39 protein-coding genes (1 of these 39 running past the window's edge) are annotated in these 57671 nt (G+C 71.7%); 22 read left to right on the top strand and 17 right to left on the bottom strand.

Annotation, left to right across the window (positions count from 1 at the left end; genetic code table 11):
* Nucleotides 1–1257, bottom strand: a 1257-nt coding sequence (locus tag AB0K14_RS13880) for an ABC transporter ATP-binding protein (RefSeq protein ID WP_360450452.1), incomplete at its 3' end; no start/stop codon positions are given.
* A 228-nt stretch (nt 1258–1485) separates the two neighbouring features.
* Here AB0K14_RS13880 and AB0K14_RS13885 point away from each other — a divergent pair.
* The 5 genes from AB0K14_RS13885 (at nt 1486) to AB0K14_RS13905 (ending at nt 20862) form a co-directional block, all read left to right on the top strand.
* Entirely contained in the window at nt 1486–2814 is a 1329-nt protein-coding gene (locus AB0K14_RS13885) for a lysine N(6)-hydroxylase/L-ornithine N(5)-oxygenase family protein (protein ID WP_360450454.1), read from the top strand.
* A gap of 93 nt (nt 2815–2907) precedes the next feature.
* On the top strand, nt 2908–3918 hold the full coding sequence (locus AB0K14_RS13890) for an iron-siderophore ABC transporter substrate-binding protein (protein ID WP_360450457.1): 1011 nt from the start codon (nt 2908–2910) through the stop codon (nt 3916–3918).
* A 163-nt stretch (nt 3919–4081) separates the two neighbouring features.
* Nucleotides 4082–17533, top strand: a complete 13452-nt coding sequence (locus AB0K14_RS13895) for an amino acid adenylation domain-containing protein (protein ID WP_360450697.1) — start codon at nt 4082–4084, stop codon at nt 17531–17533.
* A complete protein-coding gene (locus tag AB0K14_RS13900) occupies nt 17530–17724 on the top strand; it encodes an MbtH family protein (protein ID WP_360450460.1) in 195 nt (64 codons plus the stop codon). The genes AB0K14_RS13895 and AB0K14_RS13900 overlap by 4 nt, the downstream gene beginning before the upstream one ends.
* Before the next feature lie 300 nt (nt 17725–18024).
* Nucleotides 18025–20862 (top strand): hypothetical protein, encoded by a 2838-nt coding sequence (locus tag AB0K14_RS13905; protein ID WP_360450463.1) that lies wholly within the window; start codon nt 18025–18027, stop codon nt 20860–20862.
* A gap of 92 nt (nt 20863–20954) precedes the next feature.
* Here the strand turns inward: AB0K14_RS13905 and AB0K14_RS13910 are convergent, their stop codons facing one another.
* Nucleotides 20955–21536: a snapalysin family zinc-dependent metalloprotease gene (locus AB0K14_RS13910; RefSeq protein WP_360450465.1), complete on the bottom strand. Its 582-nt coding sequence runs from the start codon at nt 21534–21536 to the stop codon at nt 20955–20957.
* 198 nt (nt 21537–21734) lie between these two features.
* Here AB0K14_RS13910 and AB0K14_RS13915 point away from each other — a divergent pair, with 198 nt between their 5' ends.
* Together AB0K14_RS13915 and AB0K14_RS13920 are read left to right on the top strand one after the other, a co-directional pair.
* A complete protein-coding gene (locus tag AB0K14_RS13915) occupies nt 21735–22316 on the top strand; it encodes a PadR family transcriptional regulator (RefSeq protein WP_360450468.1) in 582 nt (193 codons plus the stop codon).
* Nucleotides 22313–23488: an NAD(P)/FAD-dependent oxidoreductase gene (locus AB0K14_RS13920; protein WP_360450470.1), complete on the top strand. Its 1176-nt coding sequence runs from the start codon at nt 22313–22315 to the stop codon at nt 23486–23488. The genes AB0K14_RS13915 and AB0K14_RS13920 overlap by 4 nt, the downstream gene beginning before the upstream one ends.
* Here the strand turns inward: AB0K14_RS13920 and AB0K14_RS13925 are convergent.
* Nucleotides 23475–23945, bottom strand: a complete 471-nt coding sequence (locus tag AB0K14_RS13925) for a GNAT family N-acetyltransferase (protein WP_360450473.1) — start codon at nt 23943–23945, stop codon at nt 23475–23477. The two genes, AB0K14_RS13920 and AB0K14_RS13925, sit on opposite strands and share 14 nt — an antisense overlap.
* 60 nt (nt 23946–24005) lie before the next feature.
* Between AB0K14_RS13925 and AB0K14_RS13930 the strand changes: the two genes are divergently transcribed.
* Nucleotides 24006–24605, top strand: a complete 600-nt coding sequence (locus AB0K14_RS13930) for a TetR/AcrR family transcriptional regulator (RefSeq protein ID WP_360450476.1) — start codon at nt 24006–24008, stop codon at nt 24603–24605.
* On the opposite strand, the gene AB0K14_RS13935 is transcribed toward AB0K14_RS13930, so the two are convergent.
* A complete protein-coding gene (locus AB0K14_RS13935; RefSeq protein ID WP_360450479.1) occupies nt 24598–25167 on the bottom strand; it encodes a TetR/AcrR family transcriptional regulator in 570 nt (189 codons plus the stop codon). The two genes, AB0K14_RS13930 and AB0K14_RS13935, sit on opposite strands and share 8 nt — an antisense overlap.
* A gap of 91 nt (nt 25168–25258) precedes the next feature.
* Here AB0K14_RS13935 and AB0K14_RS13940 point away from each other — a divergent pair, with 91 nt between their 5' ends.
* Complete coding sequence (locus tag AB0K14_RS13940) at nt 25259–25684, top strand: DUF4267 domain-containing protein (protein WP_360450481.1); 426 nt, start codon at nt 25259–25261, stop codon at nt 25682–25684.
* Here AB0K14_RS13940 and AB0K14_RS13945 read toward each other — a convergent pair.
* Nucleotides 25602–26492 carry a class I SAM-dependent methyltransferase gene (locus AB0K14_RS13945; RefSeq protein ID WP_360450483.1) on the bottom strand — a complete coding sequence of 297 codons (891 nt, stop codon included), beginning with the start codon at nt 26490–26492 and terminating at the stop codon, nt 25602–25604. The genes AB0K14_RS13940 and AB0K14_RS13945 overlap by 83 nt on opposite strands.
* A gap of 194 nt (nt 26493–26686) precedes the next feature.
* A complete protein-coding gene (locus AB0K14_RS13950) occupies nt 26687–27286 on the bottom strand; it encodes a helix-turn-helix domain-containing protein (protein WP_360450485.1) in 600 nt (199 codons plus the stop codon).
* A 147-nt stretch (nt 27287–27433) separates the two neighbouring features.
* Between AB0K14_RS13950 and AB0K14_RS13955 the strand changes: the two genes are divergently transcribed.
* The 3 genes from AB0K14_RS13955 to AB0K14_RS13965 all read left to right on the top strand — a co-directional run bounded on the left by AB0K14_RS13955 (nt 27434) and on the right by AB0K14_RS13965 (nt 31259).
* Nucleotides 27434–28564, top strand: a complete 1131-nt coding sequence (locus AB0K14_RS13955) for an NADH:flavin oxidoreductase (RefSeq protein WP_360450488.1) — start codon at nt 27434–27436, stop codon at nt 28562–28564.
* A 467-nt stretch (nt 28565–29031) separates the two neighbouring features.
* Nucleotides 29032–29889, top strand: a complete 858-nt coding sequence (locus tag AB0K14_RS13960; protein WP_360450491.1) for a hypothetical protein — start codon at nt 29032–29034, stop codon at nt 29887–29889.
* On the top strand, nt 29889–31259 hold the full coding sequence (locus AB0K14_RS13965) for a hypothetical protein (protein ID WP_360450494.1): 1371 nt from the start codon (nt 29889–29891) through the stop codon (nt 31257–31259). Before AB0K14_RS13960 ends, AB0K14_RS13965 begins: the two co-directional genes overlap by 1 nt.
* Nucleotides 31260–31298: 39 nt before the next feature.
* On the opposite strand, the gene AB0K14_RS13970 is transcribed toward AB0K14_RS13965, so the two are convergent.
* Entirely contained in the window at nt 31299–32798 is a 1500-nt protein-coding gene (locus tag AB0K14_RS13970) for a hypothetical protein (protein ID WP_360450497.1), read from the bottom strand.
* A gap of 99 nt (nt 32799–32897) precedes the next feature.
* Entirely contained in the window at nt 32898–33800 is a 903-nt protein-coding gene (locus AB0K14_RS13975; protein WP_360450700.1) for an NADP-dependent oxidoreductase, read from the bottom strand.
* 51 nt (nt 33801–33851) lie between these two features.
* Here AB0K14_RS13975 and AB0K14_RS13980 point away from each other — a divergent pair, with 51 nt between their 5' ends.
* On the top strand, nt 33852–34490 hold the full coding sequence (locus AB0K14_RS13980) for a helix-turn-helix domain-containing protein (protein ID WP_360450500.1): 639 nt from the start codon (nt 33852–33854) through the stop codon (nt 34488–34490).
* Nucleotides 34491–34580: 90 nt separating this feature from the next.
* Nucleotides 34581–35198: an NAD(P)H-dependent oxidoreductase gene (locus AB0K14_RS13985; protein ID WP_360450503.1), complete on the top strand. Its 618-nt coding sequence runs from the start codon at nt 34581–34583 to the stop codon at nt 35196–35198.
* 21 nt (nt 35199–35219) lie between these two features.
* On the opposite strand, the gene AB0K14_RS13990 is transcribed toward AB0K14_RS13985, so the two are convergent.
* A complete protein-coding gene (locus AB0K14_RS13990; RefSeq protein ID WP_360450506.1) occupies nt 35220–36263 on the bottom strand; it encodes a LuxR C-terminal-related transcriptional regulator in 1044 nt (347 codons plus the stop codon).
* Between the two features lie 87 nt (nt 36264–36350).
* Here AB0K14_RS13990 and AB0K14_RS13995 point away from each other — a divergent pair, with 87 nt between their 5' ends.
* From AB0K14_RS13995 to AB0K14_RS14015, 5 genes are all read left to right on the top strand, one after another.
* Nucleotides 36351–36803, top strand: coding sequence for a cupin domain-containing protein (locus AB0K14_RS13995; protein WP_360450509.1), 453 nt, complete (start codon nt 36351–36353; stop codon nt 36801–36803).
* Complete coding sequence (locus AB0K14_RS14000) at nt 36791–37204, top strand: DUF1304 domain-containing protein (protein WP_360450511.1); 414 nt, start codon at nt 36791–36793, stop codon at nt 37202–37204. Before AB0K14_RS13995 ends, AB0K14_RS14000 begins: the two co-directional genes overlap by 13 nt.
* Before the next feature lie 206 nt (nt 37205–37410).
* Nucleotides 37411–38412 carry an iron chelate uptake ABC transporter family permease subunit gene (locus tag AB0K14_RS14005; RefSeq protein ID WP_360450514.1) on the top strand — a complete coding sequence of 334 codons (1002 nt, stop codon included), beginning with the start codon at nt 37411–37413 and terminating at the stop codon, nt 38410–38412.
* Nucleotides 38409–39437 (top strand): iron chelate uptake ABC transporter family permease subunit, encoded by a 1029-nt coding sequence (locus tag AB0K14_RS14010; protein ID WP_360450518.1) that lies wholly within the window; start codon nt 38409–38411, stop codon nt 39435–39437. The genes AB0K14_RS14005 and AB0K14_RS14010 overlap by 4 nt, the downstream gene beginning before the upstream one ends.
* Nucleotides 39434–40243, top strand: a complete 810-nt coding sequence (locus tag AB0K14_RS14015) for an ABC transporter ATP-binding protein (RefSeq protein ID WP_360450521.1) — start codon at nt 39434–39436, stop codon at nt 40241–40243. Before AB0K14_RS14010 ends, AB0K14_RS14015 begins: the two co-directional genes overlap by 4 nt.
* A 39-nt stretch (nt 40244–40282) precedes the next feature.
* Here AB0K14_RS14015 and AB0K14_RS14020 read toward each other — a convergent pair whose 3' ends face one another.
* The 5 genes from AB0K14_RS14020 to AB0K14_RS14040 all read right to left on the bottom strand — a co-directional run bounded on the left by AB0K14_RS14020 (nt 40283) and on the right by AB0K14_RS14040 (nt 48846).
* The gene (locus AB0K14_RS14020; RefSeq protein ID WP_360450523.1) at nt 40283–41110 is read right to left on the bottom strand and encodes an SDR family oxidoreductase; all 828 of its coding nucleotides are present in this window, start codon (nt 41108–41110) and stop codon (nt 40283–40285) included.
* Between the two features lie 3 nt (nt 41111–41113).
* A complete protein-coding gene (locus AB0K14_RS14025; protein WP_360450526.1) occupies nt 41114–41884 on the bottom strand; it encodes a carbon-nitrogen hydrolase family protein in 771 nt (256 codons plus the stop codon).
* A 577-nt stretch (nt 41885–42461) separates the two neighbouring features.
* Complete coding sequence (locus AB0K14_RS14030; RefSeq protein WP_360450528.1) at nt 42462–43031, bottom strand: hypothetical protein; 570 nt, start codon at nt 43029–43031, stop codon at nt 42462–42464.
* An 859-nt stretch (nt 43032–43890) separates the two neighbouring features.
* Nucleotides 43891–44505: a hypothetical protein gene (locus AB0K14_RS14035; RefSeq protein ID WP_360450530.1), complete on the bottom strand. Its 615-nt coding sequence runs from the start codon at nt 44503–44505 to the stop codon at nt 43891–43893.
* Between the two features lie 426 nt (nt 44506–44931).
* A complete protein-coding gene (locus tag AB0K14_RS14040; RefSeq protein WP_360450532.1) occupies nt 44932–48846 on the bottom strand; it encodes a helix-turn-helix domain-containing protein in 3915 nt (1304 codons plus the stop codon).
* A 1147-nt stretch (nt 48847–49993) separates the two neighbouring features.
* Here AB0K14_RS14040 and AB0K14_RS14045 point away from each other — a divergent pair.
* Both AB0K14_RS14045 and AB0K14_RS14050 read left to right on the top strand, forming a co-directional pair.
* Nucleotides 49994–50323: a hypothetical protein gene (locus AB0K14_RS14045; RefSeq protein ID WP_360450534.1), complete on the top strand. Its 330-nt coding sequence runs from the start codon at nt 49994–49996 to the stop codon at nt 50321–50323.
* A 6-nt stretch (nt 50324–50329) separates the two neighbouring features.
* The gene (locus AB0K14_RS14050) at nt 50330–51592 is read left to right on the top strand and encodes a hypothetical protein (RefSeq protein ID WP_360450537.1); all 1263 of its coding nucleotides are present in this window, start codon (nt 50330–50332) and stop codon (nt 51590–51592) included.
* Nucleotides 51593–51673: 81 nt separating this feature from the next.
* On the opposite strand, the gene AB0K14_RS14055 is transcribed toward AB0K14_RS14050, so the two are convergent.
* The 3 genes from AB0K14_RS14055 to AB0K14_RS14065 all read right to left on the bottom strand — a co-directional run bounded on the left by AB0K14_RS14055 (nt 51674) and on the right by AB0K14_RS14065 (nt 56144).
* Nucleotides 51674–51859: a hypothetical protein gene (locus tag AB0K14_RS14055; RefSeq protein ID WP_360450540.1), complete on the bottom strand. Its 186-nt coding sequence runs from the start codon at nt 51857–51859 to the stop codon at nt 51674–51676.
* 217 nt (nt 51860–52076) lie between these two features.
* A complete protein-coding gene (locus AB0K14_RS14060) occupies nt 52077–52337 on the bottom strand; it encodes a hypothetical protein (protein ID WP_360450542.1) in 261 nt (86 codons plus the stop codon).
* Nucleotides 52338–52637: 300 nt separating this feature from the next.
* Nucleotides 52638–56144, bottom strand: a complete 3507-nt coding sequence (locus tag AB0K14_RS14065; protein ID WP_360450545.1) for a hypothetical protein — start codon at nt 56142–56144, stop codon at nt 52638–52640.
* Nucleotides 56145–57077: 933 nt separating this feature from the next.
* Between AB0K14_RS14065 and AB0K14_RS14070 the strand changes: the two genes are divergently transcribed.
* Nucleotides 57078–57671: the 5' portion of a hypothetical protein gene (locus AB0K14_RS14070; protein ID WP_360450548.1), read on the top strand. 1740 nt of this gene lie beyond the right edge of the window; the window shows 594 of its 2334 coding nt (coding positions 1–594); the start codon lies at nt 57078–57080; its stop codon lies off the right edge, out of view.

The raw sequence follows: 57671 nt of genomic DNA on the forward strand, positions 1-57671 counted from the left end.
TGCCGCCTCACCCTGCGCCACCCCGCCCTGCGCGGCGCCGGCCGCGACGTTGTCCCGCACCGACCCCTCGAACAGGTCCGCGTCGTGCGCCGCGACCAACACCGCCGACCGGAGCACCGAACCCTCCACAGTGGACAAGGGCGCGCCGTCCAGCGCCACCGTGCCGCCGGAGGGGTCGACCTCGCGCGCCAGCACGGCCAGCAGCGACACGGCGTCCGCCGGATCACGCGCCACCACGCCGACCAGCTCACCGGGCTCCGCCGTCAACGACACACCGCGCAGCGACCCGGACACCACGTCCACCAGCTCGACGCGCCCGGCCACCGGGAGCGACAGCGGCGACGAACCCGGCGGCACGGCCGGGGGAGCGGCCAGCACCTCGGCCACCCGGGCGGCCGACGCACGGCCCTGCGCCAGCAACCCGTTGACCCACGAGAAGATCGACAGCGGCCACAGCAGGAACTGCGCCAACCCGACCGCGGCCACCAACTCGCCCACGGTGATCGTCCCGGACGCGGCCAGGTGCCCGCCGACCAGCGCCACGACCGCCAGGAACACGCCGGTCATCGCCAGCATCGAACCGTCCAGCCAGGCCCGCGAGCGGGCGGCGCGGATCGCGGCCGCCATGGACGAGCGGCTGGTCACCCGGTACCGCCGCGCGGCGGTCGACTCCGCGCCGATGCCCTTGACCGCCCGCAGCCCGGCGACCAGGTCGGCCGCCACCCCGGACGCCAGCGCGGCCCGGTCCTGCTCGGCGTCACTGCGCCGTTCGAGCGGCTTGCCCAGCAGGTGCGCGAGGCCGAGCAGCACCGGGGCGGCCACCAGCACCAGCAACCCGAGCACGGGCGAGACGCGCAGCAACGCCACCGCGCCGACCAGCACGCCGACGACCGCGGAGAACGCGATCGGCAGCGCCAGGTTCACCTGCCCGACGCGTTGGGCGTCGCTGGTCGCGATGTTCGCCAGCTCGCCGGACAGCCTGCCGTGCGCCGCGCCGCCGTCCGCCGACAGCACCCGCTCGGCCAGCCGCGACCGCACCTCGTGCGCGGCCTGGTGCGAGGCCTTCTCCCCGCTGCGCAAGGAGAAGCGGAAGCTCAACGACAGCGCCACGAACACCGCGGCCAGCACGCCGATCCAGAACACCAGCCGCCCGCTCGCGCCGGTGCGGACCGCCTCGTCGATCACCACGCCGACGAGCAGCGGCACCGCGGCCTCGCCGGTCTGGTGCGCCGCGCCGAGCGCGGAGGCGGCGGTCACCGATCTCCACTGCCCGGTCACTGCCCCCCTGAGCACTGCCCCCCTGAGCACTGCCCCCTTGAGGACGTCCGCCTTGAGGACGGTTTTCACCCCGGTGCCCGCCTTCCGCTGATTGCTAGGTGAGGCTACCCTAATCAGGAGAGAGGCCTGGATCACTCCCGCGAACGATCGGCTTAGGTTAGGGTAACCAAAGTTCGATCACCCTGTACTCGCACCGATGGGACAGCCATGCCACAGCCACCGGTCTTCGACGTCCTCGGCGTCGGCTTCGGGCCGTCCAACCTGGCCCTCGCGATCGCCGTCACCGAGTACAACGCCACCGCGCGCGCCGAAGACGTGGTGACCGCCCACTTCCTGGAACGCCAGCCGCGGTTCGGCTGGCACCGCGGGATGCTGATCGAGGACGCGACCATGCAGGTGTCGTTCCTCAAGGACCTGGTGACCCTGCGGAACCCGAACAGCACCTTCACCTTCCTCAGCTACCTGCACGGCAGGGGCAGGCTGGTCGACTTCATCAACCACAAGAACCTGTTCCCGCTGCGGGTCGAGTTCCACGACTACTTCGAGTGGGCCGCGGGCCGCGTGGACGACCTGGTGTCCTACGACCACGACGTGGTGGACGTGCGGCCGGTGACCGAGGACGGCGTGATCACGCACTTCGACGTCGTCTCGCGCACGTCGGCGGGGGAGGTGGAGCTGCGCCGCGCCCGGAACCTGGTGCTGGCCACCGGTCTGCGGCCGGCCCTGCCCGAGGGCGTCCAGCCGTCGGAACGGGTCTGGCACAACCGGGACTTCCTGCACCGCGTGGAATCGCTGACCGACCCGCGCCGGCTGGTCGTGGTCGGCGCCGGGCAGAGCGGCGCGGAGGTGACCGCGTTCCTGCACGAGCGGTTCCCGTCCGCCGAGGTGTGCGCGGTGTTCGCCCGCTACGGCTACAGCCCCGCCGACGACAGCCCGTTCGCCAACCGGATCTTCGACCCCGGCGCCGTCGACGACTTCTTCACCGCGCCCGAGCAGGTCAAGCGCAAGCTCATGGACTACCACGGCAACACCAACTACGCGGTGGTCGACAACGACCTGATCGCCGAGCTGTACCGGCGGGTGTACCGGGAGAAGGTGGTGGGGCGGGAGCGGTTGCGGCTGCTCAACCTCTCCCGGGTGGCCGAGCTGGACGACCGCGAGGACGGGCTCACGGTCACCGTCGAGTCCTTGGGGACCGGTGCGCGCGAGGTGTTCGACGCCGACGCGATCGTCTACGCCACCGGCTACCGCGAGGCCGACCCGACCGCGCTGCTCGGCGACCTGGCCGGCCGCTGCGCCCGTGACGCGCACGGCAGGCTCAGCGTCGGTCGCGACTACCGCCTGGACACCGACGACGACCTCCTGGCGGGGCTGTACCTCCAGGGCGGCACCGAGCACACGCACGGCATCTCGTCGTCGTTGCTGTCCAACACCTCCGTGCGGGTGGGGGAGATCCTCCAGTCCGTGCTCGGTCGCCGCGCCCCGGTGGTGCCGGTGCAGCCCGAATACGCGATCAGCGTCTCACGGGTGAGCTGAAACCCCTCGCTGTTTGTTAGGTTACGCAAACCTAACCCGAATGCCTAGCACGGTACAGCGGCGCGCCGCCGCGCCTCCGAAAGGGAAATCCTGATGTCCACGAAGTTCAAGCTGGTCGCGGTCGTCTCGGCCGCAGCGCTGGCGCTGGCCGCCTGCGGGGGCGGCGGCGACGCCGGCTCCGGCGGGACGAGCCCCACCAACGCAGCCTCCACCGGCGCGTTCCCGGTCTCGGTCGAGCACAAGTACGGCACCACCGAGATCAAGTCCGAGCCGAAGAAGGTCGTCACGCTCGGCCTGTCCGACCAGGAGCCCGTGCTGGCCCTGGGCGTCAAGCCGGTCGGCGTCGTGGACTGGTTCAAGGAGCGGCCGTTCGGCAACTGGCCGTGGACCAAGGAACTCTGGGGCTCCACCCAGCCCGAGGTCGTCGGCGAGCGCGACGAGTACAACCTGGAGAAGGTCGCCGCCCTCAAGCCCGACCTGATCCTCGCGGTCTACTCCGGCATGAAGCAGGAGCAGTACGACACGCTGTCCAAGATCGCGCCCGTGGTCGCGCAGCCCAAGGCGTTCCCGGACTACGCCGCCCCGTGGCAGGACCAGACCCTGCACATCGGCAAGGCGCTGGGCAAGCAGAAGGAGGCGCAGGCGCTGATCGACGGCGTGGCCAAGCGCTTCGCCGACGCCAAGGCCGCGCACCCCGAGTGGGCGGGCAAGACGATGGTGGTGGCCGACAGCTTCAAGCCCGGCCAGTACTCCGCGTTCGCGCCGACCGACCCGAAGGCCATCTTCATGAAGGAGCTGGGCTTCACCCTCGTGGACGAGATCGGCAAGCTCGCCGGCCAGATGAACGTGGCCGAGTTCAGCGAGGAGCGGTTCGACCTGCTCGACGCCGACCGGCTGGTGTGGCTCATGTTCGACCAGAGCGCCTGGGAGCGGGTCAAGTCCGTGCCCGCCTACCAGCGGCTCAAGGTCGTCAGCGAGAAGCGCGACCTGTTCCTCACCTACATGGACCCGCCGATCGGCGCGGCCATGTCGTTCAACACCGTGCTGAGCGTGCCCTACGGCATCGAGCAGGTCGTGCCGCTGCTCGAAGCGATCAAGAACTAACACGCGGTCCACGCGAGGTCGCGTCGACCGTTCGCGTCCTCATTTCCCGGCGATCACGCTTTTCGAGCGTCGGGGAGTCAGGGCGCGAACGGTCGACTTCGAGGCGACCGAGCCGCCGTCTGCGGAGCAGCGGCAATCAAACACGGGGAAGGTTGTGACTGTGGTGCTGCCCTTGACCGGTGCTCAGACGGGTGTCTGGTTGGCACAGCAGCTGGAGCCCGACAACCCCGTCTACAACGTGGCGTGGTACCTGGAACTGCGCGGACCGGTCGACCACGACCGGCTGCTGGCGGCGGTCCGGCAGACGGCCGACGAGACCGGCGCGCTGCACGTCCGGTTCACCGACGAGGGACAGGTCCCCGCGCCGCCGACCGCGGACGTGACGCTGCTGTCGTTCGACTCGCTCGCCGACGCGCGGGCGTGGATGGACGAGGACATGGCCGGGTTGACCGACATCGCCACCGGCCCGCTGTTCCACCACGCGCTCCTGCGCATCGCCGACGACCACGTGCTCTGGTACCAGCGCTACCACCACCTCGTGATCGACGCCTACGGCTGCGTGCTGATCACCCGGCGCGCCGGCGAGCTGTACGCCGCCGCCGGCGAGCACCGCCCGAAGCCCGTCCAAGCCCTGGTCGACGCCGACCTCGCGTACCGCGACTCGCCGGCGCGGGAGCGGGACCGGGCGTTCTGGCACGCGAAGATGGCCGACCACCCCGAACCGGTGCGGCTCGTGCCGCGGGCCACCGGGCAGGTCCGCGAGGTCATCCGCCGCACCGTCGAACTGCCGAACCCGTTGACCTCGCGGCAGGTCATCGCCGCCGTCGCCACCTACACCCACCGCGTGACCGGCGCGTCCGACCTGGTGCTGGCCATGCCGGTGACCGGTCGGCGCGACGAGGTCAGCCGCGTCACGCCCGGCATGGCGTCCACCGTGCTGCCGCTGCGCGTCACCGTGCGGCCGGACAGCACCATCACCGACCTGATCGCCGCCGTCGACCGCGAGATCCGCGAGGTCATCCCGCACAGCGCCTACCGGGGCGAGGACCTCGCCCGCGAGCTCGGCCTGCGCGACGGCATCCCGGAGCTGGTCGGTCCGACGGTCAACTACCTCGGCTTCGGCCGGGAGATGGGGTTCGCCGACCTCGACCCGGCGTTCCACATGCTGTCGCTGGGCCCGGTCAACGACCTCACCACGTCGTTCCTCCAGCGCGCCGACGGCAGGCTCGTCGTCACGTTCGAGGCGAACGCCGCCGTCTGCACGCCGGAGGAGCTGGCCGACCACCAACGCCGGTTCCTGCGCGTGCTCGACGCCGACCCCGACCAGCCGGTGGCCCTGATCGACCTGGTCGACGACGCCGAACGCGCGCGGCTGCTGGAGTTCGGCACGTCGCCGCGCGAGGTGGACGAGGTGACGTGGCCCGGCGCGGTCGAACGCCAGGCCGCGCTGCGCCCGGACGCCGTCGCGGTCGTGTGCGAGGACGTCCGGCTGACCTACGCCGAGCTGAACACCGCCGCCAACCGGCTCGCCCGCGCGTTCGTCGCCGCCGGCGTGCGGGCGGAGGACGTGGTGGGCGTGGCCCTGCCGCGGTCGGCCGACCTCGTCGTCACGCTGCTCGCGGTGATGAAGGCGGGCGCGGCCTACCTGCCGCTGGACCTCGACCACCCGCGCGACCGCGTCGACCACATGATCGCCGACGCGGGCGCGAAGCTGGTCGTCACGCCGGACACCCGGTTCGAGCTGCCCGCCGACGGTGCCGACCTCGGCCTCCCCATCGCGCTGGACCAGGCCGCGTACGTGATCTACACGTCCGGCTCGACCGGACGGCCCAAGGGCGTCGTGGTCACCCACGAGGGCATCGGCAGCCTCATCGCCACCGCGCTGGACCGGATCGGCGTCACCCCGGACAGCCGGGTCGTGCAGTTCGCGTCCGTCGGGTTCGACGTGGCCGTCTGGGACCTGTGCATGTCGCTGGGCGTCGGCGGCACCGCGATCGTCGTGCCGTCGCACCGCCGGGTCGCGGGCGAGGCGCTGACCTCCTACATCGCCGCGCACGAGGCGACGCACATGATCCTGCCGCCGTCGCTGGTCGCCGCGCTGCCGCCGGAGTGCGAGCTGCCCGAGGGCGCGGTGCTGATCGTCGGCACCGAGACCGTGCCGACCGAGCTGATCGCGCGGTGGGCCCGGCGGTTGCGCGTGGTCGCCGCGTACGGCCTCACCGAGGCCACGGTGAACTCGACGTTGTGGGCCGCCCAGCCGGACTGGACGGGGCCGGTGCCGATCGGCGTGCCCGACCCGAACACCCGCTGCTACGTCCTCGACTCGGCGCTGCGGCCGGTGCCGGTGGGCGTGGAGGGCGAGCTGTACGTCGGCGGGCGCGGGCTCGCGCGCGGCTACCGGGGGCAGCGGGCGCTGACCGCGTCGCGGTTCGTGGCCGACCCGTTCGGCCCGCCCGGTGCCCGCATGTACCGCACGGGCGACCGGGCCCGGTGGCGCGCGGACGGCACCATCGACTTCCTGGGCCGGTCCGACGGCCAGGTGAAGATCCGCGGGTTCCGGATCGAGCCGGGCGAGGTCGAGAGCGTGCTGATGGCGCACCCGGACGTCGCGCAGGCCGCGGTGCTGGTGCGGGAGGACCACCGGCGGGTCAAGCGGCTCGTCGCGTACGTGGTCGGCTCGGCGTCCCCGGTGGACGCGCGGGAGCACGTCGCGGGCGTGCTGCCGGAGTACATGGTGCCGTCGGTGGTGGTCCCGATGACCGGGCCGTTGCCGTTGACGCCCAACGGCAAGCTCGACCGCGCGGCGCTGCCGACGCCGGACTGGACCGCGCTGGGCGGTGACGCGCCGGCCACCAACCCCGTCGAGCAGGCCTTGGTCGACCTGGTGGCGGCGGTGCTGGGGCTGACGCCGGGCATCCACGACAACTTCTTCGAGCTGGGCGGCGACAGCATCGTCACCATGCAGCTGGTGTCGCGGGCCCGGGACGCGGGTCTGGAGATCACGCCGCGCGAGGTGTTCGAGCACCGCACCGTGGCCGGGTTGGCCCGCGTCGCCCGAGTCGCGGAGGTCCGCGAGGTCGAGCTGGGCGCGTTCTCGTCGGACGTGCTGCCGGTGTCGCCGTTGCAGGAGGGGTTCTTCTTCCACGCCCAGTACGACGCCGACGACTCCTACGTGGTGCAGGAGGTGCTGGCGCTGGACGTCGGCCGGGAGGCCGTGCAGGGCCTGCTCGACCGGCACCCGCTGCTGCGGGCCGGTTTCCGGCAGACCGACCGGGGGCGCGTGGAGCAGGTGATCGCTCCCGAGCTGACGGTGCCGTGGCGTGAGTACCCGGCCGCCGACGACGTCGAGGACGTGCTGGCGGCCGAACGGGCCGAGGGCTTCGACCTGTCCCGGCCGCCGCTGATGCGCGCCGCCCGGCACGGCGACCGGCTGGTGCTGACGCTGCACCACATCCTGCTGGACGGGTGGTCGGTCGGCCTGCTGCGGCGGGAGCTGGTGGGTGGCCGGGTGGAACCGGTCGACCACCGGCGCTACTTCGCGTGGTTGGCGGGCCGGGACCGGGACGCGGCGCACGAGGCGTGGCGCGCGGCCCTGTCCGACGTGGACGAGCCGACCCGGATCGCGGGGTTGTCCACAACCGCCCCCGCTTCGCCCGGAACCGTCGGTGCCGGCCGGCAGAATAAAAGCAGGGGTCCCCTTGGCGGGGACGCTCGCGAAGCGCCGCCGTCGGCGGAGTTCGAGGTCTCGCCGCGGCATGGTCAGCACCGCGTGCGGCTGCCCGCCGAGTTGAGCGCGGCGCTGGTCGGTGAGGCGCGTCGGCGCGGTCTGACGCTCAGCACCGTCCTGCACGGCGCGTGGGGGCTGCTGCTCGGCGGGCTCACCGGGCGGGCCGACGTCGTCTACGGCACCACGGTGGCCGGGCGGCCGGCCGAGGTGCCGGGGATCGAGAACGCGGTCGGCCTGTTCATCAACACCGTGCCGGTCCGGCAGCGGTGGCGCGGCGCGGACAGCCTCGCGACCGTCTTCGCGCACCTCCAGGGCGAGCAGGCCCGGCTGCTGGAGCACCAGCACCTCGGGCTGGCCGAGATCCAGCGCGTCACCGGGCACGGCGAGCTGTTCGACACCCTCGTCGTGGTCGAGAACTTCCCCGACCTGGTGGACGACGTCGAGATCCGCGACCAGCTGCACTACCCGCTGGCCCTGGTCGCGCTGCCCGGCGAGCGCCTCGAACTGCGCCTCAAGCACCGCCTCCCCGACGCCGAGGTGGCCTCGGTCGCCGAACGGCTGGTGCGGCTGCTGTCCGCGTTCGCCACCACCCCCGACCGGCCGGTGGCGAGCCTCGACCTGGTCTCCGCGCGGGAGGCCGAGTGGTTCGCCGAGCTGAACGCCACCGCCGCGGACGTGCCGGAAGGCACGCTCGTCAGCCGGATCGCCGCCCGAACGGCCCGCACACCGGACGCCGTCGCGGTGGTCTACGACGACGTCACCCTCACCTACGCCGAACTGGACCGGCGCTCCACCGCGCTGGCGCGCAGGCTGCGGGAGGCCGGCGCCGGTGACGTCGTCGGCGTCGCCGTGCCGCGGTCCGCCGAGCTGATGGTGGCGCTGCTGGGCGTGCTCAAGTCCGGCGCCGCCTACCTGCCGCTGGACCTGGACTACCCGGCCGAGCGCATCGAGTTCATGCTGGCCGACTCGGGCGCGACCACCGTGGTCCGGCCGGAGGACTGCCTGGACGACACCGCGCCGGACGTCGAGCTGCCCACCGCACGACCGGACCGGCCCGCCTACCTGATCTACACCTCCGGCTCGACCGGGCGGCCCAAGGGCGTCGTGGTCACGCACCGCGCGATCGTCAACCGGCTGGCGTGGATGCAGCACGAGGACGGCCTCACCGCCGACGACCGCGTGCTGCAGAAGACGCCGTCGAGCTTCGACGTGTCGGTGTGGGAGTTCTTCTGGGCGCTGTGCGAAGGCGCGGCCGTCGTGCTCGCCAAGCCGGACGGCCACCGCGACCCGGCCTACCTGGCCGACCTGATCCGCCGCGAACGCGTCACCACGCTGCACTTCGTGCCGTCGATGCTGGCCGCGTTCCTCGGCGTGCCCGAGGTGTGCGAGGACCCGACGTGGTCGGCGAGCCTGCGCCGGGTGTTCAGCAGCGGCGAGGCGCTGACCGGCGAGGTGGCCGGCCGGTGGCGGGAGCTGACCGCCGTGCCGCTGCACAACCTCTACGGACCCACTGAAGCCGCCGTCGACGTCACGTACTTCGCCTACGACGGCGCGCCCGACCCCGCCGTGCCCATCGGCCGCCCGGTGTGGAACACCCGGCTGCACGTGCTGGACCCGTTCCTGCGGCCCGTCCCGACCGGCGTGCCGGGCGAGCTGTACCTGGCGGGCGTGCAGCTCGCGCTCGGCTACCACGGCCGGCCCGGGCTCACCGCCGAGCGGTTCGTCGCCGACCCGTTCGGCGCTCCCGGCGAACGCATGTACCGCACCGGCGACCTGGTGGTGCGCCGCCCGGACGGCGTGCTCGTCTACCTGGGCCGCACCGACCGGCAGGTCAAGGTGCGCGGCAACCGGATCGAGCTGGGCGAGGTCGAGTCCGCGCTGGTCAAGCTGCCCGGCGTGGCACGGGCCGCGGTGATCGCCCGCGACAACCAGCTCCTGGCCTACGTGGCACCGGCCGACGTCGACCTGGACGCGGTGCGCGCCGGGATCACCGACGCGCTGCCCACCGCGATGGTGCCGCACGCGATCGTGGCACTGTCCGACTTCCCGCTCACCCCCAGCGGCAAGCTCGACCAGAACGCGCTGCCCTCGCCCACCCCGGTCAAGACCGGGCGGCGGGCACCCGGAACCGAGCGCGAACGCCTGCTGTGCGAGGTGTTCGCCGACGTCCTCGGCGTGACCGAGCTCGGCGTCGACGACGACTTCTTCGTGCTCGGCGGCGACAGCATCACCTCCATCGCGGTGTCCAGCCGGGCCCGCCGGCTCGGCGTCGAGATCAGCCCGCGTGACGTGTTCGAGCACCGCACGGTCGCCGCGCTCGCCGCCGTCGAGACCGTCACCGGCACCGTCGACGACGCCCCGCTGCTCGTGCTGACCGACGAGCAGCGCCGCACCCTGCCCGACGCGGAGGACGTCTGGCCGCTCTCGCCGTTGCAGGAGGGCCTGTACTTCCACTCCAGCTACGACACCGGCGCGCTGGACGTCTACCTCTCCCAGGAGACCATGGACTTCGCCGGCCGGCTGGACGTCGACCGGCTGCGCCGCGCGGGCGCCGCCCTGCTGGAGCGCAACCCGAGCCTGCGGGCCGGGTTCACCAGCGACGGCGTGCCGTCACCGGTGCAGTTCATCGCGCCCGGCCTCGAGGTCCCCCTGCGCGTGGTCGAGGCCGAGGACGCCGACGTGCCGGCGCTGCTGGCCGCCGACCGGCGCGAGCGGTTCGACCTGGCCGCGCCGCCGCTGTGCCGGTTCCTGGTGCTGCGGCTGCCCGACGGCCGCGACCGGCTCGTCATCACCCACCACCTGATCCTGTGGGACGGCTGGTCGGCGTGGCTGTTCCTGGAGCAGCTGCTGGAGCTGTACCGCGACGTCGACGCCGAGCTGCCGCCGCCCGGCTCCTACCGCGACTACCTGGCGTGGCTGGCGCGGCAGGACCACGACGCCGCGCGGCGGGCGTGGCGCACCGCGCTGTCCGGCCTGCGCGAGCCGACCCTGGTCGCGCCCGTGGACCGGTCCCGCGAGCCGGTCATCCCGGCCGAGTTCCACGAGGAGCTGACCGAGGAGCTGACCGACCGCGTCCGGGCGCAGGCACGGCGGCACGGCCTCACCGCCAACGCCGTGTTCAACGCCGCGTGGGCGATGGTGCTGGCGAGCCAGGTGGGCCGGGACGACGTGGTGTTCGGCACCGCCGTCGCGGGCCGCCCGGTCGAGGTCGACGGCGTCGAGCACGTCATCGGCATGTTCCTCAACACCATCCCGACCCGGATCGCGCTGAACCCCCGCGAGACCGTGCTGGAACTGTTGCGCCGCATCCAGTCCGAGCGGACCGCGCTCATGTCCTACGAGTACGTCGGCCTGGGCGAGATCCAGCAGGAGGCCGGGCACCGGCAGCTGTTCGACACGTTGTTCGTGCTGCGCACCGGTGACGGCGACGACCGCCAGGACGAGCTGGCCGAGCGGCACGGCGTGCTCGACGTGTCCAACGTGGACGGCACGCACTTCCCGCTCACGCTCATCATCACGCCCGGCACGCGGACCCGCGTCACCCTTGCGTCCCGCCCGGACACCTTCGCCGCCGAGGCCGCGCAGGCACTGCTCACCCGCTACACCACCGTGCTGCGACGCCTGGTCGACGCCCCGGACGCGCTGGTCGGCACCCTCGACGTGCTGCCCGACCACGAGCGGCGGGCGGTCGCGGCCGAGTGGGACGCCAGCGCCAACCCGGTGGTCGAGGACACCATCGCCGACCTGCTCGCCGCCCAGGCCCGCCGGACGCCGGACGCGACGGCGCTGGTGTTCGGCGACCAGCGGCTCACGTACGCGCAGCTGCAGGACCGCGTCGACACCCTGGCCCGGCTGCTGATCAGCCGCGGCGCGGGACCGGAACGGGTGGTCGCGCTGGCGCTGCCGCGCACCACCGACATGGTGGTGGCGCTGTTCGCGGTGCTGCGCACCGGCGCCGCCTACCTGCCGCTGGACCTCGACCACCCGGCCGACCGGCTGCTGCTGATGATCGAGGACACCCGGCCGCTCTGCGTGCTGTCGACCACGGCGGTCGGGCTGGTGCCGGACGCGCTGTGCCTGGACGACCTGGACCCCGGGGACGTGCCGGACGTCGTGGAGTGGCCCCGGTTCTCGCTGGACCACCCCGCGTACGTCATCTACACCTCCGGCTCGACCGGGCGGCCCAAGGGCGTCGTCACGCCGTACCGCGGCCTGACGAACATGCAGCTCAACCACCAGGAGGCGATCTTCGCACCCGCCATCGCGGCGGCGGGCGGTCGACGGCTGCGCATCGCGCACACCGTCTCGTTCGCGTTCGACATGTCGTGGGAAGAGCTGCTGTGGCTGGTCGAGGGCCACGAGGTGCACGTGTGCGACGAGGAGTTGCGCCGTGACGCGGCGGCCCTGGTGGCGTACTGCGACGAGCACCTGATCGACGTGGTCAACGTGACGCCGACCTACGCGCAGCTGCTCATCGAGGAGGGCCTGCTGACGGGCCACGTGCCGGCGCTGGTGCTGCTCGGCGGCGAGGCGGTGCCGGAATCGGTCTGGCAGCGGCTGCGCGAGACGCCCGGGACGTACGGCTACAACCTGTACGGCCCGACCGAGTACACGATCAACACGCTCGGCGCGTCCACCGAGGACAGCCGGACCGCGACCGTCGGCAAGGCCATCTGGAACACCCGGGCGTACGTGCTGGACGCGCGCCTGCGGCCGGTGCCGCCCGGCTCGCCCGGCGAGCTCTACATCGCGGGCGTCGGCCTGGCCCGCGGCTACCACGACCGGTTCGGCCTGACCGCCGAGCGGTTCGTCGCCGACCCGTACGGCCCGCCCGGAACCCGCATGTACCGCACGGGCGACCTGGTGCGGGCGCGTGCTGCGTCTTCGCTCGACCCTGCAAGCAGGTCTTCGGCCGGCAACCTCGACTTCCTCGGCCGCACCGACGACCAGGTCAAGATCCGCGGCTACCGGGTCGAGCTGGGCGAGGTCGAGTCCGCGCTCGCGTCCCGGCCCGGGGTCACGCACGCGGCGGTCATCGTGGACGCCGGTCCGGGCGGGGTGAAGCGGCTGGTCGGGTACGTGGTGTCGACCGTCGACCCGGCGGCGCTGCGGGAGGACCTGAAGGCGGGCCTGCCCGACTACATGGTGCCCGCCGCGATCGTGCCGGTGGACGCGCTGCCGCTCACCGTCAACGGCAAGCTCGACGTGCGGGCCCTGCCCAAGCCGGTGGTGACGGGTGCGGCGTCGTCGCGTGCCGCCGCCACCCGCGAGGAGGAAGTGCTGTGCGGGTTGTTCGCCGACGTGCTCGACGTGCCGAACGTAGGGGTGGACGACAACTTCTTCGACCTCGGCGGCCACTCGCTGCTCGCCACCCGGCTGATCAGCCGGGCCCGCTCGGCGCTGGGCGTCGAACTGGCGATCCGGGACCTGTTCGACGCGCCCACGGTCGCCGAGCTGGCTTCGCGGGCCGGCGGCGGGTCGGCCCGGGCGCTGCCGGTCAAGCCGTCGCTGGTGCCGGTCGAACGGCCGGCCGAGCTGCCGCTGTCGTCGGCGCAGCAGCGGTTGTGGCTCATCCAGCAGATGGAGGGCACGTCCGCCGCCTACAACTTCCCGCTGGTGTTCAGGCTGCACGGCCCGCTGGACGTGCCCGCGTTCACCGCCGCCGTCGGTGACGTGGTCGAGCGGCACGAGGCGTTGCGGACGGTGTTCGGCGAGCACGAGGGCACCCCGTTCCAGCGGGTGTTGCACGACGTCACGCCCGTGGTGGTGGTGCGTTCAGCGGTCGAGGACGAGGTGCCCGGCATCGTGCGCGACGAGGTCGAGCGGCCGTTCGACCTGCGTGCCGAGCTGCCGCTGCGGGTGACGATCGCCTCGCTGGGCGCGGAGGAGCACCTGGTCGTCATCCTGCTGCACCACATCACCACCGACGAGTGGTCCGACCGGCCGTTCCTGCGCGACCTGGCGACGGCCTACCGGGCGCGGCGGGCTGGCGAGGCGCCGGGGTGGACGCCGCTGCCGGTGCAGTACGCGGACTACACCGTGTGGCAGCGGGACGTGCTGGAGGTCGTCGGCGAGGCGCAGCTGGACTTCTGGGCGCGGGCGTTGGCCGGCGTGCCGGAGGAGCTGGAGCTCCCGGCGGACCGGCCGCGACCGGGACGGCCCACGTTCCGCGGCTCGGACCTGGAGGTGGTGTTCGAGCAGGCCCGGGCGGACGGGCTGCGGGCGCTGGCGCAGACGACCGGCTCGTCGATGTTCATGGTGTTGCAGGCCGCCGTGGCCGCCCTGTTGGGTCGGTTGGGCGCGGGCGACGACATCCCCCTGGGCGCGCCGATCGCGGGCCGCACGGACGAGGCGTTGGACGACCTGGTCGGGTTCTTCGTCAACACGCTCGTGCTGCGGGCCGACCTGTCCGGCGACCCGGGCTTCGCCGAGCTGGTCGGGCGGGTGAAGGAGACGTCGCTGGCCGCGTTCTCGCACCAGGACGTGCCGTTCGAGGCCGTGGTGGACCGGCTCAACCCGATCCGGTCGGCGGCGCGCAACCCGTTGTTCCAGGTGATGGTCGGGTACCACAGCCGGGGCGGTGACGCGGCGTCGTTCGACGGGCTGCCGGTGACGTGGGTGGGCCACGAGACGACGACGGCGAAGTTCGACCTGGTGTTCAGCTTCACCGAGGTGGTCGACGGGCCGGTGGTGTGCCGGCTGGAGTACGCGACCGACCTGTTCGACCGGGTGACCGTCGAACGGCTCGGCGCGCGGCTGACCGCGTTGGTGGACGCCGTGCTGGCCGCGCCGTCCGCGCCGGTGAGCGCGGTGGACCTGCTGGCGCCCGACGAGCGCCGGCGCGTGGTGGACGAGTTCAACCGGACCAGGCGTGAGGTGCCGGAGGAGACGTTCACGGCGATGTTCGCCCGGTGCGTGGCCGAGAAGCCGGACGCGGTCGCGGTGGTCGACCGCCACCGTTCGGTGGGCTACGCGTGGCTGGACGCGCGGTCCGACCGGATCGCGCGGCTGCTCGCGGCACGCGGTGTCGGCCACGAGTCGGTGGTGGGCATCGCGGTGCCCAAGTCGGCGGACATGGTCGCCACCGTGCTGGCGGTGCTCAAGCTCGGCGCGGCGTACCTGCCGCTGGACCTCTCGCACCCGGCCGACCGGATCGCATACATGATCCAGGATTCCGCCGCCAGGCTGGTGGTCACCACCCGGACCGCGCCCGTTCCCGAGGTCGCCGAGACCGTGGTCCTCGACTCGGATTCCGTGCGCGAAGAACTGGCCGCGGAATCCGGTCGTCTGTCTGCTGTAGACAATCGACCGGGGCGCGACGACTCCGACAGCCGGATGTTGTCGACTGCATACAGTGGACCGTTGTCGTTGGACTCGGCGATGTACGTGATCTACACGTCCGGCTCGACCGGTCGGCCCAAGGGTGTGGTGGTGTCGCACGAGGGCATCGCCAGCCTCGCCGCGACCGCCATCGACCGGATGGGGCTGACCGCCGACAGCCGGGTGCTCCAGTTCGCCTCGGTCGGCTTCGACGTGGCGGTGTTCGAGCTGACCATGGCGCTGTGCGTGGGCGGCAGGCTGGTGTTCGCACCGGACGAGGTGCGCGTCGCCGGCCCCGAGCTGACCGACTTCCTGCGCGACCGGCGGATCACCCACATGATCCTGCCGCCGTCGCTGGTGTCCGCGCTGCCCGCCGACTGCGAGCTGCCCGAGGGCTCCACCATCCTGGTCGGCACCGAGACCGTGCCACCGGACGTGATCGGCCGCTGGGCCGGGCGGCTCGACCTGCTCGCCGCCTACGGCCTCACCGAGGCCACGGTCAACTCCACGCTGTGGAAGGCCGTGCCGGGGTGGGACTCGGCCGTGCCGATCGGCGTCCCGGACCCCAACACCACCGTGTACGTGCTGGACGACCGGCTGCGACCGGTGCCGCCGGGCGTGGTCGGCGAGCTGTACGTGTCCGGCCGCGGCCTGGCGCGCGGGTACATCGGCCAGGCCGCGCTGACCGCGTCCCGGTTCGTCGCCAACCCGTTCGGCACCGCGTCCGACTCCTCGGCGGGCTCCCGCATGTACCGCACGGGCGACCGGGCGCGCTGGCGGGCCGACGGCAACCTGGACTTCCTCGGCCGCGTCGACACCCAGGTCAAGATCCGCGGCTACCGGATCGAGCTCGGCGAGATCGAAGCCGCCCTGGCCCGGCACCCGGACGTGGCGCAGTCCGCCGTCGTCGCCGACCGCACGGGTGACGTCACCAGGCTCGTCGGGTACGTGGTCGGCTCGACCGAGGACGACCTGCGGGCGTTCGTCGCCGAACGGCTCCCCGAGTACATGGTCCCCGCCACGGTCCTCTTCCTCGACGGCCCGCTGCCGCTGACGCCGAACGGCAAGCTCGACCGCCGTGCCCTGCCGCAGCCGGACTGGTCGGCGCTGACCGGCGACGACCGGCCGGTCACACCCGAGCAGAAGGCGATCGCGGAGCTGTTCGCCGAGCTGCTGGGCGTGTCACCGGGCATCCACGACAACTTCTTCACCCTCGGCGGCCACTCGATGGCCTCCATGCGGCTGGTCGGCCGGATCCGGTCGGTGTTCGGCGTCGACATCGCGTTGCGCGACGTGTTCGACTCGCCCACCGTCGCCGGGCTGGCCGGGCGGCTGACCGGCGCCACCTCGGCCCGGCCTCGGCTGCGCCGGTTCGACCGGCCGGTGGACCTGCCGTTGGCGCCCGTGCAGCGCGGGCGTGAGTCGTCGTGGGACCACGCGCTGGCGTTGCGCGCTCAGACGCCGTTCGACGTACCCGCCCTGGTCGCCGCGTACGCCGACGTCGTCGGTCGCCACGAGCCGTTGCGCACGGTGCTGGACGGTGAGGTGCAGCGCGCCGTCCCCGTGCCGCCGCTGGAGGTGGAGCCGGTGGTGGCGCTGGACGAGGCGCTGCCCGCGTTCGCGGCCGAACCGGTGCGACCTGGCCACCCGCCCGTCCGCGCCAGGCTGGTCGTGGACGCGTCCGGCGCGCAGGCGCTGCTGCTGACCATGAGCTACCTCGCGGTGGACGAGTGGTCGGTCGTGCCGCTGTTCCGCGACCTCCAGCACGCCTACGCGGCCCGCCGGTGCGGTGAGGCTCCACAGTGGACCGAACTGCCGGTGACCTACGCGGACTACACGTTGTGGTCGCTGGAGGTCCTGGAGTCGGTGGGGGAGGAGCAGCACGCGTTCTGGCGCGACGCGCTGCGCGACCTGCCCGAACTGGCCCTGCCCTACTCGGGGGAGCGGCGGTCCGGGCGGCGGTCGGGGCGCCACCCCGCCGCCGTGGTCCCGTTCTCGCTGTCGGCGGAACTGCACGCGGCCGTCGACCGGCTCGCCACCCGGACCGGCACCAGCATGTTCATGGTGGTGCAGGCCGCCGTGGCCGCCGCGCTCACGCCCTACGGCACGGACGTCCCGATCGGCACGATGGTGGCCGGGCGGACCGAGGAGGCGCTGGGCGACCTGGTCGGCTGCTTCTTCAACCGGGTAGTGCTGCGCACCGACACCGCCGGCCGGCCTGGCTACACCGAGCTGCTGGCCCGCATCCGCGCCACCGACCTGGCCGCGTTCGACCACGCCGACGTGCCGGTGCCGGTCGAACCGCAGGTCATGATCGTCCACCACGAGAAGGCGGTGTTGTCGACGCTGGAAGGCGACACCGGCGCGCTGGTGGCCGTGCCGACCGGCACGACGCCCGCCGAGCTGACCGTGAGCTTCTACGAACCGCAGGACGACGGCCCGGTGCCGTGCTACCTCGTCTACGCCACCGACCTGTTCACCCCAGCCACCGCCCAACACCTGGCCGACGCCGTGCTGCACCACCTGCACCGCGCGACGACCGAACCCGACCGGAGGATCGAGCCGTGACCAACCCGTTCGAAGACCCTGAGGGCCGTTTCCACGTCCTGGTGAACGACGAGGGCCAGCACTCGCTGTGGCCGTCGTTCGCCGACGTCCCGGCCGGCTGGACCACCAGGTTCGGCCCCGACACGCGCGAGGCGTGCGTCGCGTACGTGGAGGAGCACTGGACCGACCTCCGCCCCCTCAGCCTCCGCTGACCCGCGGCCCGAGGCCGCCCGTGACGGGATCCGGCGGTGGTGGACCCCGTAACGGGCGGTGATCGGAGGCGATCCCCCCCGGGCTCAGCACCGTCGGACGTGAATGCGGTTCCGCCCGCCCTCGGCGGAGTCGTATTCGGAACAATGCCCGGCGGCGTGGAATTCGGCGTACCCCCGAAGCCCTACCGTTGACGTTAGGCGGTCGGGTTTGTTCAGTGTCCGGGTTCGGGTGTTGAACACCGTTGTGTGGACAATGGTCGGGGGCGAAGGGGGGCAACGGTGCCGCGTCAGGAAACTCCATTGGCGTCCGAAGAAACGGCTCTGCTCCGGTTCGCGAGTGATCTGCGCCGGCTGCGCGAGAGAGCGGGCAGGCCGACCTACCGCGAGCTGGGCAGACGCACGAACTACTCGGCCGCCGCGCTGTCCGCGGCGACCGCGGGCCGCAAGCTGCCGAGCCTGGCCGTGACGTTGGCGTTCGTCCGGGCCTGCGGCGGCGACGTCGCCGAATGGCGCGCGCGGTGGTCCGGCATCGCCGCCGAGGACATCCCGGAAGCGGACCAGGGCGCAATTCCCTATGTCGGCCTCGCCAGTTTCCAGACCAGCGACGCCGATCGGTACTTCGGTCGGGAGGCGCTCACCGGGACGTTGGTCGACCTGGTGCGCAAGCGGCGGCTCACCGGCGTGTTCGGCGCGTCCGGCTCGGGCAAGTCGTCCCTGCTGCGAGCCGGGCTCGCGGCCCGCAGCGACGACCCGGTCGTCATCATCACGCCCGGCCGCGACCCGGTGGAGGAGTGCGCGGTCGCGCTCGCCGGGCTGACCGGCGAGTCGCCGGTGGCGGTGAAGGCCGACCTCGCGGCGTCGGCGGAGAACCTGCACCTGTGGATCCGCCGCGCCGTGGCCGATCGGGACCTCCTGCTGGTGGTGGACCAGTTCGAGGAGGTCTTCACCCAGTGCGCCGCGGCGGACCGCGAGTGGCTGGTGCGGGCCCTGACCTTCGCCGCCAACGCGGACAACAGCCGGGTGCGGGTCGTGCTCGGCGTCCGTGCCGACTTCTACGGGCACTGCGGCCCGTACCCGGAGCTGACCGCCGCGCTGCACGGCAACCAGGTGCTGGTCGGGCCGATGTCGCCGGACGAGCTGCGGCGGGCGATCACCGAGCCCGCGGCGCGGGCGGGCGCGACGGTCGAGACGGCGCTGGTGGTCCGGCTGGTCGCGGACGTGACCGGGCGCGCCTCCGCCCTGCCGCTGGTGTCCCACGCGCTGGTCGAGACGTGGCGCCGGCGGCGCGGCATGACCCTCTCGCTGGCCGGGTACGAGCAGGCGGGCGGGGTCGAGCACGCCATCGCCCGCACCGCCGAGGAGGTCTACGGCGGGTTGACCCCGGACGGGCAACGCGCCGCGAGGTCGTTGCTGCTGCGGCTCATCGCGCTGGGCGAGGGCACCGAGGACACGCGTCGGAGGGTGCGGCGGCACGAGCTGGACGTCGACCAGGCGCTGCTGGACCGGCTGGCCCAGGTCCGGCTGATCACCCTCGACGACGACGCGGTCGAGCTCACCCACGAGGCGGTGATCCGGGCGTGGCCCCGGCTGCGGGAGTGGCTCGCGAGCGACCGGGACGTGCTGCGGCGGCACCGCGAGCTGACCGCCGCCACCGAGACGTGGGAAGCGCACGACCGCGACCCCGACGCGCTCTACCGGGGCGCCCGGCTGGAACAGGCGCGTGGCCTGCGGGAGTGGCTCACCGGCCGCGAGCACGACTTCCTCGACGCCTCGATCGCCGCCGAGAACTCCCGCCGTGCCGTGGAACGCAGGCGGACCCGCAGGCTCAAGCAGTACGTGGCTCTCCTCATCGGCCTCGTGGTGGTGCTGGCGGGCACCGCCGCGTACGCCGCGGTCGCCGAGAACAGCGCGGGTCGGCAACGCAACAGCGCGCTGTCGCTGCGTGCCGCCGACGCCGCGCTGCGCCTGCTGCCGGACCGACCCGACGACGCGGTCCGACTCGCACTGGCCGCCTACCGGGTGTCGCCCACGGCCGAGGCGCTCAACGCGGTGCGGGTGGCGTGGGCCGTGACGAACGCCGTCCCGCTGGCCGACCGGCCACCGTGGCGGTGGATGTCGTTGGCGCCGACGGGTGACATCGGGATCTCCACGGACGCGGAGGCGCGGACGTCGTCGGTGTGGAAGGTCGAGCAGGGCACGGCGAGCCACCTGGCCGACGTGCCCGCCGAGGGCCGGGTCGCGATGATCAGCCGCAGCAGCGGGGTCTTCCTGCTGACCGACGACCGGGGCGCCACCCAGGTGTGGACCATCGCCGATCCGGGCGCGCCGAGGCTGCTCGACACCATCGAGCACGCGATGGTCCAGACGATGAGCCACTCCGGGCGGGTCATGGCCGGCGTCGGCATGCGCCGCGAACCCCGGCGCTTCGACCACCCGGCCAACGTGCTGTCCGGCAACGGGATCGCGTCGATGTGGCGGCAGGACGGCGACGGCCGGATGAGCGAGGTGCCGTTGCCCGGCATGCGGGTCGAGAGCGTCGAGCTGCGCGGTGACGCCCGCGTCATGGTGACGGTGAGCCTCAGCAAGGACTACTTCGAACGCTACGTGGAGCTCTGGTACCTGGACGAGGAGGGCACCCCCACCCCCGCCGGTCCCATGCTGGTCGAGCAGGGCCAGGTCCGCGCGGTGTTCAGCCCGGACGGCCGGTTCCTGGCCCTGGTCAACGAGACCGCCAAGACCATCGACGTGCTCGACGTCGCCGATCCGTCGGCTCCCCGGCACTGGGCCCGGCTGACGGACCTGTCGCTGTCCGCGCTCGCGGTGGACTTCGCCGCGGGCAACACGGCGTTGGTGATCGGCGGCCGACCGGAGCTGGTCCAGGTGTGGGACATCGCCACGCCGGGGGAGCCGCGCCAGGTGGCGGCGATCGAAGGCCTTCCCGCCGCCGTGGACCACTCGCGCTACCACCCGGCCTCGCGCGAGCTGACGGTCTCCGACCCGGCGAGCGCCCAGTGGCGGTTCGACCTCGACGACGAGCGCCTGCTGGGTGACGTCTGCGCGTGGCCGGGCGTGGACGACGACGACGTGAGCTGGCACCGGAACTTCCCCGGCGTGGAGCAACTGCCCCTGTGCCCGTGAGGCGGCGGTGGCGCCGACGCGCCGCGTCCGCGCTGTGCCCGTGAGGCGGCTCGCGCCACCTCACGGGCGGTCAGCGCCGGTGCGCGAAGCACTCAGTACACGAAGCACTCCGTGCGCGGGTGCCCGGCCGCGTCGTACCCGGCGGCACGCACGTCCGTCGCGGCCAGCTGGCCCGCGAACCGGCGCTCGACCTCGGCGCGCTCGGCCGCGTTCGGCAGGTCGTTGCGGCACGAGATCGGCGCGCTGGAACCCGACATCAGGTCGGCGCACAGCCCGGTCCGCCGGTCCGGCAGGCCGAGGATGTGCCCGATCTCGTGGGTCGAGATCCGGGGCCGGTAGTAGCCCTGCTGCACGGCCTGGCGTCCCATGTAGACGGTGCCGTTGCCGAGGGACGAGACGTAGGCGCGCGGCCAGCCGTTGTCCGCCAGGATGCGGATGTTGACCGGCGTGCCGGAGGCCCGGCGGGCGAGCTTGACGTTGCTGACCGAGTTGTTCCAGTTGGTCGCGGCACGGTCCCAGTCCGCGACGAACTCCTGGGCCTGGCTCACGTCGTAGTACAGCGTGCGCACCAGAGCCTGCGGCTCCGCCGACGCGCTGGGTGCGGCCACCGCGATCAGCGGCAACAGCAGGCCCAGCACGCTGACGAGGACACGCGCGGCCTTTCGTACGAGCATGGTGGTCTCCTTGGGGTACAGGGAAGGGAGCCGTGTGACAGGGGAGGCTCCCGCCACCAACGAACCAGCAGGTAGCCGGTTGTCACCAGCCCCATACGTAGGGTTGTTCGGACCACTGCCCGGCCGAGTCGATCACCGAACCGATAGTTGACTCTGACTAGTCGCTCATGGATAGTCAGAGCTGACTAGGAGGTGGCGGTGGCGTCCCAGCGCAAGGTCGGCAACCTGCTCGGGTTGGCCGTGCTCGGCTATCTCGTCCGCGAGCCCATGCACCCCTACGAGCTGAGCCGGCTCATGCGGGCGCACGGGGACGATCGCAGCATCAAGTTCACCCACGGCTCGCTCTACATGGTGTTCGGGCAGCTGGCCAAGGCCGGGTTCATCGTGGAGCGGGAGACGTCCCGGGAGGGGCAGCGACCGGAGCGGACGGTCTACGCGTTGACCGACGCCGGGCGGGCGGAGCTCAAGGACTGGATGCGCGAGCTCGTCGCCGAACCGCGGCACGAGTACCCGCGGTTCGTCGCCGCGCTGTCGATGATCGCGGCGCTGCACCCCGACGAGGTCGCGGGCCTGCTGCGGGACCGGCTGGACGGGCTCGCCGGGCAGCTGGCGGAGGCCGAGGCGGTCATCGCGGGAGCCGACGCGCACCCGCTGTTCCTGGTCGAGGAGGAGTACCGCATCGCACTGCTGAACGCCGAGGTGGCGTTCGTGCGGCACTTCCTGGAGCGCATCGAGGACTGGCGCCCGCTGTGGGCGGGCTTCCACGAGGAGGAACGATGAGAGCGACCGTCATCGGGGGCGGCATCGGCGGACCCGTCGCCGCGATCGCGTTGCGCAAGGCCGGGATCGAGGCGAGCGTCCACGAGCGCTACGACCGCACCGCCGACGGCTCGGGCGGCGCGCTGAGCATCGCGCCGAACGGGTTGCAGGCACTGGACGTCCTGGGGCTGGCCGACGTGGTGCGCGAGATCGGCACGCCGATGACCGCGATGGAGTTGCAGACCTGGACGGGCCGCACGCTCGGCCGGTTCGGCGGCGAGCCGCCGCAGTTGCTGGTGTGGCGGTCCGACCTCTACCGGGTGCTGCGCGAGGAGGCGGCGCGGCGCGGCATCACCATCGAGCACGGCAAGGAACTCGTCGACGCCGTCGACCACGGCTCGCACGTCACCGCGCGCTTCGCCGACGGGTCCGAGCGGGACTCCGACCTCCTGGTCGGCGCGGACGGCATCCGGTCCACCGTGCGCCGGGTCGTCGACCCGGACGCGCCGGGCCCGCGTTACGCCGGTCTGCTCGGCTTCGGCGCCCGGATGGCGCGCACCGGCGAGCCGTCGACCGGCGGCGCGATGCGGCTGGTCTCGGGCAAGCGGGCGTTCTTCGGCTACCAGGTCGACGCCGACGGCTCCGGCGGGTGGTTCGCCAACCTGCCCCGCAGGACACCGCTGACCACGGCGCAAGCCCGTGCCACCGACCCCGGGCAGTGGCTGGACGTGCTCGGCGAGGCCTTCGCGCCCGACCGCACGCCCGCCGCCCGGATGATCGCGGCCACCGACCCGGCCGGCCTCGTGGTGACCGGCGCGTTGGAGGACCTGCCGAGCGTTCCCCGGTGGAGTCGCGGCCGGATGGTGCTGATCGGCGACGCGGCGCACGCCACGTCACCCAGTTCGGGGCAGGGCGCTTCGCTGGCGTTCGAGAGCGCCGTGCAACTGGCCCGTTGCCTGCGCGACCTGCCGCACGAGGACGCGTTCCGGGTCTACGAGACCCTGCGCCGGGGGAGGGTGGAGCGGATCATCGCCCAGGCCGCCCGGACGAACCGCGACAAGGCCGCCGGTCCCGTCGGTCGCGTGCTGCGCGACGCGCTGATGCCGTTGGCGTTCAAGTTCGTCGACCCGGCCAAGTTCACCTGGCAGTTCGACCACCGCATCGAGTGGGACGACGCCCTCACGCCCGCGTGAGCGCCGGCAGTCGGCGGGCGTAGCAGACCGACTCCGGCTCACCGCGGTACGGGCCGAAGTTGTCGACGCGGTGGTAGCCCTCGCGCTCGTAGAAGCGCATCGCCTCCGGCTGCCGGGTGCCGGTCTCCAGCAGCAGGTCCACCACGCCGGACCGGCGCGCCCGGTCCTCCAGGGCCCGCAGGATCCGCACGGCCACCCCCGTGCCGCGTGACGCGGGCTCGACGTACATCCGCTTCACCTCGGCCGTGCCCGGTCCGAGCAACCGCAGGCCACCGCACCCGACCGCGCGCCCGTCCCGGTCACGGGCCACCACGAACACCGCGACGTCGTGCGCTCCCGGCGCCTCGCCCGGCTCGTGGTCGTCCGTGCCGTACCGGACGTCCAGTTCCGCGCGTTGCGCCGCACGCAGGCGCGTGCCGTCCGGGCCGTCCCACGGTTCGACGTTGACTTCGACCACCGCCACCTCCTTCGTAGCAAGCGTTACCGTAACAAGCGGTACGATAAAGCGGGAGTGCTGGTGGGGGAGGACACAGTGGCCAGGAAGAAGGACGTCCAGGGGGATCGGGAGCGCCTGTCCGCGGCGGTCTGGGCCGTGCTCGCCGAACGAGGGCTGCCCGGGCTGACCCTGCGCGCCGTCGCCGAACGGGCGGGGTGCACCACCGGGCTCGTGCTGCACACGTTCCCGGACAAGCGGGCGTTGCTCGTGCACGCGCGGGAGACGTTGCACCGGCGCACCGCCGTCCGGGCGGACGCCGCCGAGCACGGCGCGCCGGACGCGGTGGGCAAGCTCGAAGCCGTGCTGTCGCAAGCGGTCACGCCGACCGACAACCACGACGAGTCGCGCGTGTGGGTGGGGTTCCTGGCCGCCTCGCTCGCCGACCCCGTGCTGGCCGACGTGCACGTCGCCCACAGCCGGGCGTTCCTGCGCCGGCTGGAACGGCTGCTCGCGCCGGTCCGCCCGGATTGGGACGACGCCCGCCGCGGCCAGGCGGCGAAGTCGCTCGTCGCCCTGGTCGAGGGCTTCAACGTGCTCGCCGTGCGCGATCCGGACACCTACGCGCAGGACGTGAAGGACACCGCCATCAAGGCCGCGGTCGCCCGGCTCGGGCTCAGCTGAACCGGCCGAGCAGCAGGTCCAGGCGGGCCCGGTGGTGGTCGGGGCGCAGGCGTCCGCCCCGGTTGAGGGTGGCCTGGCCGTGCAACGCGCTCCACAAGACCTCGACCAGGGTTTCCGGGTCGTCGTCACCGGCCACGGGTGTGACGGCGGCCAGGAACTCGCCGTACGCGGCACGCAGCTCGGGCGGTGTCTCGGACGTGCCGAACGACAGGTCGACCTCCCGCACGAACATGGCGTCGTACAGCGCGGGCCGGGTGGCGGCGAAGTCCGTGTAGGCGTCCGCGAGCGCGCGTAGGGCCTTCTCGGGCGAGCGGTGGGCCGTGCGGGCGTCGCGCAGTCGTTCGGTCAGGTCCCGGAAACCCTGCACGGCGACGGCGCGCACGATCGCGTCCTTGCCCTTGAAGTGGCTGTAGAGCACCGGCTGGCTGTACTCGACCCGCTCGGCCAGGCGGCGGGTGGTGACCGCGTCCCAGCCCTCGGCCTCCGCCAGTTCGCGGGCCGCGTCGACGATCAACCGGTGGCGTTCGGCGCGTTCGCGCTCACGGCGCTCCTGGATGGACACGCTTTGGATTCTAGCAGTGCTAGACATTCAAGCGGATTGCAAGCTAGTGTCGCTCTCGTACCTAGCACTGCTAGAAAATGGAGTCGGCATCATGTCCCACCAGCGCGTCAACACCGGTCTCGCCGTGCTCGTCGTCCTCGCCGGCTTCTACTTCGGCCTGTCGTTCCTGCTCAACCCGCAGGGCTCCGCGGCCGGGTTCGGGATCGACCCGTGGCCGGAGGGGTCGGGCTACTTCGTGGTCAAGGGCGTCCGCGACATCGCCTACGCGCTGACCGCGCTCATCCTCCTGCTGTTCGGGCACCGCCGTGCCCTGGGCTGGGTGGTGCTGGCGGACGCGATCATCCCGATCGGCGACTGCATCGCGGTGTTCACCAACGGCGGCACGGTGGCCTACGCCCTGGCCGTGCACGGTTCGGCCGCCGTGCTGGTCCTCGTCATCGGGGCGTCGCTGCTGTGGGAGACCCGGACGCGGTCAGCAGGAACGCCGGCGACCACCAGTAGTCGTGCAGCCGGGTGACCCGGACGTCGGTGAACCCGGCCCGTTCGACCTGGTCCGCCCACCGCGACGCGGGCTGCTCCCAGGTCGACCGGGTCGCGCCCGGCACCAGCTGGCCGGTCAGCACCGGCATCAGGAAACCCTGCGCCACCAAGGCCCGGTCGGCGTCGTACTCGGTCACCCCGCGCTCGTAGGCCTCGGCCAGGAACCGGCGGTGCTCCGGGCTCGCGTGCGGCAGGTCCGGCACGTCGAACTCGACCACGGCGAGCACGCCGACGTGCCCGACCAGGTCGGCGAGCACGCCGTCGCGCACCTCGTGCGGCAGCGTGTGCAGGGCGAACGTCGACTGGGCCACGTCGAACACCGCGTCCGCGGGCAGTGCCGCCGCGAACGGCTCGACCCTGGTGTGCCGTGCTTCCACCCGGGGTCCGTCGCCCTCGAACCCGGCCAGCGCCCGCACGGCGGCGTCGAGCAGCGCGGTGGAGGGCTCGACCAGCGTCACGGAGGTGGGGGCGTGCGGCGAGGCCAGTGCGGGCAGCAACGTCCGGCCGTCACCGCAGCCGATGTCCAGCAGACTCGCCGGGCGGGCGTCGGCGTAGACCTGCCCCAGCGCGCCGGTGACCGCCCGGTAGAGGCCCACGTTGCCGCCGCCGTCGATGAACGCCTCGAACGCCGCCGGCTGGTCGTACACCGACCCGTCCCGCATGGCGTCCAGGTGCTCGGCCAGTTCCCCGGCCAACGGCGTGTCGCCGCCGCGGGCCGCCGCCCTGGCCCGGTCGATGTCGCCGTCGGCCAGCGCCCGCAGGGCTTCGTCGATGTAGGTCGTCACCGCACGAGCTAATCAAACGGCCGCCGTTCGCGGGCGCTCACGGCGTCCGTTGGCGTTCTGAGCGTTGAACTCGGGGGTCCTGAACGTAGGACTCACGCGTTCTGGAGGTAGGACTTCCGCGTTCTCGGGTGGGGTTCGCGGGGGGTTTCCGGTGCGGCTCCAGATGGACACCTGGCGCGAGTGGCGGCGGAGCCTCACCCCGTCGGCAGCGCCGTGCCGTGGGTAGGTCGAAGACCGTCGAGGGCGATGCGCAGCTGCCGTTGCCACACCCGCGCACCGTGGTCCCCCACCAGCTGCACGGTGTGGCTCAACGTGGCCAGCAGCAGCGCCAGGTCACCCGTGGTCGCGTCGGCGCGCAGCACCCCGGCTTCCTGGGCGCGGGTGCGCAGGTCGTCGAGCACGGGGTACAGCAGGCGCGCGCAGTCGAGGGCCGGGCCGCTCCAGTTGTGGCCGTACGCCTCCACGACGGCCCGGTGACACGCCTGCGTCGCCAGCGCGTGCTCGTAGAACCCCTCCAGCGCGGCCCGCGGGTCGTCGGTGCCGGCGGCCGCCTCGCGCGCCGCGCCCGCCCAGGCGGTGAACTCGCGGTCGAGGACCGTGCCGAGGAGGTCCTCCTTGGTCGGGAAGTGCCGGTAGAGGGTGCCCATGCCGACACCGCTGCGCTGGGCGATCTCCCGGACGTCCACCGCGCTGCCCTGCTCGGCGAGCACCTCGGTGGCGGCCTCGATGATCGCCGCGCGGTTGCGCTCGGCATCGGCGCGGAGGGGTCGGCGGGACGACGTGTCGGTGGCCACACCGCCAGCATAGTCCGTTTCCGGCCACTAGCGGAGCACGTGCTCCGCTTGTGCTAGCCTCAAGAGGAGCACGTGCTCCGCTTCTATCGTCGCGAGTTCCACCCGACCGAAATCCCCCGCCGAGGGCTTCTACCGCCGAGGATGCACATGACCACGCCCGCGCGCACCGCGATCGACACCGCGCCGCTGTTCCGCCCCTTCTCCACCGGCTCGCTCGACCTGCCGAACCGCGTGGTGATGGCCCCCATGACCAGGCAGTTCTCCCCGGGCGGCGTCCCGGGCGAGAACGTCGCCGACTACTACGGCCGCCGGGCCGCGGGCGGCGTGGGCCTGATCGTCACCGAGGGCACCTACATCGGGCAGACCAGCGCCGGCGACAGCGCCGAAGTGCCGCGCTTCCACGGCGAGGACGCCCTGGCCGGCTGGGCGCGCGTGGTGGAGCGCGTGCACGCCGAGGGCGGCCGGATCGTGCCGCAGCTGTGGCACGTGGGCGCGGCCCGCACGCCCGGCGCGCCGCCCGTGCCGGAGGCACCCGTGTTCACCCCGTCGGGCCTGAAGCTGGACGGCACCCCGATCGGCGAGGCCGGCCCGGTGCCGACCGCCACCGACCTGGAGGCCGTGGTCACCGCGTTCGCCGAGGCCGCCGCGGCCGCACAGCGGCTGGGCTTCGACGGCGTGGAGCTGCACGGGGCCCACGGCTACCTGCTCGACAACTTCCTGTGGGAGGTCACCAACCGGCGCACCGACGCCCACGGCGGCAGCCCGGTCGCCCGGACGCGCCTGGTCACCGAGGTCGTGGCGGCGGTGCGCGCCGCGACGTCGCCCGACTTCCCGGTCATCCTGCGCCTGTCGCAGTGGAAGCCCACCGCGTACGACGCCAAGCTGGCGCACACGCCGCAGGAACTGGAGGCGATCCTGACGCCGCTGGCGGAGGCCGGGGTGGACGTCTTCCACGGCTCGACGCGCCGCTACTGGCAGCCCGAGTTCGAGGGTTCGTCGCTGAACTTCGCCGGCTGGATCAAGAAGATCACCGGTCGGCCCACCATCTCCGTCGGCTCGGTCGGCCTGGACGGCGAGTTCCTGGCGACCTTCGCCGGCCAGACCCCGTCGCCCACGGGCATCGACCAGCTCGTGGAGCGCCTGGCCGCCGACGAGTTCGACCTGATCGCCGTGGGTCGGGCGCTGCTGGCCGACCCCGAGTGGGCCCGCAAGGTCGAGAAGGGTGACGTCGCGGGCGTCACCCCGTTCACCCGGGACGCGCTGGCCTCGCTGGTCTGAGCCGGCCCGCACCTCGGCCGCACCCGGACCCGTGCGGCCGAGGCCGGCGAAGGGTGCGTCCCCCCGGCTCCGACGACCGCGACATGGCGGTGGGCGCCCTGGAGCCCGCGTTCTGCGCCGACTTGGTCGCGGGACCGGGACCGGACCCGGCGACCCCCGCCGCAACACGACCGGTCGGGCTGGACGGCGCTGAGGGCCGCCTGCGTGACCCCGGTGCCGACCTTCGCCGAGGCGGCCGACCCACCTGCACCTCGGGGCCAGGGCCGCGCTCCTGGGCGCGCCACCGGGCGCCACAGCCGCGCCCCGCGTCCGCCACCACCCCGATCGTCGCCGTGACCTGCGGCGTTGCCCGGGAGTTGGCCGGACGTTGGTGTGTCGTTGGTGCGCCGCGCTCCACTGCACGTGCACGAATCCGAGCAGGGGGAGAACTCCGTGGCAACGCGCGCGACCCGGGCAGGTGACAGGCGATGACGGACCAGTGGACCGGCGCCGGCATCTTCGAGAGCTACGCCAGCTTCGTCAAGACGATCGAGGGCGACGCCCAGAGCGAGACCGAACGCGTCCTGGACATCACGTTCGGCGCGATCGACGTGGTCGCCTCGACCGTCGCACTGGCGATCGACCCGATCGGCACGCTGCTGGCGGCCGGTATCGGGTGGCTGATCGAGCACGTCAGCTTCCTGCGCGAGCCGCTGGACATGCTGATGGGCGACCGGGACGCGATCCAGGCGCACATCGAGCTGGTCAAGGCCGACGCCAAGCAGATCCGCGACCAGGCCGAGGTGCACAAGAGCGCCATGGCGCAGTTCACCGGCTGGGAGGGCAAGGCGGGCGAGGCCTTCAAGAAGAGCATGGACCGCCTCGGCGGTGAGCTTGACTCGTTGGCCGAGGTGGTGGACGGCACGGCACGCGTCACCGCGGTGACCGGCACGCTGATCATCATCCTGCGCGACATCGTGCGCGACCTGATCGCCGGTCTGCTCGCCCAGCTCGTCAAGGGCGCGCTGATCGCGGCGGCGGCCGCGGTGTTCACCCTGGGCGCCTCGATCGTCGGGTTCATCGGCTACGCGGTCGGCGCCGCCACCGCGCTGGCGGTGCAGATCGGCGCCAGGATCGCCAAGCTGATCGCCGCGCTGGGCAGGCAGGCCGGGCGGCTGGGCAAGCTGGGCGGGTCGATGGGCTCGCTGGCGCAGGGCTTCTCCCGGTTCGGCGACGCGGGCGGCATCGTGCACGAGACGACCAAGGCCGGCGGCGGGTACGGCGACTTCTACGGCGACAACAAGAACGGCGCGCCGCAGGGCGACCACACCAAGGCGGCCGTCTGATGGCCCGCACCGGAGGGGGTGGCGGCTCCTCGCCACCGCCCGGCAGCCCGGACAGCACCACCAGCACGACCAGCAACCCGTTCAGCGACAAGTACGAGGTCAGCCCGCCGCCGTCGCCGCAGAACCCGTTCTCGGACTTCTACCAGATCAGCGACAACGGCAGCGCGATGAGCCTGGACAACCTGGACTGGGCGGCGCAGAACCTGGACACCGTCGGTCACGGCCTCGCCACGACGGGCCAGAACCTCGGCTCGCACCAGGCGACGGCCGAGGCGTACGGCGCGTTCGGCAGCATGATCGCCTCGCCGCTGAACACGACGATCACCCAGGGCGGGGACACGACCAAGGCCGCCGCGGACGCCGCTGCCGCCGCCGCGCAGAAGGTCCGCGACTCCGCGGAGACGATGCGCACGACCGACAGCGACATCTCGGACAACCTGAGCAGCATCGGCCAGGACGACAACGGCTACCAGGCCCCGCCCGGCTCGTCGGGCGGCCGTCCCGGGGACGGCGACAGCCGACCGGGCGACAACGGTCAGAACGACACCGTGCCGCCGCCGCCCGAGGTGCCCGGCGACGGCACGATGTCGCCACCGCCGAACGTCACGCAGATGCCGAACCCGGACCCCCGGCCGCTCGGCGACCGCATCGGCGACATCCGCGATCAGCTCGGTGTCAACAACGACGTCGGCGGGGTCGTCGTGCCCACGGGCAACCGGCCCGGCGGTGGCCCGTACACCCTGGACACCCCGGTCATGGACCTGCCGCCGGGCAACCGCCACGGCCTCACCTCGGAGCAGCAGGGGATGACCCTCGGCGAGCTGATGGGGCTCCCGCCGGAGGCCATGGCCGATCCGGAGTTCGCGGGCAGCCCGGCCAGGGACATGCTGGAGATGCAGGGCGGTGGCGGCTACAACGCCGACAGCAACCTGCTCATGCTCGACGACAAGCACAACGACAACACCACGTTGCTGCACGAGGTCGGGCACGCCAGGCAGAACGAGCACGGCTTCAACGACCACAACTCGCAGCGGACGTTGCTGGAGTTCCAGAACGTGCTCGTCAACGAGAACGCGCACCACGGCGCGAACGGCAACCCGGACCGGCTGGCGTACGTGCCGCAGCCCGGCGCGGTCGCGCCCACCGACTGGAACGGCTTGCGCGACTACGTCCAGGGCAACAACACGGTCACCGTCAACGGCCAGCAGCTCACGATGAACCCCGCGCAGCGCGACCAGAGCCTGGTGCTGCTCAACCAGATCGAGCAGCTGACCGGTCCCGGCGGCCAGTACGCGGCCAACGGCGCCCAGGTGCGCGACAACCTGATCAAGGAGTTCTTCGCCAAGGAGAAGGAGATGCAGGGGCGGTAGCCACTGGGGGAAGAAGGGGGGTGGTCCGGCCCCCGGCCGCTACCCGCGGCCGGGGGCCGGACTGCGCATCACGATCAGGTCGCCGTGCCCGCCGTACCCGAGGACGGGTTCGGCGTACTGCGTGCCGTCGAACGTGATCAGCCACCACTCGCGGCCGACCGGCAGCAGCACCGGGTGCGGGATGTTCGTGCCGTAGGGCGCGTCGAGGGTGCCGAGCTTGCGCATCGACCGGTCGTACACCGGGTACTGCCGGGCGTCGCCGTCGCTGGCGAACACGTACCACTCGCGGCCTACCCGCTGGATGATCGTGCCCTCGGTCTGGTCCACCGAGGTGTCCGCGCCCACCAGCCGCGTCCGCGTGTAGTCCGCGCCGGGAGCCGCGACGGCGAGCGCCGGGTGGAAGACGAACGCCGGCTGCTGCGCCTCGCTCTCCACGAACGCGAGGTGCCAGCGGTCGTCCACGCGGGTCAGCGCGGGGTCCCAGGAGCTGACGGCGGTCGGCAGCGGCAGGCGCTCGGTGCGCAGCACGTGCACGCCCTGCAACACGTTGGCGGTGGTCGTGGTGTGCCGGATGTGCACGCCCCTGAACGCGAAGTCGCCCCACGAGCTCATGAGCAGGATGAACCGGCCGGTGCGGTCGTCGTACACGATCTGCCCGGCGTGGTCGCCGAGCACGACGCCGTCGCGCTCGAAGAACAGGACCGCGACCTGTTCCAGCCGCGACGGGTCGGCCAGGTCGATCGTCCACACCGCCCAGTGCGCCTGCTGGAAGAACCCCAGACCGGCGTTGGTCATGGTCACGTACAGCTTGCCCGAGCGGATGAACGGCCTGCCGTCGGCGTGCTGCACGACGTGCGGGTCGCGGACGCCCGCCTGGCCGAAGTAGCCCGCCCGCACCCGGCCCAGCCGCACGTCGCCGCCGCGCCCGCCGTAGACGTAGTCGAGGGAGCCCAGCACTGCGGGTACCCGCAGGTCGACCAGCGCCCGGACGCCGTCGCGCTCGGTCAGCACGGGTTGCCAGCCGGTGCCGGTGCCGGTGGTGTCGACCAGGACCGTGACCGCGTTCTCGTTGACCACGACGGCGAACCGGAACGCGCCGGTCACGCGCACGTCGGCGGTCTTCACCACGGTGGTCGCGCCGCCGGTGGTCACCTCGATCGTGGCCCGACCGGCGGTCGCGTCGAGCGTGCCGAGCACGGACGTGGCGCCGCCCGCGAGGCCCGCCACCACCACGCCTTCCGCGCGCTGCACCTCCACGAGCACCGAGCCGAACGGCGCCCGCGGGCGCACACCGGTGCTGACCAGCGTGCCGGCGGTGGCCGAGGGCGGGGTGATCGCGCTGTCGTACTGCACGAACCGCGGTGCGACCAGGTCGAACGGGCGGTGCTTGTGCGTCACCGCGAAGTGCAGGTCGAACGGAGTCGTGGCCGGCTGACCCATCGCGGGCACGGTACCGAACAGCGTCGACACCGCCCCGACGGCGCCCGCCGCACCGGCGTGGCGCAGCAGCGTGCGTCGATCCATGTCCCGTGCCGCCATTCGGACCTCCTCGGACTCCCGCCGGTACTTGTTAACCATGTGTTACAGGCAGGTGTGACCCAGTGTCCAGGGGCCGTTCGGTTCAGGAGGCGGTGCCGCTCAGGTGGTCAGCACGAGCTTCCCGCGCACGTGACCGGCGGCGCTGACCCGGTGCGCCTCGGCCGCGTCGGCCAACGGGAACGTGGCGCCCACGGCGACCACGAGCTCGCCCCGCGCGGCCATGCCCGCCAGTTCGGCGAGGCGTTCGGGCGACCGCCGGGGGCTGGCCGAGAACACCACCCCCAGCTCGGCGGAGGCGTTGTCGGCGATGGTGACGATGCGGTCCGTGCCGCCGCGCAGCTCGATCGAGTCCGGCAGCGCGCCCTTGCCCGTCACGTCGAACACCGCGTCGACGCCCTCGGGCGCCAACGCCCGCACCCGTCGCACCAGGCCCTCGCCGTACGTGGTCGGTGTGGCCCCGAGCGCGGCGACGTGCTCGTGGTTGTCCGGGCCGGCGGTGCCGATGACCCGCAGCCCCGCCGCCACCGCCAGCTGCACGGCCATCGTGCCGACACCGCCCGCCGCGCCGTGCACCAGCAGCGTCTCGCCCGGCGCGACGTCGAGCAGGGTGAGCACCCGGTCGGCGGTCTCCGCGGCGATGGGCAGCGCGGCGGCCCGCTCCCACGGCAGTCCTCCGGGCTTGCGCGCGAACGCGCCGGTCAACGCGTACTCCGCGTACGCGCCGGTGTCGGCCCAGCCGAGCACCTCCTCGCCGACCGACGTGCCGGTGACGTCCGGTCCGACCGCGTCGACCACGCCCGCGAACTCCAGGCCCAGGACCGTCGGCAGCGGCGTGCGGAAGAAGGCCTCCATCGCGCCGGAGCGGACCTTCACGTCGAACGGGTTCACCCCCGCCGCCCGCACCCGGACCCGCACCTGACCGGGACCGGGTTCGGGCAGCTCGACGTCGTCGGGGCGCAGCTCTTCGGGACCGCCGAAACGGCTCAGCACAACGGCTCTCATCACGATGTCCCATCCTGTCAGTCCCGGCGGACCGGACTACAGTCCGCCTCCATGACGGACATGTCCGCGCACGGCGGTGGTGTGCACGTGGAACTGGCCAGGCTGCGCGGGGCCCCGCCCAGGGAGCGGGCGGACGCGGCGCGCAACCGGGCCAAGATCCTCGACGTGGCGGCGCGGTTGTTCGCCCGACACGGCGTCGCCGACGTGTCGATGGACCAGATCGCCGCCGCGGCCGAGGTCGGCAAGGGAACGTTGTTCCGCCGGTTCGGCGACAAGGCGGGCTTGGCCTCGGCCCTGCTGGGCGCCCGCGAGGAGGAGTTGCAGGGCGCGATCCTGAGCGGGCCGCCGCCGTTGGGGCCGGACGCGCCGGCGGGGGAGCGGCTGATCGCCTTCACGACCGCCTACGCGGCCTTCCTGGAGGCCAACCTCGACCTCGTGCGGTTGTCGGAGACGGCCAACCCCGGCGCCCGGTACCGGACCGGCGCGTACCGGTTCTGGCACCTGCACGTGCGCATCCTGCTGGCGGCGGCGCGGCCCGACCTCGACGCCGACTACTTCGCGCACGTGCTGCTCGCACCCCTGGCCGCGGACCTGCGGCACGCGACCGCGGACGCGTTCCCCGCCGAGCGCGTCGCCGCCAACGCCGCCGACCTGGCCCGACTGGTGCTCACCGGTCGGCTCGGGACGTGACCGGCGTCTCGCAGCAGAAGCGGACCGTGGTCCGTTAGAGTGGAGTCAACCGGACTTCGGTCCGGTTCCACTGTGACGGAGGACTGGACCATGACGACCCTGCTGCACATCTCCGCGTCACCGAGGGGCGAGGCCTCGGAGTCGCGGGCGATCGCCCGCACGTTCCTCGACACCTACCGGGCGCGCCACCCCGAGCACCGGGTGGAGGAGTTCGACCTGTGGGACGGCACGCTGCCCGCCTTCGGCCCGGACGCCGCGGCGGCCAAGATGGCGGTGTTCGCCGGGCAGGAGCCCGTCGGTGCCGCGTGGGAGGCGGTGACCAGGACGTTCGACCGCTTCGCCGCCGCCGACGCGTACCTGTTCAGCGTGCCGATGTGGAACGCGGGCGTGCCGTACGTGCTCAAGCAGTTCATCGACGTGGTGAGCCAGCCCGGCCTGGTGTTCGGGTTCGACCCGGAGCGCGGCTACTCGGGTCTGCTCAAGGGCCGGAAGGCGGCCGTCGTCTACACCAGCGCCGTGTACGGGGACGGGCGCGACCCGGCGTTCGGCACGGACTTCCAGCGGCCGTTCCTCGGCGGCTGGCTGCGCTGGGCCGGCATCACCGACCTCACCGAGGTCGAGTTCCGGCCGGACCTGGTGGCCGCCGACGTCGACCAGCGGCGCAAGCAGGCGCACGAGGACGCGGTGAGCGCGGCCGAGCGCTTCTGAGGTCGCGGCGCGACCCGCGGGTCACGACGGAGCCGCGTGCTCCTCGGGCCGGAGCTTGGCGACCAGCTCGCCCCGGCTGCGCACGTCCACCTTGGCGAACACCGACTTCAGGTGGTCCTGGACGGTGTGCGCGGAGATGGCGAGCCGGGCCGCGATGTCCGAGGTGGACCGCCCGCCGATGACCTCGTGGCACACCTCGCGCTCACGGGCGGTGAGGCCGTAGGCGGCCAGCAGCAGGCCGAGCAGTTCGCCGCCGGACGCCCGCGCGACGGTCACCACCGTCTCCTGGTCGTCCCCCTCGGCGAGCAGCCGATTGGCCCGCAACAGGATCCAGCCGCCGGACGCGTCGCGCACGCGGGCCCGGAACGTGCCCGATCCCGAGGACCGGGCGCCGGCCACCACGGCGCGCAGCATCACCGCGAACCGGCCGGGCGCGACCTCGTCCAGCTCGTCGCGCCAGGTCCGGGCGGCGGCCGTGGCCGCACGCGGCGTGCCGTCCGGACCGACCACGACGATCGCCGGGTCGCCACCGGTCCGGTGGTCGCCGCCGCGGGCCGCGGCCCTCGTCGCGGCGGCCAGCGCCGGTGCGACGGAGGCGATGAACTCCGCCTCGCGGTCGGTGAACCCGCCGCGCCGCACCAGGCCCGCCGCGCCCCAGCACGTGCCGTCCACCCGGAACACCGCGCGCAGCTCGTGGTGCAGGCCGAGGGGCCGCCACACCTCGTTGAACCGGCCGCAGCGGGCGACGTCGCGGCTCGGCGCGTCCGACAGCCGCGCCACCACCCCCGGGCGGCGGGCCAGCTCGGCGAACGTGTGCGGCTCGACGCCGCCGTACTCGCAGGCCGCCAGCAGCGGCTCGTACTCGGCCGGGACGCGGGTCGGTCCGCTGGTCATCGAGCTGATCACGGCGGTGTCCGGGTCCAGCGACGCCCAGCAGGTCAGGTCGGTGGGCACGACCCGCTCGACCACGTCGATCGCGGCGCGGTGCAGCTCGGCGACACCGAGGCCCGCCGTCGCGAGCGCCGCGACCTCACGCCGCGCGCCGATCGCCCGACCTTCCCACACGTCCGGAGTATGCGCCTGCCCGCGCCGCGCCTCCATCCCACATTTCCGGGATGGGCGGGTCGCGGCACGCGCTCCTACCGTCGGTCCATGAAGACGCACCTGAGCACCGCGGGCGAGGGCTTCGAGCTGACCTCGCCGGACGCGAAGATCACCGTCAAGGTCGACGCCGCGCACACCGACGGCGCCTACGAGCTGTTCGAGGTGGACGCGCCGCGCGGACCCACCGTGCCGCCGCACGGCACGCCGTGGGCCAAGGCGTTCTACGTGCTGCACGGTCGGATGGCCGTGCTGGTCGACGGCGAGGTCTACGACGTGGGGCCGGGTGCGTCGATCACCATCCCGCCCGGCGCGCCGCACACGTTCACCGTGCACTCGCCGTCGGTGCGGTTCCTGGCGATCAGCCTCACCGACGCGATGGGTCGGTTCTTCCGCGACGTCGACCGGGCCGTGCCCGTCGGCACGCCGTCGGCCGACGTGGCGCCGCTGCTCCACGAGGTGGTCGGGCGGCACGGGATCACGATGGGGGAGTGGTCGTCGTGAACGCCGTCGCGCAGGTGGCCGCGGCCGTGGCCGTCCTGGTCCACCTCACCGCGTTCGTGTGGGAGACGCTGCTGTTCCGCCGCCCGGGCGTGCACTGGGGCGTGTTCAAGGTGCCGACCGAGGACGTGCGACCGGTCCGGCTGTGGTCGTTCAACGTGGGCCTCTACAACCTGTTCCTCGGCTCCGGCACGGCCATCGGCCTGGTCGCGCTGAACACCGGCGCCGAGGCGGTCGGCCGCGCCCTGGTGTTCTACACGTGCGGCTTCATGGTGCTGGCCGGCATCGGGCTCGCCGTGTCCGACCGGCTCGCGATGAGCCGCCCCAAGGGCACCGGGATGGGTGGCGCGATAGCCCAGACCACGCCGGCGCTCGTGGCGATCATCGCGCTGGCCCTGGCCTGACCACCGCTCGGGACCGCCACGGCACCGGGTTCTCCGGGTCGGCGCACGGCCGGTCGCCCGCGTTGCGGATGTCGTCCTGGCCGACCTCGGCGGCAGGGAGCCCGCGGCCGCCGAGTCGCCGGGCACCTGCCGTTCACCGGGGCCGACCGGACGACCGGGCGACCCGGTGTGTCGGTTAGCCTTACCTAAACTTCGGGGAGGTGCGGGTGTCGCGCGAAGCGGTGCGGGGGGTCGGCTTGCTCCTGTCGATCGGTGTGCTGGGCCTGATCGTGCTGCTCAGCCTCTGGATCGGCACCAAGAGCATCCCGTTCACCGACACCTTCGCCCTCCTGTTCGCCGACGACGGGTCCGGTGACGCCGCCATCGTGCGCGCCGTCCGGGTGCCCCGAGCCGTCCTCGGCCTGCTCGTCGGCGCGGCGCTCGGCCTGGCCGGCGCGGTGATGCAGGCGTTGACCCGCAACCCGCTCGCCGACCCCGGCCTGCTCGGCGTCAACATGGGCGCGGCGGCGGCGATCGTGTCGGCCATCGCGTTCTTCGGCATCACCAGCCCGACCGGCTACATCTGGTTCGCGCTGGCCGGGGCGGCGGGCACGGCGACCGTCGTCTACGTCCTCGGCGCGGCGGGCCGGGGCGCGGCCACCCCCGACCGGCTCGTGCTCAGCGGCGCGGCGCTGACCGCCGTGCTCTACGCCTACGTCTCGGCGATCCTGCTGCTGTTCACGCACACGTTCGACGCGTTCCGGTTCTGGAACGTCGGCTCGCTGGCCGGTCGCGACTTCGAGCTCATCGGCCAGGTCTCGCCGTTCGTGCTGCCCGGCATCCTCATCGCGTTCCTGCTCGCCCGCAACCTCAACGTGCTGGCGCTGGGCGACCACACCGGCAAGGCGCTGGGCGCGAACGTCAACCGCACCCGTGCGTTCGGGGTCCTCTCCGTCACGCTCATGGCGGGCGCCGCGACCGCCGCCGCCGGGCCGATCGCGTTCGTCGGCCTGACCGTGCCGCACGTGGCCCGCATGATCGGCGGCAGCGACCAGCGCTGGGTGCTGGCGTACTCCGCGGTGCTCTCGCCGATCCTGCTGCTCGGCTCGGACGTGGTCGGCCGGGTGGTCATCGCACCGCAGGAGATGGAGGTCGGCATCATCACCGCGTTCATCGGCGCGCCCGTGTTCATCGCGCTGTGCCGGCGGCGGAAGCTGGCCACGCTGTGAGGACCATCCGCACCCCCGCAGTCTCGCTGCGGGTCAGCGAACGCGCCCTGCTCGTGAGCACGGCCATCGTCGCGCTGACCGCGGTCGCCGCCGTCGCCACCATGGTCACCGGCGACTTCCCGCTCACCGTCGGCGAGGTGCTGACCACGTTCGCCGGGCAGGGGGACGGCTACGCCGACTTCGTCATCTTCACGCTGCGCCTGCCGCGCCTGATCACCGGCCTGCTGGTCGGCGCCGCGCTCGCGCTCAGCGGCGCGATCCTGCAGAGCCTGTCCCGCAACCCGCTGGCCAGCCCCGACATCATCGGCTTCACCCAGGGCGCGGCCACCGGCGCGATCGCGGTCCTGGTGCTGGCGCAGGGCAGCATGGCGGCCACCGCGCTGGGCGCGACCGTCGCGGGCCTGCTCACGTCCGCCGCCGTCTACCTGTTGGCGCTCAAGCAGGGCGTGCAGGGCTTCCGGTTGGTGCTCATCGGCATCGGCGTGAGCGCCATGATGCTCGCGGTCAACTCCTACCTGCTCACCCGGGCCACGCTGGAGAGCGCGTTGGCCGCGCAGGCGTGGCTGGTCGGCGGCCTGAACAACCGGGGCTGGGACCAGGCCCAGGTGGTCGCCGCGGTGCTGGCCGTGCTGCTGCCGTGCGCCCTGGTGCTCGGCCGCCGGTTGGCGTTGCTGGAGATGGGCGACAGCGCCGCGACCGGCCTGGGCGTGCCCGCCGAGCGCACCCGGCTCGCGCTGCTCGCGGTGAGCGTCGGCCTGGCCGCCGTCGCCACGGCCGCCGCCGGGCCGATCAGTTTCGTCGCCCTGGCCGCGCCGCAAGTAGCCCGACGGCTCACCGGCGCGTCCGGGCCCGGCCTGGCCGCGTCGGCGCTCATGGGCGGCCTGCTGCTGGTCGTCGGCGACTTCGCGGTGCAACGGCTGTTCCCGACGACCCAGTTGCCGGTCGGCATCGCGACCGGCGCGATCGGCGGGCTCTACCTGGTGTGGCTGCTGGCGCACGAGTGGCGGAAGGGGAGCACGACATGACGAGGCTGCGGGGTTCGGGGCTGACGCTGTCCTACGACGAGCGCGTGGTCGTGTCCGGGTTGGACGTCGAGATCCCGGACGGCTCGTTCACCGTCATCGTGGGCCCCAACGCCTGCGGCAAGTCCACCGTGCTCAAGGCGTTGGCGCGGATGCTCAAGCCGCGCACCGGCGCCGTGTACCTGGACGGCGAGGCGATCTCGACCTACCGCTCCAAGGAGGTCGCGCGCCGCCTCGGCCTGCTGCCGCAGTCATCCATCGCGCCCGGTGGGATCACGGTCGGTGAGCTCGTCGCCCGGGGTCGGTACCCGCACCAGCGGCTGCTGCGGCAGTGGTCGGTCGAGGACGAGGCGGTGACCGGGGAGGCGATGAGGCTGACCGGCGTGCACGACCTGGCCGACCGGCTGGTCGACGAACTGTCCGGCGGGCAGCGGCAACGCGTGTGGCTGGCCATGGTGCTCGCGCAGCAGACGTCGATCCTGCTGCTGGACGAGCCGACCACGTTCCTCGACATCGCGCACCAGGTCGAGGTGCTGGACCTGTGCGCCGACCTGCACGAGGACGGCAACCACACCCTCGTGGCCGTGCTGCACGACCTGAACCAGGCGTGCCGCTACGCCACCCACCTGATCGCCATGAAGCCGGGCGAGGGCGTGGTGGCCCAGGGCCGGCCGTCCGACATCGTGACCGCGGAGCTGGTCGAGGACGTCTTCGGCCTGCCGTGCCGGGTGATCGCGGACCCGGAGACCGAGACACCGCTGGTCGTGCCCTTGCGCAGGCAGCGCGTCACCCAGCCGTCCAACGCCTGACGACCACTTGAGCGGACGACCCGGAGCACCCGCGCGAGGTCACACCTGCCACCGGGCGCGGCCCGGGGGTTCGGCGGTCAGGTCGGTCTCGAACGCGGCGGCGATGGAGTCGACGTCCCAGGACTCCCGGGTCAGGACCGGCTGCTTCACCGCGTACTGCGCGATCACGTGCAGCTTGTCCGGCAGGAAGCGGATCAGCTGGCCCGTCACGTGCCCGGACCGGTCGCTGAGCAGGTACGTCACCAGAGGCGCCATCAGGTCCGGCGTCTGATCGGGTGAGCTGATCTGCCCGGCCCGCGGGTCGAGGTCCATCATCGGCGTCCACGCCAGGGGCGCGACACCGTTGACCCGCACGCCCCGCGCCGCCAGCGACCCCGCCCACGACAGGGTCAACGACGCCACCGCGCCCTTGGACGCCGAGTACGCGGCGGCACCGGCGCGGCCCAGCATCGCGCCCGACACGACGTTCACGATCGAGCCGCCCCGCATGACCTTCGCCGCCGCCGTGCCGCAGTACATCGTCCCCAGCACGTTGACCTCGACCACCGACCGCAGCACGTCCGGCTCGTCGTCCCACGGTTCGGCGAAGTGCGTGACGCCCGCGTTGTTCACCAGGCCGTCGACCCGCCCGAACGACGACGCGCACAACTCCACCAGCGCCGACCCGACCGCGGGATCGGTCACCGACCCGGTGTGCGCCACGGCCTCGCCGCCCGCCTCCACGATCGACGCCACGACCTCCGCCGCACCCGAGACGTCGTTCACCACCACCCGCGCGCCCGACGCCGCCGCGTGCCGCGCGTACGCCTCACCCAACCCGCGACCCGCGCCGGTCACGATCACGGCCTTGCCGTCCAGCACTCCCACGCCCTACCCCCGGTACCCGGCCGCGGCGTCGGCCGCGCGCAACCGGTCGAGGTCCGCCCGCGCCAACCGGGCCGTCACCACCTGCGGCCCGGTGCCCGCCCGCGCCACCGGCCGACCGTCCGGGTGCCACACCCCGCTCCCGCCGCACGACCGCCAACCCGGACCCGCTCCCGCCAGGTTCGCCACCAGCGCGTACATCCGGTGGTCCATCGCACGGGCCGCCGGGTGCACGTCGAGGCGCCGCTCCTGCCCCTCGGTGTACAACGCCGACACCGCGTAGACGTCCACGCCCCGCCGTGCCACCTCCAACGCGTGCTCGGGCGCCGCCGCGTCGTAGCAGACCGCCGGCGCCACCCGCCACCCGTCGACCTCCAGCACGGGGAACGACCCGCCCGGCTCGAACACCTCGCGCTCGGCCCGGCTCAGGTAGTGCTTGCCGACCACCTCGACCGCGCCGTCCGGCGACAACGCCACCGACGCGAGCAACCGCCGCCCGTCCGGCCCCAGCCACGCCCCGCTGACCACCGCCGTCACCCCGTGGGCCCGGCTCGCCTCGCGGACGACGTCCAGGCGCGGGTCGTCCGAGGTCACCCAGCACGTCGGGTCGGCGAAGCGGTCCAGGTCGTAGCCGGTCAACGACAGCAGCGGGAACAGCAGCAGACGGGCGTCCGCCGCGTCGGCGACCGCCCTGGCCGCCCGGCGGGCGTTCTCCGCGACGTCACCGGGCACGGGCGCGTGCTGCGCGACGGCGACCACCAACTCGTCGGATTCCACCCGACCGATCATTCCACGCTAGAACGACCGCCCGGAGCCAAATCCGCCCGCGACCCGGTCCGCCCGCGACCCGATCCACGCCGGAATGTCCGCCGCTGCCGCCATCCTGCGCACGACGGGCGGTTGGGTCGATCGGCGTAGTACCCAAGGGGTGGACCATGCCGGACTTCTTCACTGATGTGCAGGGGCGGGTCAGACCGATCTGCGGCAAGGGCGGTGCGGGCACGCCGTCACGATCGCCGAGCGGATCTTGGAGATGCGCGACGCGGAGGAGTCTTCGCAGTGACACAGGCGAAGTGGAGTTCGTCGACCTGGATGTGGGCATGGAGTATCTGCGGTGTCGTGGGTACACCGGCACCCACCGGGATCCGGCCAATGCGCGAGTCATACCGCAGCACTTCGACTGCCGGGTCTGGATCGGCGCCGGGACCGGTGACGTGGTGGACTACCTCGCCTGGCAGTCCGACGTCACCCGCTGTGGGCTGTCGCCGGTGGTGGGCGGACAGACCTTCGGACCTGCGTACACATTGCGACAGGACCCGGTGAGGAGCGGTGGGCAGCCACGCCCGTCGGTGTGTCAGGCTGCGAGTACCGCGTCGGCCACGATGGGAACCACCTGCCGCAACCGGTCCAGGACCTCCGCGCGTGCGGCCCTGATGTCGGGTTTGTACCCCCAACTGTGGGTGGTGACGAGCAGGTCGTCGCGGGCCATGATCGCCGTGCAGTGCTGCATGCCGGGTAGTCGGTCGTTCGCCGTCTCGCAGTAGGCGTAGAAGTCGTCGAGACCGGAGGGTGCGGGGACGTCCGCGTCGGGGTGCACGGCCCGTTCCGGCATGCCGTCGCGGTGCGCGTACTGCGGGCAATCTCGTGCCCTCGTCCGGATCTCCTCGACCAGATCCCGCGGCTTGACGTCGGACAGCGCGTGCACGTACTGGCTTGCGTCCATGAGCTTTCCGACCCAGATCCGTCCCTCGGTCACCATCCAGCCCTGTTCGACCTGGACCGGCCCGCACAGTCGCAGGACCACGGGGACGCCTCGCTGTTCGGTCATCGGCCGGTCTTCCTGCCACGGGCCGTTGGGTTCGAGGGCGTCCTTGGCTGCGAGCGCGGCCTTCGCCTTGCGCTCCGACGCGTTCCACTTGTCCATCACCGAGGTCGAGGACGGTGCGGGTGACGCTGCTGGGGGAACCTCCTGGGTTGTCGAACATGCCGCCAGCAGGCAAACGGCTGCCGGCACTACGAGCCATCTGGACACACTCAACTCCCGAGGTCAACGGGGGAGGAGCATACGCGAAGGCCGACGTAAATCCGTCCGATCATGCCTATGGTCGGACGCCGCCCAACCTCCGACCCGGCGATCGGGGATGTCGACGTGGATGGCATGACTGAGCAGAGGCTGGTTACATCCAGGCGGCGAACTGCCGCGCCGGACCACTGACACTGAGTGACGCCTACTTGCTGACACCTGCTGACGTTTCCCGGGTCAGCGATATGACGCCTCGCAGTAGAACCAGGCGTTCGGAGGCGCCAGGTGCGCGTCATGCCCACGACTGTATGAAAAAGGGTGGGTGCCGGGTTGTCGGACATCGTGTCTCAAGCACGCATATGTGGACTCGACCCACCTTCAAGAAGAAGGATGCGAGTCACGACCACAAATCAGCAGCGGATACGGCGACCGGTCCAGGTGGGACGCGTCCCACACCAGTCAGCTGGCATCGTCACCGTCGGTATACCCCGATGAGCCGACGAGTGGGCGTCGGGACGGTCCGCTGAGGAAAGAGTCCTGACACCCCAGACGTTTCCGCCTGAGTCGGCGGTGAATCGCGTGATCGCCGAAGCCGGACGGGAAGGCGCTCTGATGGCCCAGGCGTACGATCGCCGCAGCTCAGCAACCCCATGCAGAGTTCTGGTACCCCACAGGGCGCATCACGTCAACTCGGCTGCGGCTTGACATTGAACCTCCTGGGATGTTTTTCGCGTTCGATGGTGCGATGCCCGGAGGAACCTCATGCCGCCGGCCGAGGCGACGTCGAGGTGCCGGGCATGGCGTCGGGCTGACTCACCCATCCGGTGGTGCTGGTTTCTTTGTGTACGACTCGAACCGGTCGGAAGCCGCTCACGTCCGCCGTGCTGTGCCGGACGACCTCTTCGAAGAACCACGACGACACGATGAGCGCGAGCGCTCCCGGCGACCTCCGCAGGGTCGTCTTGAGCGCGGTCGAGTCGAGCAGACGGAACGCCAGGTTGATCGAAGCGGACGTGGCGCCGTGTGCGTCGTAGTGGACCTCACCGGCGTGCAGCGCCATTCGCATCCGGATCCGCTCCGCCGCGGGACGGGCGATGTTGTGCGCGCGCAGGGTCGGAGCCAGCCGTTCGGGCAGTACCTCGACGAAGTGCGCTTTGGGTACGTCCGGCGGCACGAGCAGGAACACCCCGTCCCCGCGGTCCTCACGGTCACAACGCTGCCAGGGGATTCCCGCTTGCTCGAACGCCCGGCGCAACGCCCGGTACATCGCCGCCCGCACGGCGACCTGGTGCCGGTTCGACCGACAGGCCGCGCCGAACCCCTCCACGTCAACCACCATGATCGTCCTGTGCACGGCGAAGTCCATGCTCGCCATCGGTGCCCTCCCTTTGCGCAGCTCCGCTCGACTGGTCCGAGATCCGGCTCGGCTCCACCTCTGCGTCACATCGCGATGTGACCCAGAGGTGCCTTGGTGACCGCCGGTTCCTTGAAGGTCATGATCACCAGTGGGTGGAGCGCGGCCGTTATCCCGCGCCCCACCCACTGCGTCCCGTCGGCCCCCACCCGGTTTGACGCCCCCTAACGCCCCCGGGTCGACGGGAATTCCAGCGAACCACCGGCTCCGCGGCCGGGGCGGCTGGGCGTCAACCGCTCTTGCACAATCCACTAGACCGCTTCCGGGAGGCCCACGGAAGCCGATCGGCCATGGCCGTACAAGTCCATACGAGCCACCGGTCAACCAATACGGGGGCACGGCGGAACCGGTGCCCGGTGGAATACCGACGCGCGGAAGTCGGTTCCCTCAGGCGCAGGTGCCGGGGTTGATCGCGCCGGGCGCGTGCTTGACCCACTCGGATGGGGTTATCGCTGTCCCCGTGGTCGTGCAGATGCGCGGGATCACCCGTTCAGGATCGACGTCCCAGAGGTACACGTCGCCGTTGGCGGTCGCGAGCGTCTGTCCGTCCGGGCTGAAGCGCACCGCCCACGTCTTGTCGCCGGGCCGTTGGAGAACGGCCCACGTCTCTGGTTGCCGCCGCTGGTCGGACAGGGCCCAGATCCACGTCTGGCCGGTGCCGCTGCCGCCTGCCAGCAGCGACCCGTCAGGGCTGAAGTCCAGGTCGTGGATGAAGCCGTCCGGTCCGGTGATGGGCGGATGTGCTTCTCGCGGGGCGGAGGGGGTGGCCAGGTCCAGCAGGCGCACGGTGCCGTCGGCCACTCCGAGGGCGAGGGTGCGGCCGTCGGGGCTGAAGGCGAGCGAGCGGACGTCATCACGGGCCACTGGGGCCTGCTCGCCCAGCGGGACGGGGTGCAGACGGTCGCGGGTGTCCCACAGCTGCAAGAAACCGTTCTGCCCGACGCCCGCGAGCGTTTGCCCGTCGGGGCTGAACCGCACCGCGAAGCCGTACCCGGATGCGGTCTTGAAGCTCGCCAACGCCTTCGGGTTATCCAGGTCGGCAACGTCCCACAAGCGAACCGTGCTGTCGTCACCAGTGCTGGCCAGCAGGTCGCCCTTCGGGCTGAAGGTCAGGTCTTCGATCAACGCGGAGTGGCCGGTGAGGCGCACGGGGTGTGAACGGGGTCGGTGCGGTGTGCCTATGTCCCACAACAGGATCGCGTTGTCGGCTCGCGTGGATGACGCGAGCGTCCGGCCGCCGGGGGCAAGGGCGGCTGTTCCGGTCATGCGTTCGGCGCCCGGTGGTGCGGCCAGCGGATCGCCGATCTCGGCCGGGTGCTCCCGTTCCGCCACGTCCCACAACCGCAGATCCTTGCCCGCGTCGACCAGCAGCGGCAGGTCGGGGTGGAAGGCCAGGCTGGTGATGGAGCGCTGTGAGGTCGGCAGGACCGGGCCGGGGACCGTCCACCGGCGTGCCACGCCGTCGGCGCTGTTGGTGTAGAGGAAGCGGTCGGCCTGCCGGAACGCCACAGCGGTGACGGGTTCGGCGTGGGGGAGCTCCAACCGCACTTCCCGCCGGTCGAGGTCCCACACCTGGACGGTGCCACCCGCGTTCGCGGCGGCGAGCAGCCGCCCGTCCGAGCTGAACGTGATCGCGTTGATCCAGTCGATCGCTCCGCGCAGCTCCGCGGCCAGCGCCGGTAGAGCCGGGTCGGCAAGGCTCCACGTTCGGATCGTGCCGTCGTTGCTGCCGGCCGCGAAGGTCGTGCCGTCGGAGCTGAACGCGACGGCGTTGACCCGGCTGGTGAACGCCAGTGGCGCACCGAGCTGTCGCTGCCGTCCGGGTGTGATGTCCCAGACGTGCACTGCCCGACCCGCGTCCGCCAGAACCAGCAGGGCGCCGTCGGGGCTGAACGCGAACGACTGCACGGCCCCAGTCGGTCCGGTGAGCACGGGACTGGCAGGAGACGGGTGCTCCCGGTCCCGCACGTCCCACAAGCGGAAGGTCTTCTTGGCCTCCCCGACCGCCAGCAGCGAGCCGTCCGGGCTGAACTCGACCGCGAGGACTTCGCCCTCCGGTCCGGTGATCGGCTCGCCCAGCGCGCGCGGGTGCGCCGGATCGCTCACGTCCCACAACCGCACGGTCTTGTCGGCCGATCCGGTCGCCGCGGTCCTGCCATCCGGGGAGAAGGCGACGGCCCAGATCGGCCTGCCGTGCCCGCTCGGCACGGGCTCACCGACGCGGACCGGGTTGCCGGAGCCGCGAACGTCCCACAAGACCAAATTCGTGTCGTCCTCCGCCGCGCCCGCGGCCAGAAGCAGCTCACCGGCCGGGTCGACCGCGACCGCCTGGAGGTTGCCGCCCAGTCGGGGCATGCGCGCGGCAATCGGGCCGGTGGACGTGGCGAGCACGCTCGATCGCGCTTCGACGGTCGGTGACACCCGGTAGGCCGCCACCGCCAACTGCGCGGCCAAGGCCGGGTCGGTGCCGCGCAAGCGGTCGGCCGTGCCCGCGATCTGACGGGAGAGCGCCGAGTTGCGCTCGCGTTCGGCAACACCGCGCTGCTGGACCGAGTAAGTGGTCGCGGCGCCGGACAACACCAGCAACGCGGCCAAAGCGGCCGTCAGCCAGCGCAACCTGCGCGTCCGGCGGCGCTCGTGGAGGCGTTCCGCCCGGCTCGCCTCGACGCTGTCGTCGAAGAACTGCCGCTCCAGGCGGTTGAGGTCGTCACGGTGGCCCTGCTTGCCCACCCAGTCGACCGCCGCGTCGAGCCGGACACCGCGGTACAGCGCCCCGGGGTCGAACCCCGCGTCGCGCCAGTTGCGGGCGGCCTCGGTCAACTGGCGGTGCAGGCGGTGGCCGGCACGGTCGCCGTCGATCCAGTCGCGCAACCGCGGCCACGCCGACAACAGCGCCTCATGGCTGATCTCGACGTGGTCGACGTCGGCCGTGAGCAACCTCTGATCGACGAAGCGACCCAGAACAGCACGGACCCGCCCGTGATCCACGTCGTCCTGACGACCGGTCAGTTCCTCCAGCAGGACGCGGCGACGGGTGTCGGGGGTCGCCTCGTCACCGACGTGCACCAGGCGCAGGAACAGCTGCCGCACCAAGGCGCGATCACGCTCGGTCAGGCCGGTGTAGGCGGCCTCGGCCGTGTGGGCGATCGCGCCGTGGATGCCCCCGGTCTCCGCGTAGTCGGCGATGGTCATGTTCCGACGCCCGCCCTGCTCCCACGTCGCCAGCAGGGCGTGGGACAGCAGCGGCAGCACACCGGTGTGTCCGGTGCCGGGTGCGGCGTCAGCCGGTGTGAGGTCCCGCAGCAGCACGTGGGCCAAACCGTTCTCGAGTTCCATGCCGGCCACCCGTGCCGGTTCGGTGATGGCCTGCCGCAATTCCTCGTCGGTCATCGGTCCGACGGTGATCTGGTTGTCCTGCAGGGCCTCCGCCAAGAGCGGCCACCCGAGCGCGTCCGAGTAGAAGTCGGCGCGCAGCCCGATCACCACCCGCACGCCGGGGTCGGCGGCCACCGTACTCAGTGCCGCCAGGAAAGCACCGCGCTCACCGGCATCGTCGCAGTCGGTGAAGATCTCCTCGAACTGGTCGACGACGATGAGCACGTCACCGGCCGCGCGCTGCCGGATCTGCGGTGCGATGTGCGCGGGCCGGGTCCGCAGATCCGCCTCGATCGCGTCGGCAGCCAGGTCGCACATCGGCGCGAGTTCCGCCGACAGCGTGCTCAAGGGGGCCCGGCCCGGTGCCAGCAGCACGTTCCGCCACGGTGACGTGTCGGCGTTCCCGCTCAACGTGGCCACCAGTCCGGCACGCAGCACCGAGGACTTCCCCGATCCCGACGGTCCGACCACGACCACCGGTTGCCCCGGGCTGCCCTGGACCCGCTCGACCAGCAACCCGGTCAGGCGGGACCGCCCGAAGAACCACTCGGCGTGCTCCGCCTGGAACGGCTCCAGACCGCGGTACGGGGTGGCTCCCTCGACGTGCTGCCCCAACGGTCGACGCAGCCGAAGCCAGCACTCGACCCACTGCCGCACGTCGGCGTCGGACTTCACGTCGCACTCGGCCAGCAGGCGCTGGAACATCGCCCTCTGCGACAGCGTGGGCAGGTGTCGCCCGGTGCACCACCCGCCGACCGTCCCCGACGGCACCTCCGCCCGCCGCGCGAGATCCCGCACCGTCAGGCCGGACGCCTCGCGCAATGCGGTCAACACGCGCCCGAAGTCCTTCTTCGTGTGAACGGTCGCGAGTGCCGCGCCACCGTTCTGCCCCATCCGGTCCTCCCGCAGCGCGAAGTGGTTCCGCATTTCGGCGGATTGTCCCGGCTATGCACCGCACATCGCGATGGGAGGAATGGCGGTCGAGCCGGATGGAATGCCAACCGAGGTGTAATCGAATCTTGCTTCACCCGAAACTACCAGGATGCCGGTCCGGCACCACGGTGCAGCACGCGAGATCACTCGTTCGGCGCTGCACTGCCCAGTACGGGCTTGTACGGAACCGGCGTACCCGATGGGAACGTTCCACTGGTGGTGGTGCAATGGATTGACCGACATGGCGGGTCCCGGCGCGGCACACCCACCGCGGGGTCGCCCGGATGAATGTCCCGATCCGACATCGCGGGAAGGCAATCATGGCGGATTCCGGCGGGTTCGAGGTGGAATCGGACTCCCTCTACGAACGGCGAACCTGCTCCTGAAGATCAGCGGAGAACTGCGGGCGGGGCGCATGGACCACGACTACGGCACCAGGCGCGCGAGCCGTACGCCCACCAGGACTTGGGGTCGAGGTCGACCGGTTCGCGCGCTTCGCTGACAACCAGTACGGAGCCCTCACACTCCTCGCAGTGAGGCGGCCAAGGATGCCGAGTTACTCGTGTTGCAGCACAAGAATGTGGTCCTTCGTCGGCAACTGGCGTGCAATTCCGTTAGGAGCCCGCGGACCGGTTACGGTTCGCCGCCCTGTTCGGGCTGGTGGATCGTCGCCGATGGCGGGAGGTCTTCCCGGTCACGCCGGGCACCCTGGTCGCCTGGCACCGCAAACTTGCGGCCCGCGCAAGTGGAACTACAACGCGGCGATGCGTCGCACTCCCACCGACCCTGCCGGCGATCAAGAGGCTCGTACTGCGGCTCGTCAGAGAGAGCTCGCAGTCGGGTCACCGCCGGATCCAAGGCGAACCGACCCGACTCGGCCACCACATCGCCCACTCGACGATCCGGCAGAACCTTGCGACGCCTCGTCAACGAGTACAGACAAGCCGCCTGGCCGGCAGCGACGACCTTTCGAGCGGGCACACGGTCCAACCCTGTATTGACTTGAGCGGACTTCGCCGATACCTCTTCTCGCGCCCCTCCAGGTGCGGTGAGGTGATGACGGGAAGGGAACCGGCACGACCGACAGCCCGTCCGATAGACATGGTCACCGGGGCATTAGAATCCACTTGAGGGGGAATTCGTGTCTGGATTTGTCGTCGACCTGGAATCGCTTCGCGTCAACTCCAATCTGCTGGCCGAGGTCGCGGGACTGCTGTACCGCGGCTGTCTCCGCCGCGAGGTGGGCACCCTGGCCCGACGACCCTACGTGACCGCCGAGGTCAGCGAGGCGTCGGACGAGTTCACGAGGTTCGCCGACGAACAGTACCGCGACCTCGTGGTACTGGTGATGGCGCTGGCGACCAAATTGAAGGAGACCGGGCAGGACTACCTGGGCGTCGACGGATCGGTTCAGGGCAAATTGGACAGAATTTTGACCGACGGCTCCTACGTGGCACCCAAGGACCGGTGAGCGATCATGACCACCTATTACGACGACGTAGATTACATCGAGGATCTGGACCCCGACTCGGTCGAACGCAACTCCGGCGAGTTCCAGCGTTTGAACGGATTGCTCGGGTCCGTTGTGCTGGACGTGACGCGCGCCAGGAAGAACGTCGTGTGGGAAAGCGAGAGCGGAGGAAAGTACGACTCCCGGATGAGCGAGGCGGAACAGCTGGTCGACGGTCTCGGCCGAGGTTTCGCCCGCGCCGGTGCCGCGCTGCTGGACTACGCCGCCGACGTCCAGGACGCCAAGCGGGTGATGGGCGAGGGCGTCGAGGCCAGGAACCGGCTGAAGGCCCTGATCGCCTCCAGCAAGCTGGCTTTCATGGTCAACTGGGGCATCGATCCGATGCGGGTGTGGGAGTACGTCAGAAGCTTGAACGTCGTGCTGTGCAAGATGGCGGGCATCCCTCATGGCGACGTCCAGTACGGGAACCGCTTGTACCACCAAGCCGACACGGCCTTCCACGATGCGCTGACGACGGAGAAGGAAGCGAGTCGGTTCTGCGCCGACGCTCTCCGGGGCGCCCGTGCCGCCGTACCGGACTTTCGGGGAGGAAACTTCGCACACGCACTGTGGTCGATCAAGTCTATTCCCGCGTTCGCCACCGCGGTGAGGAACGCGGCCGACCATCCGTATACACAGGTGCCTGACGAGCGCCCACGGCAGTACACCGACGGGCCGATCTCGGACCGGTACGCCGAACTGTGGAGGCTGCGGAACGCTTTGGACGTCGAATTGCTGCACCCAGGTGCCGACGAGCACGAATGGGTGAAGAACAACAAGCAGCTCTTCGATGCCGCCGCCGTGGAGAGCGGTATTCCGCCGGAACTTCTCGCTGCGATCATGTACAGAGAGGGGGAGGACTGGCACGACATCCCCAGGGCTTTACTCGGCGAGGATGGGGCGACGGTCGGTGAGAACCAGATCCAAGTTCGCAACGCCGCCGCGGTGCTCGGCTACGATCCCGCCAATCTCACGCCCGACCAGCGGGATGTGGTCGTCGGTGCGCTCACGGACCCGGTGATGAACGTGCTCATCGCCGCCGAGTTCCTGGAGAAGATCAAGGCCGAGTCGGACCTCGCCGACGTGCCGACCGACCAGTTGACCGTCGAGGACTGCAGAGACCTGGCAGCCCGGTACAACTGCGGCGATGATTGGACAACCGACAAAGCAAAAAAATATGCCGATGACGTCGAGCTGCACATGAAAGAGGCGAAGGTCGACTTGGGCTAGTGCTGCGTCACGCAACCTTGGCTGGGTAATCAGTCCAGGTGCGGATGGGTGAGTCGGTGGCGAAGCCGGTCTTGGGCGGGTTCAGGCGTTGCACTGGCGGATGTAGGCCGCGATGGCGGCGTTCTGCCCGGTGTGGGTGCGGTGGTCGGTGCCGATGAGGGTGAAGTAGCGCAGGGCGGTGAACTCGGCCTCGATCCAGTTCAGCCAGCTGGAGTAGGTCGGCAGGAAGACCAGCTCGACGTTGTTGCCGGTTCGACGCGCCCGCAAGATCGGGGATGACCGACTGATGTGCACAACTGGACGGCGATCGAGAGCACGGGTCTCCGTCGTCCCGGCGGTCGCCGAGGGGGCGTCACATTGAGACGAAGCGCCGAGGCGCTGCTTTCGGATGGCGATCTCGTCTCGGAGTCTTGATCGGAGCTCAGGAGTCTTGCGGAGTTCGAGCATACGCCTGGTCGTTAGGCACGTCAGTGCCATCGTCATGTCACGCCAACTCTTGGTGGTCGTCGGTGTTGGGGACTTCCGCCAGCTCTTTCAGGCACATCTGGCCGTATTCGGTCACTTTCCAGGTGTGCGGACTGCTGAGGAAAGGCGTGAGGCCGGCGTTACTGGTGATCAGTCCCTGTGATTCGAGACGGGGTAGGGCGGCATCGAGCACTACCCCGACTTCGGGTAGTTCGCTGATCAAGCTGGCACCGCTCTTGGGGTTGTCCTTGACCCATTTTCGTTCGACGTCGGTCGCCATGTGCAGAAGGACCTTCAAGTCGACGGCGTCGAGGGCCGCCAGGCTGGTGAAGATCCTTTGGGTTGCATCGACCCGCGCGATATCCTCATGCCGTCATCGGGTCGATGTGGTTCAGCATGGCTAACGCCTTTATGAACTCGGTTACGACGTTACTAACCACTTCGGTGGCTATCTCGCCACGTTGTGGTTGGGGTTCGAGGTCGGACATGACGGTAACCTGCCCCTGGTCGTGCCAGGTGCGCAGTTGAGCGACCTCGGTTCGTCTGGGCTGGCCGTTCTGATTGCACCGAGGTGATCGTGCTACTCCAACCCTTCAGCGGCGGCACGTGCCTGGTTCTGGACGGCCTGTGGGAGGTCGTTGTCCGCTGCCATCTCACGCAGCTTGTCCCGTCCGAGCGCCTGATCGAGGCGGGCGAGTTCGCGGGCTGCGGTCAGCTTGGTGTCTGCGGTGTCGCCTTTGTCTGCGATCTTCGCGAGTAGGGCAGTCTGCTCGGCGTAGTTCAGCTCCTTGATGAGTTCGAGCCGAGCCGGGAAGCCCAGGTCGGAGCTGTCTACCAACTCGCGCAGCAGGGCGTGGTTGCCGAGCCATCCCAGCCTGCTCGCCTTCTTCGCGGCGAGCACGCGCACATCGTCGGGATTCCGGGTATCACGGGCGATCTCGGGGTACACCTCGCGCTCGACGGCGGTACCCGCCTTCGCCGCGGCGACCATACGGCCCTCGATGTCGAACGCCCGGTCCCGCGCCAGGCGGGCCATCAAGTTCCTGCCCGCCAGAGGGGCCACCGCCATGGCCCGGTGTGCGGCAGTGAGGCGGTATTGAGCGGGTACTGCGGCGTCGACCGCGATGACCTCGTAGAGGTCTACCAGTTGCTCGTGGCTGATGTGCTTGCTCGCCAGCATCGCGACGTCCAGCCGGGCGACGGGCGAACGGGTGCGATCGGCCACGAGCGACTGGTAGTGCGGCACCGCAGCGGCGCGGTCGAGCCGGGCCAGGTGCTCCAGGGCCACCAACTTGTCGGTGTCCTCGCGGTCGAAAGCCGTGACGATCCGCTCCAGGACGTCCGCGCGCATCGCGCGGCGGTCGGTGAGCAGCGCTTCCAAGCGCAGACCAGGGGGGACGGTATCGTCCGAGGCGACCTTGCCCAGCACCGCGGGGTCCCTGTTCAGGTGCGCGACGAGGAACTGCGCCGCCTGCAACCTCACTACGGGGACGGCCTCGACGCGAAGACGGTCCAGCAGGGTCTCCAGGCGTTGCCGGTCCTCGCCGAGGACGACACTCATCGCCTCTTCTCGGGTGGTCACCCTCGCCCCCGTCTCGACCAGCACGCACATGAGGTCGACGCCCCGGTGGCGGTCGCAGGACAGCGCGGCGCGTGCCGCGGCCAACCGGACGGTCTCCGACACCGCGGTGTTCCCGACCAGGAGGGCGAGCAAGTCGACCCCGAGGTCCGGGTCGTGCTCCGCGACGACCACGGCACCCTGCAGGCGTAGGTGCTCATACGCGGACGTCGTCGCCAACCGCCCGAACATCCCGGCGGCGACCGCGGGATCGTTGTCGAAGAGCATCTTGCTGACCGCGACGCGCGCCGTGCGCCTCACCTCCGGATCGGCGATGAACACATCGGCGACGGGTACCCCGTCCTGCGGGGAGACGTCGTTGAGGAACCGCAGGGCCTGGAAACGGCGGTCTTCGGTCCTGGTCGGGTCTCGCACGACGTCCTGGAGCACGGTGACCGCCCGGTCGGGATCGATCTGGTGCAGCCACTGCGCGCAGCGTATCCAATCGTTATTGGCCAGGCGTCCCTTCACGAGCCGTCGCAAGTGTCCTGTCGCCCGGTCCACGACTGCGGCGGGCAGTGCCACGCCGTGGTCCACTAGGGCGGCCACGAACCCGAGGTTGCGCCTGCGGTTCCATGGCCGCATGAGCCGTCGCAGTGATCGGTGCAGGGCACCGCCGTCCTCGGCCCACTGCGCCGCGAGGAACACGATCACCGCCAGGTCCGGCCACGGCCACGCCCTGCGCGGACGCAGCAGGCGACGGGCTTTCCTGGTGTCGGGGGTGGGGTGCGCGCGAGCAAGCGCGGCGGCGGCCAGGAACTCTTCAATCGTCTGATGCCGGAACGCGAACGCATGGCCGCGCTGGAGGACCAGACCGCTGAGCCGCAGCACGTCCGGCACGACCTCTGGCCACACCGCGACCCCGGGGTTCCACCGTACCGCCAGGTCGAGCACCCCTGACGCGCCCTGCCCGAACAGGCGGCGGTGCGCGATGTCCTGGAGCAGCACCTCCAGGTTCTCCACCAGGTAGTCGGCGGCGCGCTGGGCGGCGGGCCCGCGGGGGGCGAGCCGGTCGAGCAGTCGGGCCCGGGCGTCGATCTCATGGACCTTCGTCAGCTGCCACGTCACGAACCGCCGGTACAGCTGGGTCTGGTTGTGCGGGAGGCCATGCGCGGTGTCCTCGGTCAGCAGGACGCACAGCATGGTCGCGATCAGCGGCACGTGCGCCAGATCGCGCAGCTTCGTGCGTCGCACCTGGGCCAGGAAGCGGACCGCACCGTGCACCGGTTCGGGGTGCCCCTCCTCGCTCAGCCACCTGCGTACGAACTCCAGCAGTTCCGGCTCGGAGAACCGCTGCAGCACGTAGGTGGGAGTGGTCCTGGGGTCGAGGAGGATACGCATCTCGCGCTCGTGCAGCGGGCGGCTGGTCACCAGGAACCGGTGGGTGGACCTGCGCCGGTGGGCCTCAACCCGACGCGCGACGGCGGCTCGGGCACCGGGGTCGAGCACCTCGTCCAAGCCATCCACCAGCACGAGCCACTGCACCCCCGGCACGGGGTCGCCGCTGAACAACTCGACCAGGCGGTGGCGGTTCAGGGTGAAGCTCGGGCCACGCAGGATGCCGTCCGCCAGCGCTTCAGGCAGGGAGCTGTTGCGCACCAACGAGTCCGCGGTCACGGGTATCGGGACGAAGTCCCCGACTCCCTCCTCCAGCCATCGCCGCGCCGCCACCGCGGCGATGCGCCGGACCAGACTGGACTTGCCGGCACCGGGCTCGGCGACCACCTGCGCACCCTCGAACCTGGCCACCAGCTCTTCCGCGACGATGCGCTCGGGAGCGGTGTGCTCGTCCCACTCGTCACCGTGGCGCGGAGTGACGTGCCGACGCAGGTATACCTTCGACAGAGGCGGCGCGACCAGCCTTGCCCAGTCGTACTGGTGCTCCTCGTCAGCGGCACACACGGCCTCCAGGTACTCGCGCAACACCGGCCCCACGTGCCGCCAACCGCCTGCGGTGAGCTGGGCCGGGTCGAGCAGGTCCAGCCAGGCGTCGTTGCGGCGTGGCAAGTCCGGCAACTCGGGCACCACCAGCAGGTCGCCGGACGGTCCGACCAGCCCGCACACCCCGCCGGTGCGACGGTCGAGCACCGGCGATCCCAGCTCGGTCCCCGCCTCGACCCGCAGCGCGGCAGGTGGTGCACCGGAGCGGACAGCCGCGTACACGCCATCGGACTCCAGGACTGTCACCAACGCGAACCCGTCACCGAGGCCGAGGCCGAGGGCGGCGGCGACGGTGAGCACCCGCCCGGGCGCGACGCGAACCCCTCGCACGTCGCCGTGCACAGTGCTCAGCAACACGGTCGCGTCGAGCAGCGCCTGGTGCAGCGGATCGGCTGCGGTCGACGTGGACGTATGCGTGACCACGACGTCGCCGTGGACGTCACGAGCCTGCACCACGGGCGCGTTGGCCGTGCCCGAAAGCTCGTTGTGGTGCATCGGTCCCTGGACGCTGGACGGTTCGTCGTTCACTATCGGCGCACTTCTCCTCGACGACCGGACCTGCGCGGCGGTGGTCGCACGACGCCGGGGCGGGCTGCCGAACCGCACTTCACCGTCCGCCGGCGAGCGCAGATACCCGACTCCGGCGGCTCAGGAGATCACACCTCTGCGGTGGAGGAACCGCAATTGTGCGGGTATGTGAGGGCGTCCGGCTTATCGGCGCTTCACATGACGGAACCAGCCCGACCCACTGCTCCGAACGGGCCATCGTCAACCTCGCCAACACCGTCAGGGCCAGCACGAGCGCACCTGAGGGGTTCCGGAAGTCGGCCATCTCCTTGACCGGCCTGCAGTCGCCGCAGGCGGGGATGGTGTGAAGGTGGAGGCAGGATCGCCGCAGCCCAGCGTCCAAGTGCAGAGGTCGGGCGCCCCACAGGTGGAGCACGGTGGTGCGGCTGCCATCCATGGTCCTCGCCGTGGGGCACGGCGCCAGCGGGCAGTGCCTCCTGGCCCTTGGTACCGCAGGGGGCGGCAGCTTCGCGGGGGCGGGGCGGCGCCGATGACCCGGCCGCCGCCCCGTTCGGCTCGGTTCGGCGAAGGCCCGTGGGTCGAGGTGCTCCCATCAGGTCGCGGCGGCTAGGGATGTGAGGCTAGAGATGTAAGGGCGGTGTTGCTGTCCTAGATGCGGGCTAGGGCGGCCGGGTCCACCCACCCTGGAATGGCTGCGCGAACTGGCAGCCTCACCGGAGACGGAGAACCGCGTCATGTCGCTGCAGCGGTACGACCCATGCACCTTGCCTCTCCACTGGCCTGGTGACGGGGTTCTGGAGCGGCTTGCGGACGACGAGTACATCGACCAGGTGCTCGGACTCACCGGCGTCCGAATCTGTTGGGTGGCATCATTCGTGATGGTGGTTACACAGCTGCCACATCCCAAGGGGGGACATGAAACCGAGGAGACCTGTGCGCCTCTTGCGCGCCGGATTGATCATCTCCGCTCTGGTGGGCGGGGCGTTGACCGTGCCCACCGGCACCGCCGCCGCGGCGGCTCAGCCGTCCTACGCCACCGTCCACCGCTCGACCTGGTCGAGCACCGACAGCCGCAACCCGCACCGCAACATCACCACCGGTGACGCGCGCGTCGGCGCGTGGCGGGACGACCACGACAAGCTGCACATCAGCAAGTCCTACTTCACATTCGACCTGGCGCAACTCCAAGGCGCTGCGGTGTTCTCCGCGCTCCTCCGATTACCCGAAGTCTCCGCCAACGACTGCGCGAAGCCGCGTGCGACCGAGCTGTGGCTGGTCAAGCCGACCGGTACCGTCTCGTGGGCCCGCCAGCCGCGCGAGAAGGTGAAGCTGCCCGGCCCGAACGCCCCGGAGGGCTGCCTGTTCGACCGCGTCACGTGGGACCTGGGCGACGCCGTCCGGCAGACGCTCGCGGAAGGCGGCACGACGCTGACCGTCGTGGCGCGGATGTCGGCCGATTTCCAGGACGACGTCGCGTACGGGCGCACCTACGACAACAACCCGTGGGTCTACATCGGATACAACAAA

Origin of the sequence: Actinosynnema sp. NPDC050801 (assembly GCF_040673975.1) — a bacterium.
In the GTDB taxonomy this organism is placed as follows: domain Bacteria; phylum Actinomycetota; class Actinomycetes; order Mycobacteriales; family Pseudonocardiaceae; genus Actinosynnema.

Excerpts from the sequence above, each read along its gene's own strand:
- AB0K14_RS13885 (WP_360450454.1), top strand. The coding sequence starts at position 1,486 with ATGCCACAGCCACCGGTCTTCGACGTCCTCGGCGTCGGCTTCGGGCCG.
- AB0K14_RS13890 (WP_360450457.1), top strand. The coding sequence starts at position 2,908 with ATGTCCACGAAGTTCAAGCTGGTCGCGGTCGTCTCGGCCGCAGCGCTG.
- AB0K14_RS13910 (WP_360450465.1), bottom strand. The coding sequence starts at position 21,536 with ATGCTCGTACGAAAGGCCGCGCGTGTCCTCGTCAGCGTGCTGGGCCTG.
- AB0K14_RS13920 (WP_360450470.1), top strand. The coding sequence starts at position 22,313 with ATGAGAGCGACCGTCATCGGGGGCGGCATCGGCGGACCCGTCGCCGCG.
- AB0K14_RS13940 (WP_360450481.1), top strand. The coding sequence starts at position 25,259 with ATGTCCCACCAGCGCGTCAACACCGGTCTCGCCGTGCTCGTCGTCCTC.
- AB0K14_RS13955 (WP_360450488.1), top strand. The coding sequence starts at position 27,434 with ATGACCACGCCCGCGCGCACCGCGATCGACACCGCGCCGCTGTTCCGC.
- AB0K14_RS13960 (WP_360450491.1), top strand. The coding sequence starts at position 29,032 with ATGACGGACCAGTGGACCGGCGCCGGCATCTTCGAGAGCTACGCCAGC.
- AB0K14_RS13965 (WP_360450494.1), top strand. The coding sequence starts at position 29,889 with ATGGCCCGCACCGGAGGGGGTGGCGGCTCCTCGCCACCGCCCGGCAGC.
- AB0K14_RS13970 (WP_360450497.1), bottom strand. The coding sequence starts at position 32,798 with ATGGCGGCACGGGACATGGATCGACGCACGCTGCTGCGCCACGCCGGT.
- AB0K14_RS13975 (WP_360450700.1), bottom strand. The coding sequence starts at position 33,800 with ATGAGAGCCGTTGTGCTGAGCCGTTTCGGCGGTCCCGAAGAGCTGCGC.
- AB0K14_RS13980 (WP_360450500.1), top strand. The coding sequence starts at position 33,852 with ATGACGGACATGTCCGCGCACGGCGGTGGTGTGCACGTGGAACTGGCC.
- AB0K14_RS13985 (WP_360450503.1), top strand. The coding sequence starts at position 34,581 with ATGACGACCCTGCTGCACATCTCCGCGTCACCGAGGGGCGAGGCCTCG.
- AB0K14_RS13995 (WP_360450509.1), top strand. The coding sequence starts at position 36,351 with ATGAAGACGCACCTGAGCACCGCGGGCGAGGGCTTCGAGCTGACCTCG.
- AB0K14_RS14015 (WP_360450521.1), top strand. The coding sequence starts at position 39,434 with ATGACGAGGCTGCGGGGTTCGGGGCTGACGCTGTCCTACGACGAGCGC.
- AB0K14_RS14030 (WP_360450528.1), bottom strand. The coding sequence starts at position 43,031 with ATGGACAAGTGGAACGCGTCGGAGCGCAAGGCGAAGGCCGCGCTCGCA.
- AB0K14_RS14035 (WP_360450530.1), bottom strand. The coding sequence starts at position 44,505 with ATGGCGAGCATGGACTTCGCCGTGCACAGGACGATCATGGTGGTTGAC.
- AB0K14_RS14040 (WP_360450532.1), bottom strand. The coding sequence starts at position 48,846 with ATGCGGAACCACTTCGCGCTGCGGGAGGACCGGATGGGGCAGAACGGT.
- AB0K14_RS14050 (WP_360450537.1), top strand. The coding sequence starts at position 50,330 with ATGACCACCTATTACGACGACGTAGATTACATCGAGGATCTGGACCCC.
- AB0K14_RS14060 (WP_360450542.1), bottom strand. The coding sequence starts at position 52,337 with ATGGCGACCGACGTCGAACGAAAATGGGTCAAGGACAACCCCAAGAGC.